Origin of the sequence: Variovorax atrisoli 110B, from assembly GCF_000382045.1 — a bacterium.
Taxonomy (GTDB): Bacteria; Pseudomonadota; Gammaproteobacteria; order Burkholderiales; family Burkholderiaceae_C; genus Variovorax; species Variovorax atrisoli.
In genome coordinates, this window is record NZ_KB907468.1 from 1 (window position 1) to 56398 (window position 56398).

A 56398-nucleotide genomic window follows, 5' to 3' on the forward strand; every position below is an offset into this window, starting at 1 on the left:
CGGTGATGCCCTTCGTCGACCGTCCTGGCGTCGAGCGACGCGAACAACGGCCTGGATTTACTGCGCCTCGGCAACGCCATTGGAGCCATCCCCTGGGCTCCGCGCCCCAGCCAACTTGGGCCACGCGTTCCGAATCCCCATAGGCTCGTAGCGTTGCCTGTCCTAAGCAGAGCATTCCGCGGTTTCCTCCTTAGAGGCTTGTCCAACACCTGCCCTCTGGCCGTTGTCGTGCGCGGGCTCGTGGCGTTGCTCGGGCAGGTATCGGACAACCCTTAACCGAAGTTGTCGTCGACGAAGGGCGGCTCTGCAGCGGTAGACGTCGTTCAATGTCGCGCGTGAAATGCCGGCGTCCGGCCAAGAGCAGTCGGTCGACGCCACGTCACAAATTCGCCTAAGAGCGGACAGTCCGCAAGAACGAAACCGCGAGCCGCATGGACAAGTTCCAGTTTCTTCCGAGATTAAATGGACTCTTTTCCGAGGCGCGCACGCTGGTCGACCTGAACCTGATGAATGCCCGGTTGCCTCAGTTGGTCATGGGGCCGGGACATCCTCCGGAATCCGCTGTCACTGTAAAGCGCTGCACATTCTCTCGCTGCACGGTTGAAGGCAACTTTGCCAGCGCGTAGCGCTGGCAATGGTCCGGAGTGCGCGCGATCAGCGTCAGCCTCTTGCCGTCGTGGATCAATTGCTTGTGGCCGCAGATGTTCCAGAACGCGAAGGCGATGGCACCTTGCGGTGGATCGGCATCGGGTAGAGCTGCACCACGCCAGCATGGCCGGGCAGCCAGGCCGGATGCGCGTCCCGTGGTCCAACTGCTGGCCCGCATGGAGGCGCTGATTGCTAAGGGGACATCCCCTGCCTGATACGCCTGCCTGTCGTCTAAAACGCAAGGACGCGGAGCTAGAGATCTTCGGCGGAGCCGCTATCGCTATCCCTCATCTCCGCCAGCAGCCAATCCCTGAACGCCTTCACCTTCCGCTGACGGATCGCCTCCGGTGGATACACCAGGTAGAAGCTGGAATAGGCCTTTAGCGTCTGCTTGAACGGCCTCACCAGACGGCCTGCGGCGAGGTCGTCGGCAACGAGCATGGTGCGGCCCAGGGCAACGCCTTCGCCCTGCATGGCGGCCTGCACCGCAAAGGTATAGGAGTCGAACGTCAGGCCAGCGCGAGGGTTGACGCCTTCAATGCCGGCGGCTGAGAGCCAGTCGGCCCAGGCGATCGGGTAGCCGTCGCGGATGAGCGTGTGGTGGCGCAGATCGGCGGGGTTGCGTAGCGCCCGCGGGCCTTTGAGCAAACCGGGGCTACAGACGGGGAAGACCTCTTCGTCGGCGAGCCACTCGGTGGTCAGGCCCGGGTAGTTGCCTTGGCCATAACGGATGGCCACGTCGATGCCGTCGCCATGAAAATTCGCCAAGCGGCCCGTGGTGGACACGCGCACGTCGACGTCGCCGTTGGCCCGGTGGAACCTGTACAGGCGCGGCACCAGCCAGCGGCCCGCGAAGCCGTCCGAGGTGCTGACATTGAGGGTGCTGCCGGACTGGCGCGCCGTGGCCGCCGCTGTGGCGGCAGCGAGTTGACCCAGCATGTCGCGCACGGCCTTGGCGTAGCGCTCGCCCGTCTCGGTGAGGCGCACGGAGCGCGTGACCCGTTCGAAGAGTTGCACGCCGATTTGCTCTTCCAGGTGCTTCACCGCGCGGCTGATGGCGCCTGGCGTGAGGTGCAGTTCCTCGGCCGCCTTGGTGAAGCTCTGCTGCCGAGCCGCGGCCTCAAAACATGGCAAGGCGGTGAGCGGCGGCAGCTTGCCGGGCGAAGCGGTCACGTCGGGCATGGTTGAATACTTCTCACAAGTCGTTGTCTAAATGTGGTTTGTCATTAGGGGCCGCACTGCACAAAATGTCCTTCATTCGTGAGTACAAATCAAGGACAGAGCATGAACAACACCGGCACTCATCCCGTCACCGTGGTGATCACCTGTGCCATCCGACCCGACAAGCTGGAGGTCGCCCAGCAGGAGCTGAAGGCCGTCATTCGGCAGGTCATGGCGCACGAGCCCGCCTGCAAGGGCATCCGCGTGCTCGAGGCGGCGGATGCCCCACACCACTGGCTGATCGTCGAGCAGTGGGAAAGCGAGGAGGTATTCAGCGGTCCGCATATGCAGCAGCCGCACATGCTGGCCTTCACGAAAACGGCCGAGACCTTCCTTGATGGCAAGGCCGATTTCGCGTTCTGGCACGAGACGTTTGCCGCCTGAGGAGACCACCATGCAACCAACCGTCCTGCAATGCCGCTGTGGCCAGGTGCAACTGCACTTGAGCGGAGCGCCGATCGCGCAGTTCTACTGCCACTGCGGCGATTGCCGCGCCGTGTCAGGTGGCGGGTATTCACCGCTGGCGCTTTTCCCGGCCGCCAGCGTCAAGCTCGCCGGCGGCGACACCACGACCTGGACGTATCGGACCATGCCGCGGACCCGTTGCGCCCACTGCGGCACGCTGCTGTTCGGCGAATCCCCGGGCATGAATATGCGCGGTGTGAGCGGCTTCCTGATGCCGGCCGACCTCTTCAAGCCGACCTTCCACATCCGCTGCCAGCATGCGGTGATGCCGGTGAAGGATGGTCTACCGCACTTCAAGGACGTGCCGGCTGCTTTTGGGGGTGACGACGAGGCGGTGGGTTGGTAGAGATCTAGGAGTACGCCTACGCTCACCGACTGGCTGGTCGCGAGCAAAATGGCGGAGTCAGAGCCCGAAGGGGTCGTTTTTACCTTCGGCGCCAAATCCGAGCAGAACGAGCGATGCGCAGCCGAATGCCCGGAGTTCCGCCAGCAGGGGTTTGCCGAGCTGAGGGAACGTCTGCTTCAGAGCACCGGATGCAACGCCGGGAATGACAGCTGCGGGCCTGAAGCGCCTGGTAGTCGACAGGCGAAAGTCGGCCAGAAGCTGCCGCTCGACCGCGAGGCCCAGTTCGCTCGGAAGCCGACACTCGTTGGGCTCGCACGTCACCGGCTGAATCCAGCGTCAAAATGATAGGAAGCGCCGGTGCGCGAGTGCTTCGGCTGCGACCCGTCGATATGAGGCGATGTGCGTGCCGAATCCGCCAGCGGCCTCAGGCTTACTCCATCGACTTCGCCGCACGCCGCACGATGGCTGCGAAAGCGGCGGTCGTTGGTGTGCGCACCTGACCTTCGGGCCATAGCAGGCCCGGTGTGCGCTGCAGCGAAGGGCCTTCCAGCGGGACGGCGACCAGGCCGAGGTGATCTGCCAAGGCGCTGCGCGAGACGATCGTCGCCATGGGCGCCTCCTGCACGAGCGCAAGCATTCCTGCAATGGAGGATGTCTCCACCACGACGTGCGGCTGTGCACCGGCCGCGCGAAGTGCCTCATCGATTTGCATGCGGGTCGTGTACTTGCGCGCCGGCAGGGCTAGATCGCGTCCGTGCAGTTCGATCATGCGAAGACGCCTGCGCCTGGCGAACGGATGTTGTTGGTTCACTGCGACCACCATTTCTTCCGAATAGAGCGGCTCGAACAGGAGGCCTTCGAGTTCGAACGGCCTGTACGCGAGGATCAGGTCCAGGCGCCCCGCACTCATGTCGACGATCAGGCTGTCGACCGTGTTTTCTTCGACCACCAGCCGCATCGAAGGATGTGCATGGGAAAAGAGCGCGAGGCACTTCGGCACCAGGCCCATGTTCAGCGTCATGGTCGTGCCGAGCGAGAGCGTTCCCTCGAACGCCTTCTCGGGCGCGCCGATCAGGGCAATGCCGACGTCAATCTCCGCGAGCGCCTTCGCCGCCTGCGGCAGGAACAGTTCGCCGGCGGCCGTGAGCGTGACACGGCGCGCGCTGCGATCGAAGAGCTGCTGGCCCAGTTCGCTCTCGAGCTGGCTGATCTGGTGCGACAGCGTCGACTGGGTGACGTGGAGCTGCACGGCGGCCTGCGTGAAACTGAGGCGCTCGGCCAGTGCAAGGAAATAGCGTAGATGTCGGAGTTCCATGCGTCTCAACCTGGCGGTCGCACGAATCGATGCCGTCGATCATAACGACCGAAATTTGTCATTTGTCTCGCGGCGCGGTGCTCGCCTATCTTCGACGCTCCATACAGACAACGAGACAAGCCCATGCGACGCATATCCACCGCACTCCTGGCGGCCCTGACACTCTGCACGGCCATCGCCCATGCCCAAACGGAAAGCTGGCCGAGCCGCACCGTCAGGCTCGTCGTTCCCTACCCGCCCGGCGGCACCACCGACTACGCGGCGCGCCAGATCGCACAGGCCCTCACGGTGCAGACGGGCAAGACCTTCTACGTCGAGAACAAGGCCGGAGCCAGCGGCACGATCGGCTCGGACCTGGTGGCCAAGTCGGCGCCCGACGGCAATACCTTCCTCATCAACGACACCACCTACGCCATGCTTCCGCATCTGTTCAGGAAGCTGCCGTGGGACCACGCGAACGGCCTGGTGCCTGTCACGAACATCGTCGATACGCCGCTGGTCGTGCTGGTAGGCACGGTCTCGCCGTACAAGACCATCAAGGACCTCATCGACGCTGCACGCCGCAACCCCGGCCAGCTGACCTTCGGCTCCGGCGGGATGGGAAGCTCCACACACCTCGGCGGAGAACTGCTCAAACAGAACGCGCAGCTCACGCTGACGCACGTCCCTTACAAGGGCGCGGGCGAAGCGCTGCTCGGCGTGGTGTCCGGCCAGGTCGATGTGCTGGTGACCGCATCGCCGACCGCGATCGCGCAGGTCAAGGGCGCGAAGGTGCGGGCGCTGCTGGTGACGGCGCCGCAGAGAATCGCCGCGCTTCCGGATACGCCCACCAGCGCCGAAGCGGGCCTGAAGGACTTCACCGCGACCAACTGGTTCGGCGTCGCCGCACCGAAGGGCACGCCCCAGCCGGTCATCGAGAAGATGCAGGCCGAGATCAAGCGTGCACTGCAGTCGCCCGAATTGCGCGCGCGCTTCGGCGAGCAAGGCGCGACGGTCGGCGGCATGACGCCGGCCGCTTTCCAGGATTTCGTGCGCAGCCAGACGCAGGCCTGGGGCCGCGTCGTCAAGGCTGCGGGCGTCCAGCCGGAATAACGCCGCATCAGGAACCAGGCCCATGTGGAACCTCAGCTTCACGCCTCCGGAAATCATCGAAGCGAAAGTGCTCACGACGATGCCGGCGGACCTTCGCCGCGCCGGGCCGAACTCTTGGGGCGAAGCGAACAAGCCGGGGCAGCCGGTCGACAGCTTCCTCGAAGGACCGGTGTTCGATTCGCTGGGCAACCTGTACGTGACGGACATTCCCTCGGGCAGGATCCTGTGCATCACACCCCGGCTCGATTGGCGCGTGGTGGCCGAGTACGACGGCTGGCCCAACGGTATGGCGATGCATGCGGACGGGAGCCTCTGGATCGCCGACCACAGGCGCGGCATCCTCAGGCTCGACCCCGCCGCCGGCCGTGTCGAACCCGTGCTGGCCCACCGCAATAGCGAATCCTTCAAGGGCGTCAACGACCTCGTCTTCGATGCGAAGGGCAGCCTCTATTTCACGGACCAGGGCCAGACGGGCCTGCACGATCCCACCGGCCGGGTCTACCGCCTGGGCCAGGACGGCCGGCTCGACCTCCTGCTCGCGAACGTTCCCAGCCCCAACGGCATTGCGCTCGACTCCTCGGGCCATGTGTTGTTCGTCGCGGTCACGCGCGGCAACCAGGTCTGGCGCGCGCCGATCATGCGCGACGGCAGCCTCACGAAGGTGGCCGCCTTCCAGAACTTCTTCGGCACCAGCGGGCCCGACGGCCTCGCCGCCACCGCGCAAGGCGGGCTCGTGGTGGCGCACGCGAGCCTCGGCGCCGCGTTCGTGCTGAATGCAGCCGGCGAAGTCACCCATCTCGTGCGCAGCCCGGGCGGCAAGACCGTCACCAACCTGGTCTTCCGGCCCGGGAGCAACACGCTGGTGATGACGGAGTCGTCCACTGGCGCGATCCTGGAAGCACAACTTCCCGCCGCCGGCCCGGGCCAGGCCTCTTTCAAGTGACCGCATCGGCGGCGGCAACGCACGGCCTTCGTGCGCAGAGATTCTTCGATTCACCTCTTCGGGAACATCACATGACGAACAACGAGCTTTACGAAAAGGGAACGAAGCGCAGGCGCCTCGTCCTGGGCGACGCGCACGTGGACCGGGCCGGCGCGGCAACGACCGACGTGACGCGCGACTTCCAGGACCTGATCGTGCGCTACGGCTGGGGCGAGGTCTGGACGAGGCCCGACCTGGGCCTTCGGGAGCGCCGCATCCTCGTCATGGGCACGATGATCGCGCTCGGACGCTGGGACGAACTGCGGCTGCATCTGCGCGCGGCGCTGCAGAGCCAGATGTCGCTGTGCGACATCAAGGAGGTGCTGCTGCAGCAGGCAATCTATTGCGGCATTCCGGCGGCCAACACGGCCTATCACCAGCTGTCGGCGGTCCTTGCGGAACTCGCCGCCGAAGGCACCGAGATCAATCGCGCGCCAACGGCCGCGGCCGAAGCCTGAAGAAGATTCAAGCCATGACTTTCCATCGCACTTTCACACGCCGTGTTCTGGCCTCGCTGGCCCTCTCAACGGCAGGCGCCGCGCTCCTCCCGCTCGCGGCCGCAGCCGAGCAATGGCCCGCGAAGCCGATCCGCCTGATCGTTCCCTACTCCGCAGGCGGCGGCGCCGACAACGCGGCGCGGATCCTTGCCCAGCGCCTCGGTGCCGCGCTGCGCACGCAGGTCGTCGTCGACAACCGGCCGGGCGCCAGCGGCATCATCGGCGCGCAGGCAGTCGCGAAGGCCGATCCCGACGGCTATACCGTGCTGTACGACGCGTCGACGTTCGCGTTGAATCCGCTGTTGCGCAAGATGCCTTTCGATGCGGCGACAGATCTGGTGCCGGTGTCGCTCGCACTGACCGTCCCCAACGTCCTGGTGGTGCCACCCAATTCGCCCGACGCCGACTTCAAGGCCTTCGTTGCGCGTGCACGCGCCCAACCTGGCAAGGTCTCGTTCGCGTCGTACGGCGCCGGCAGCCCGGCCCACCTCGCGAGCGAGTTGCTCAACCGGGAGGCGCGCACCGGCGGGCTGCACGTGCCTTACAAGGGAGGCGCACCGGCGATCGCCGATGTCATGGGCGGCCACGTGGATGCCTACTTCGCCAACGCCGGCTCGGCCCTGGGCTACCTGCAGTCAGGGCAGCTGCGCGCGTTGGCGGTCACCTCCACCCGGCGCATGGCCGCGCTGCCACAGGTGCCCACCATCGCGGAAAGCGGCATTCCGAACTTCGAAGTCCTCGAGTGGAACGGCTTCTTCGTCCCCAAGGGCACGCCGCGGCCGATCGTCGAGCGCCTCTCCGCCGAAGTCCAGGCCGCCGTGCGAGACCCTCAGACGCGCGCACGGCTGGTCGCGCTGGGTGCCGACCCGGTGGGTGGCTCGCCAGCCGAATTCGCCACCTTCATCGCCGGCGAGTCCCGGAGCTGGGCACAACTGATCAAGGCCAACAAGATCGTCGCCGAGTGAGCCGCGTGCGTCGCGGCCGCCTTTGCGAGTCATGCCCGAGCCTGTATGGTTGACGCCATGGATCTGCGCCAGCTTCGCTATTTCGTCACCGTCGCCGAAGAGCTGAACTTCAGCCGGGCGGCCGTGCGCCTGCACATGAGCCAGCCGCCCTTGTCCCATCAGATCAAGGCGCTGGAGGAAGAGCTCGGCGTGCTCCTGCTTTTTCGCAACCGCCGCGAGGTGCGGCTCACCGATGCCGGACGCGCGTTCCTGCGCGACGCGCGCCAGCTGCTTGACCAGGCGCAGGCAGCAACGCAGAGGGCCAAGCTCGCGGCGCAGGGCGATGGCGGGACACTGCGCGTGGGCATGGCCACCTCGGCCATCGACCATGTGATGCCGGACTTCATCCACAGGCTTCGATCCTGCCTGCCGACGGTCCAGTTGCTGGTGACCGACATGGGCTCGCAGGAACAGGTGCGCGCCGTCGCTGCCGACAAGCTGGACCTGGGCTTCGTGCACGCACGCACGAGCACGCGCGGCCTGGCCCGCCAGCTTCTCTACACCGAGGGCTTCGCGCTCGTGATGCCGCTGGCCCACCCGCTGGCCGCGCGCGAGTCGCTGGCGCTCCGGGACTTCGCCGAGGAGCCGATGATCAGCTTCTCGCGCGAGCACAAGTCCGCCTTGTTCGACTCGCTCGTCGCCGCCTGCATGCAGGCCGGTTTCAGCCCCAGGCTGCTTCACGTGGCTCGCCATCCGATGAGCATGTTCCAGATGGTGCGCCACGGCCTCGGCGTGGCCCTCGTGCCCGCCTCGTATGCAGAGACGAGCGGAGAGGGGCTGCGGGTGCTGGCGCTGCCGCCGTCGGCCGGCACGCTGCAGATCGATGTGGTCTGGCGCGAGAACAACGAAAGCGAACTGCTGGAGTGTGTGCACAACGAGGTGCTGTCGAACTGGAGCGTCGGCGAACCGGCCGTCCGGCCCGGCCTCTAAACAGACTCCGGGATCTCACCCGCGGCAAGGGTCCAGGCCCGCATCCGCAAGCGGACCGGCAGCCTCGTGCGAACGAAGGAACTGCATGAAGCGGCGCGCGGCCTCGGGTTCGGCCGCTCCAGCCGGCATGCCCGCGCCGATCACAGTGACATGCTGCAGATCATCGGGCAGCGCACCTGCGAAGCGCACACCCGGCTGACCAAGGATCTCGCTGATCTGCTGGAAGCCCAACTCCGCGTCGCCCCGCGCCACGGCGGCGGCGACTGGTTCGTCGCGCACCTGCAGCACGCGCACCTGCGCCGGCTCGATGCCGAGCTTGCCGAACAGCTCCTGAGAAATATAGATGCCGCTACCTGCCTGCGAATAGGCAACACCGCGCGCCTGCACTATCGCACGGCGCAGCGCCTGCGCGCTGCCGATGTCCACGGGCGGCTGGTCCTGCGCCACGCAGGCGCCGACGCGCGAGCGCATCACGTCCGTGCGAGAACCCTCTTCCACACGGCCGGCCTGCACCTGTTGTGCCAGCAGTGCCGCGGGAAGCAGCACGACGTCCGCCGCTTCGCCCCGCTCCAGCCGCTGCACCAGCGCCTGGGGCGATGGGCCACCCGCCGGCCCCCAGCACCACTCCACGCGGACATGGGCGGCCTGCTCGAACAAAGCACCCACCGCATAGAGAGGAGCCTGGAAGGCCTGCGGGGCCAGTACACGGATCGCGACGTTCATGGGAGTTCCCCGGTTCGTCCGCTTGTGCGCGGACAGGTCGTTTCGAGCAGGCGGCAAGGAGCAAGGCCCGTCGCCACGCGCGCCCCGTTCATTCCAGCGTGATGCCTGTTTCCTGCGTAATGGCCGCCCATTCCCGGCGCTGCCCGGCAAGCACGGCCGCGAAGTCGATGCCGGCGGGGGCGGGATCCATGCCGGCCGTGCGGATGGATCCGGCCATCTGGGGGCTGGCGATCGCCTGGGCAAGCGCGGCGCGCAATACCTTCAGCACAGGTGCGGGTGTATGCGCCGGGGCCATGAGCCCGTACCAGTTGAGCGACGGCACGCCCTGGACACCGCTTTCCTCGAGGGTGGGCACCTCCGGAAACTCGGCCAGCCGCGTCTTGCCGGTCACCGCGAGCGCGCGAAGCATGTTCTTGCGCACCAGCGGCAACAACACCGCCCTGTTGGTCACGACCATCGAAAGGTGGCCGCCAAGTGCATCCTGGATAGCCGGGGTGGCGCCCTTGTAGGGCACGAAAGTGATGTCTGCGCCGGTGCGCCGCTTGAACATCTCGATCACGAAGTGCGGCCCGATACCGGGTGCGGAGCCCGCGCTGAGCCTGCCGGGATTGCGCCTGCTGTAGCGCACCAGTTCCTGAACGCTGCCGGCGGGCACGCCCGGATGGTCGGCCATGATCATCGGATCGCTGGCGAGCGCGCCGACCGCCTCGAAGCCGGCCACTGGGTCGTAGTCCAGCTTCGGGTAGACCGCCGGCACCACCACGTTGAGGTTGGTGCCGCCCATCATCAGCGTGTAGCCGTTCGCCTGCGAGGAAGCCACGGCCTTCGAGCCGATGCGGCCGCCCGCGCCGCCGATGTTGGTCACGACCACGGGCTGCCCGAGGCTCACCGAGAGCGCGGTCGCAATCAGCCGCGCGGCCACGTCGTTCGGGCCGCCGGGTGCGAAGGGCACGACCAGCTTGATCGGCTGCGAGGGATAGGCCTCTGCCGCGAGCGCGCCACGCGGCCACAGCAGGGGCATTGCCGTGGGGGCGAGCAGCATCCTGAGCATGGATCTGCGGTCGCAGGGCGACATGAGCGCAGGGGCCGGTTTCATGTTGTCGTGATCCTTCGGGCGTCCGTGCCGTATCCGGCCCAAGGAGAAATCTAGGCAGGCTGCCGGGATGCGTCCAATACCTTGGGCGAAACACTGTCATCGCGATCGCGAATAAGTCTGCGGCGGCCCGGCAGCGCTCACCGCGGCTCGAGCAGCCCGAGCAGCATGTCGGCCAGGGCCTGCGGCGCGTCGATCATCGGATCGTGGCCGCAGTCGGCCATCACGGCGGTCTGCCAGCCTGCATCGGCGCGGCAGCGCTCGAGCGCGGCGTCGAACAGTGGCTGCGGGAACAACGGCGTGCGCACATAGAGCTTGCGCGCGATACGCTCCCGCGCGCCCGTCAGTTCGACGGGTTGCATCGACACGCCGATCGGCTGCGGCGTGATCTTCGAATCGAGCCAGCGCGCGTCCTCGGCGCTCTGGATCCTCAGCGCGGTGCTCGTAGGCCCCGGACGGGAGAGTTCGCCGCGCGCCTGCGCCTCCAGCACCGCAGCCTTCTGAGCATCGTTGAGCAGGTCGAAGCCTCGCTGGCCGTTCTCGGGCAGGAAGGCGTCGACGAAGGCGATGGCCGAGAGACGATCCTCCAGCGACTCGGCCGCCGCCGAGGCAACCCAGCCCGCATACGAGTGCGCGACCAGCACGGCGCTGCGCAGGTCCTCCCAGCGGAAAAGATTGACGACGTCGCGCACATGGGTCTGCAGCGTGATGTCGGCGCTCATCAGGTGCGAGCGGTCGGCCAGCCCGGTGAGCGACGGCGCATAGACACGGTGGCCGCGCCGCGTGAGCAAGGCCGCGAGCTTCTGCCAAGCCCAGCCGCCATGCCCGGAGCCGGCAACGAGTACGAAGGGTTGAAGGGATGTGTTCAAGACGAGTTCTCCTGTGGGTAGACGCCGGCGCGACATGCGCCGGACGAGGGAATCAGAGCGAAAGACCCTCTCCGCGCCGCAGCGCCAGCCCGGTGGGAGGCGACTTCGACTGCAGCCATGGCAGGTCGAACGGCAGGCGTCCGGTGGGCGTGTGCCGGCCGGAGAGCAAGTCGAAAAGAGCCTGCTCCTGCACGCCGAAATGCAGGACGATGCCGGCGACCAGCGGCTCGAGGGCGCCAAGGTCCGCAGGGCGATCCATGTAGACGCTGGCCACCGTGGGCACCTGCGCCGCGATCACACGCACGCGCTCCAGATCGGCATCGCCGGCGAGCCAGCCCGTGCGCCCCTCGCGGTAGCGGCTGCCGAAAAAATGCCGCGGATGCAGCAGCTCGTGGGGCGTGCGCAGGCCGACGATGGCGAGATCGGCGTCGCCCGGACGCTCAGCCACCGTGAAGCCGGCAGCCCAGGCCGCCTGGGCATCGATGCCTTCGAGGAACAGCTTCTTCCCGCGCGCGAGCGGCACGCAGCCTGCGTTCTTCGCGACGACCAGTGAGCTGCGTTGCGCATCAAGCGCCATCGCCTTCAGTCCGGGCCGGCCGACGACGCGAGCCGCCGCGTCCTCATCGACGTAGGGGTTCTCGAAAAGACCCAGGCTGAATTTCTGCACCAAGATGCGCCGGACGGCCTGGTCGATCAGCGACTGCGCCAGCAGCCCGTCGCGCACCGCGGAGACGATCCAGCGCGGATCGTCCGCGCCGCCGAACTGGTCGACACCGGCCTGGACCGCCTTGGCGAAGCGCCCGGGCCTGTCCAGGTGCTCCACGCCCCATGGCATGGCGATGTCGGCGGGGCCGGGGCGCAGGCCATCCTGGGCGCCCTCGATGCACGCGCGCGTGCAGTCGTCGGTGACGTGCCAGTCGGAGATCACGACACCGTCGAAGCCGAAGCGTCCGCGCAGCACGTCGGTGACCATCTGCCGGTTGAAGCTCATGCCCACCTGTTCGATGTCGCCCGCGACATCCGGCACCCGGAGCCCGGGGGGCGGCATGCCGTAGGAAGGCATCACGCCTCCGACCCCCACCTCGAAGGCGCCGGCGAAGGCGCGGATATGGTTCTCGATGCCGTCGCTGCGCAGATCCAGCAGCCGACCGTAGTGGTTGTGCGCGTCGAAGCCCTCGGGGCTGGTCGCACCGTAGCCCACCCAATGTTTGACCACGGAAACCACGCTCTGCGGACCGAGCCCGTCCATGCCGCCCTGCATGCCGGCCACGTAGGCCTGCACGAGCGATCGCACGTCTTCGGGCGAACTGCCGAAGCAGCCGTTGCAGCGGTGCCAGCGCGGCTGCAGCGCGAGGTCCGCCATCGGCGACAAAGCCATGCGTACGCCGACCGCGCGATACTCCTCGCGCACGCCGTCGGCAAACGCGCGCACCAGCTCCGCGTTGCCCGCCGCGCCGAAGCCCGGCGCATCGGGCCATTGTGTGAATCCGCCGGCCGCGACGCTCACGCCCTGCGAATGGCTGAAATGGCTGCGCGGATCGGAGGAAAGAATCACCGGAATGCCGAGCCGGCCCTCTTCGGCCAGCGCCTGCAGCGTGTTGGCCTGACGCGCGAGCTCCGCGGGCGGTGCCTGCAGGCGGTTGAGGAAAGCTCCCACATGCCGCTGCAGGACCAGCTCGCGCATCGAGGCGAAGTCCCAGGCCGAGCCGGCACCGGGAATCGCCGCTGCCTGCGTCGTCGGCGGATTCGCATGGAGCATCGCGCCGACCTTCTCCTGGAGGGTCATTCGGCCGAGAAGATCGACGGCTCTTTCCTGCGGCGTTAGCCGCCAGTCCTCGTAGGGATCGAGCCGGCCATCGCCGTTGTGGTCCTTGAAGAGAAGTCCGTCGACCCGAAGCTGCCCGATGCTGCGCGCGCAAAGTTCAGGCTGCATGGGGCGCTGGCTCCTTCCTCATCGCATCACCTGGACGAATGCATGAAAAGACAGAGAACGCATCGGCTGCACGCACACCTCAGAACTTGTGGCTGATGCCGAATTCCGTGCCGCGCGACCTCTTGCCCGGCGACGCGGCGGGCGGCGTGCCGACCGCGAAGTTGGCGTCGCCCTTGTTCGAGATGGCCGCGTACGTCGCATAGAGCGTCGTCCGTTTGGACAGGTCGTATGCGTAGCCGATCGCCACCTGGGTGGCATCGTTGCGGTCCAGCAATGCCTTGCCGAGGACGCCTGAGGTGTCGGCCCTGGTGTAGTTGAGCTTGATCTTGTGAAGCCCGGCCACCGTGACCACCGTGCCGACCTGCGTCACCAGCCGCGAGGCGCCGAGGTAGGCATTGCGTACCACCGAGCCGTAGAACTTCGCCGGGCCCCATTCATAGCTACCGGCCATGGAACTGCGCCTGAGCGTGTTGCCGCCGATGCCGTCGAACAGGCCATAGGCCGCCGTCACGTGCACCAGCCCCTGCGCGTAGCCGATGCGACCACCGCGGTACTTCTTGGACGGCGCGCCCTCGCCCACCGCGACCGCGAGCTGCCCGTAGAAGCCGCCGAGCGTGTTCGGCGTGAGGTACTCGACCATGTTGTCGGCGCGCGCCCAGACACCGGTCGCGTCGATGCCGCTGCCGAAGACGCCGGTCGCCGTCGAATAGAACTTGCCCTGGTCGGCGAGCCCGCTGACGCCGAAGGTATCGAACTCGCCGAAGCCCGTGTACGAGGGCGTGAGGTCGTGGCCCAGCCGCACCTCGCCGAACGGACCCGAGAGGCTTACCGTCGAGCGGCGATTGAAGAAACGCGCGGCGTTGGTCGTACCGTCGTCGAAGTTCACGGTGCTCTCCAGCCATGCGCTGGCTGCGTAGCCGCCGCCCAGATCCTCCACGACGCGAAAGCCGAGGCGGCTTGCCGCCGCACCGCCGCTTGACAGGCTGGTGACCGTCCCGGGGCCGTTGGTGACGCGGCGCACGCTCAGGTCCGCGACGCCGAACACCGTGGCGGTGGACTGCGCATTGGCGCAGTTGGCCGTCGCCGCGAGGGCGATGCAGAGGGCGATTCGATGGGGGTTCAAGGATGTCTCCTGGTGTAGTGGTTTGGAATCGGATCTGGATTAGTCCGGCACCTGTAAATCCCCGGTGCGCTCGCGATGCCGTCGCGGTTCATGGGTGCCTCTCGTTGCAGGATTTCGGGGCGCAACGATCCAAGCGGCGCGCTGTGCGAGCCGCTGAATCGACTTCAGTTGGATGGAAGCGGGACCTAGAGCTCGATGCGCTGTTCGGTCGATGGATCGAAGAGCGAGGCGCTCGCCAGGTCCGGGCGCACACGGATCTGCTCGCCCGCGTGGCGCATCGGCTTGGGCGGCAGGCGGATGCCGATGCGCTGGCCGTTCATTTCGGCGAAGCCGAAGGTGTCGGCACCGGTCGGCTCCAGCAGCTGGAGCGTGACCGCCAGTGCGCCAGACTCGCTTTCCTCCGTGAGCCGCCAATGCTCCGGCCGCAGCCCGAGCACCGCCTCGCGTTCCCCTGTGGCCGCATGCCCAGCCGGTGCCAGAGGCAGTCGCACGGACGAATCGCCACTGCGCAGCTCCGCCATCCAATGTCCCGATTCGGCGCGCAGCCTGACCGGCAGCAGGTTCATCGTCGGCGAGCCCATGAACGCGGCCACGTACAGGTTCGCGGGCCGCTCGTAGATGTCCTGCGGCGTGCCCAGCTGCTGCACGCGGCCATCCTTCATCACCGCGATGCGGTCGCCCAGGGTCATCGCCTCGACCTGGTCGTGGGTCACATAGACGATGGTGCTCTTCAGCCGCTGGTGCAGCGCCTTGATCTCGGCGCGCATCTCGACGCGCAGCTTGGCGTCCAGGTTGGACAGCGGCTCGTCGAAGAGAAACACCTTGGGATTGCGTGCCAGGGCCCGCCCCATCGCCACGCGCTGGCGCTGGCCGCCGGAGAGCTGCGCGGGCCGGCGATCGAGCAGGTGGCCAATCTGAAGGGTCCCGGCCACGCGCTCGACCACGGCGTCCCGCTCGGCCTTGGGCACCTTGCGCATCTCCATCGCGAAGGCAATGTTCTCGCCGACGGTCATGCTCGGGTACAGCGCATAGCTCTGGAACACCATGGCAATGTCGCGGTCCTTCGGCCCCACGTCGTTGACCACACGGCCATCGATCGCGATCTCGCCCTCGCTGATGCCGTCCAGCCCGGCGATCATCGACAGCAGCGTGCTCTTGCCGCAGCCGGACGGTCCCACCAGGATCAGGAACTCGCCATCGGCGACTTCGATGTCGATGCCGTGCAGCACGGTCACCGAACCGTAGCGTCTGCGCACATTGCGAATGCTCACGCTGGCCATGGATTTGGCTCCTTCTTTTTCTTCAGGTTTGGATCGGTCAGCCCTTGACCGCGCCCGCGGTCAGCCCGCGCACGAAGTACTTGCCGGCCAGCATGTACAGCACCATGGTCGGCGCGCCGGCGATGATCGCAGCGGCCATGTAGGCGTTGTAGCGGGGCACGTCTTCCTGCACGTTGGTCAGGTTGTTGAGCCCCACGGTCACGAGCTGCTGGTCGCTCGGCGCGAGCACTAGCGCGAAGATGAAGTCGTTCCAGATCGCGGTGAACTGCATGATGCCCACCACCACCAGGATCGGCTTGGCCGTGGGCAGCACCACGCGCCGGAAGATCGTCCACAGGCCCGCGCCGTCGATGCGCGCGGCCTTGATCAATTCTCCGGGGAAGCCCACGAAGTAGTTGCGGAAGTACAGCGCAACCGGCACGCTGTAGATCGTGTGCACCACCACCAGGCCGAACAGCGACTGCGACAGGTGAAGCCTCGCGAACACCATCGACAGCGGGAAGACGAACAGCGCCGCGGGCATGAACACGCCGAACATCAGCAGGAACAGCGCGCCCTCGGCGCCGCGGAAGCGCCACTTGGCCAGCACGTAGCCGTTGAAGCAGCCCCACAGCGTGGAGATCACCGTGGAGGGGACCACCACGATCAGCGAGTCGAAGAAATAGCGCGACAGGCCAGTGCACTGCTCGGCACCGGTGCAAGCCGTGGCCCAGGCCTCGATCCACGGCTCGATGGTCCAGCGCTGGGGCAGCCCCAGTACGTTGCCGGCCTGCAGCTCGGCCAGCGGCTTGAGCGAATTGACCACGGCGAACCACGCGGGCAGCGCATAGAACGCAACCGCGAGAAGCAATCCCAGGTAGACGAGCACGCGGCCCGCCCCGAGCCGTTCGCCCGGCATGCGATCCCGCTGCGCAGGACGGCGCAGGAATGAAGGAATAGCCATGGTCAGTCTCCGCGATGCTTCTTCAGCTCGCTCAGGATGTAGGGCACGGCCACCATCGCGCAGGTGAACAGCAGCACCATGGCCGAGGCGGACCCCAGGCCCATCTGGTCGCGCCGGAAGAAGCGGTCGAACACGTAGAAGGCCGGCAGCACGCTGCTCTGGCCGGGTCCGCCTTGCGTCAGCACGACCACTAGGTCGAAGGTGCGCAGCGCCGCGGGCAGCAGGATCAGCGCGGCGCTGAACACCGTGGGCCTCAGCGCCGGCAGCACCACGCGCCAGTAGATGCGCGGCAGGCTGGCGCCGTCGATCATCGCGGCCTTGAAGACCGACTCGTCGATGCTGCGCAGGCCGGCGATGAACATCGACATCACGAAGCCGGTGCTGTGCCACACGGCAACGATCACCAGCGCGAAGATCGAGTACCTGGGCTGGACGATCCAGTCGAACAGCGCGTTCTCGAAGCCTATGCCGTGCAGCCACTTTTCGATGCCGGTGTCGGGCGACAGCAGCCAGCGCCAGATCGTGCCCGCGACGATCCAGCTCAGCGCCAGCGGATACAGGATGACGGTGCGGATGCCGTTCTCCAGTCGCACCTTCTGGTCGAGCAGGATCGCGAGGAAGCAGCCCAGCACCAGCGGCAGGCCCACGACCAGCGGCAGGTAGAGGGCCAGGTTCCACAGGGCGCGCCACCAGTTGTCGTCGGTGAAGAGCCGCCGGTACTGGTCCAGGCCCACCCAATTCCAGCTAATCGCGCCCGCGGAATCGGTGAACGAGACTGCCGCGACCCAGGCGGTCAGGCCGTAGAAGAAGAGCAGGCTCACGGCCAGGGCTGGAGAGATGGCCAGTTGCGGCAGCCATCGTTCGAACCGGTCGGCGAGGCGGCGCACTTCAGGATGGACGGACGCGCCCGTCGAAGAGGATGTGGTCACGTTGCGTTCCCGTGGGCGGCCTCAGTTCGACCTGGCGGCCGAAGCCATCTTCGCGGCGGCCTGCTGGGCCGTCATGTCGGGGTCGTTCCAGAAGCCGAGCACCACGTCGCGCCAGGCTCCCAGCCGGGCGGGCGTCTGCATCAGGTTGGGCGATGCTGCAACCGTTCCGTCCTTGGCGCCGGCAACGAAATCGGCATAGCTCTGGCGGGCGCATTCGTCGAAGCCAGACACGTCCGCATCCGTTCGGGCCGGCACCGAGCCCTTGGCCTGGCTGAACGCAACCTGGGCGTCGCGGTCCATGAACACTTCGGCAAGGTCCAGCTGCGCCTTCGAGGACTTCTGCTGCTTGAAGAAGAGAAACGCGTCCGAGGTGAACAGATGGTTGCGGCCGCTGCCCGGTACGACCGCGCAGAGGTAGTCCACGCCGGGCTTCTTGCCGGCGATGTTGAATTCGCCCTTGGCGAAATCACCCATCACCTGCGCCAGCGCCCGCCCCTGGATGACCATCTGTGTCGCCTCGTTCCATTTGCGCGTCGGCGCGCTGCGGTCCACGTAGCCGCGCAGCCTGCGCATCACTTCGAAGGCCTTCACCACGCCCGGGCCCTTGAGCTGGGCGTCGTCGAGGTCGTAGAAGGCCCGGCGGAACTCGTCGGGCTTCATCGTCGTGAAGGCCACCTGCATGAAGGTGAAGTTCACCCAGATGTCATCGCCCATCGCCAGCGGCACCATGCCCGCGGCTTTGGCCTTGTCGGCCAGCGCGAAGAACTCGTCCCAGGTCTTCGGCGCGGAGGTCGCACCGAGCTTTTTCAGGGCCTCGGCGTTGATCCACATGACGTTCTGGCGATGAACATTCACCGGCACCGCGACATAGCTCTTGCCGCCCTGGCGCGCAAAGCGCCGCAACGGCTCGGGCAGCACCTCGTCCCACTTTCCCTTGACCGCCACTTCGTCGAGATTGGCGAGGTTGTCGCGGTTGGCGGCATAGCTGCGCACGTCGGCGTTGATCTGCGCGGCATCCGGCGGTGTGCCCTTGCCCACGCGCGCCTTCAGCAGGATGCGCTGGTTGTCGCCGCCGCCGACGGCCAGGTCTTTCCAGGCCAGTCCGCGCTTGCTCGCGGCCTCCTTGAACTTGCCGACGGCCGCCGTCTCGCTGGAACTGGTCCACCAGTGGATGACCTCGACGGTCTCTGCGGCGTGGACGAAGGAAGTAATGAGGGTCGCCGCGGCGCAGGCGAGGCTGAAAGTCAGGCGGAACATCTGGACTCCGAGGCTATGAAATGCGGAACGCGGAAACGGGCAAATTCGGTATGCGTAAACGAGTTCAGAACAGATCGACCTCGAGGAACACGACGGGTACGCTGTCGCGGTTGAGCAGCGCGTGAGGCCGGCGATGGGTTGAATACGCCTGCCCGGCCTCGACGACGACTGGGTCGTCCTGGCCCTCGAGGTACTCGGTCATGCGCCCCTGCAGCACATAGGCCACTGCCGGGCGGTCCGCATGCGAATGCATCGGCAGGAAGCCTCCGGGCGCAATGGTGACCTCTCGCATGCGCAGAAGGAGTTCCCTGGACGCGCCGAAGCCGCCCGGCAGCTCGACCTTGGCAATGACGGTTCCCGAGATGCCGACGCGCTCGCTGGGCAGCGACTGCAATGCCGGCGCCGGCTCCTGCGCGCCCCCGGAGCCCGATGCCTGCACCACTGCAGGTTGCAGCGATGCAAGGAGCTTGGAAACCCAACGCTTCATGAACACATCTCCAGGTGGTGCCCGCCTGGTTGCGGCGGGCTGGTCGATTGGCGATGGACTTTAGGAACGTATGTCCACCCGGTCCAATACCGTATTCATCAAACTGTCATCTCGCTTGCGAATAAGGAGCTTCCCTGTGCGATGGCCAGGCTTGGAAGCGGGGCGAACGGGGCGCTCGTGTGCGATCGATGCGCCTGCCTCGCAGGCGACATGCGCACTGCATCGAGGCGCCAAGGTGGCACCGCAAGGAATCACGGCTTGCCACCTCGGATGGAGGTCGTTGCTTCGATCGGTGCGGCATCTGGCGGCGTGTCGTGAGGCATCCGCCGGCGCGCCGGTCGGTCACCTAAGGTACAGAGGCGTCGGCCAGCGCGAACATGGTCCGCACGGGCTTCAAGAAATGGGGGCGCACGCGGGAGCTCCAACTCGTTTCGCGAACCGCCAGCCATTCGGCGGATGCCGTAGTCCGGTCCGAAACGAGGTCGTAGCATGCCAGCGACTCCTGCTCGTCGTCGTTGCTCCAGAAGCGCTGGGCGCGTATGCAGCCCGGCACCGCTGCCAGCGCGGGCAGGTGCTCCTGGTCGTACCAGCGCTGCAGCTCGATGCCCCAGCCGGGTTCGGGTTTCATCTCGACGACGTAGTGGGAGCCCGCCGGCGAGTCCGCGCTGGCACCGGCAATGTCGTGCATCAGCGTCAGGCGGGAGGCCGCCATCCGTGTGCCGGGCCAGATGCTGCCCGCCTCACTGGCAAGCTCGATCAGGCAGTGCCTCGACAGCGCCGTGCGTTGAGGCAATTCCAGATAGACATACGAGAGCTGCAGTGCCTGCGAATGAACATGCCGAACCATGCGGCCGCCGATGTCCTGCCAGCAAGGCAAGCTTGCCACCGCCTCGCCGAACACAGCCGGCGTCGAGAGCGGGCCATGGCATCGCAGGAGTACGACGTCGGTTGGAATCCGGCCAGTTGTTGACATGTGCACCTCGGATGGAACCACGCGGCAACGCAGCCGCGGCTCAGGTCGGGAAGCGGTACAGCGCCTGGGGGTTGTGCACGAGCAACTGCTCAAGGTGCCCCGCATCAGGCGCGATACGCCCCAGCGCATCCACGAGCACACCGTCGTCGGGAATGTGGGTGTGGTTGGGATGCGGCCAGTCGGTGCCCCATACGCAGCGCTCGGGAAAGCGCTCGACCAGGATGCGGGCCAGCGCCTCGCCATGCACATAGCGCTCGCCAGGCGGTGCATGCGCGTCGATGCGATCGATGCCGCTGACCTTCACGCGAAAGCGCGGGTTCTCCAGCAGTTTCAGCAGCGCCTGGAAGTCGGAAGCATCCGGCCCGCGAGTGGCATCCACGCGCCCCATGTGGTCGATCACCACCGGAACCTGGCTGCGCTGAAGCGGCGCGGAGAGTTCGTGGACCAGCTCGCTCTCGAAGTGCACCTGCAGATGCATGCCGACGGCAGCCAGGCGCGGCGTCAATGCGAGCACCGCATCGACGCCCGCGGCGCTCGCGATGTGCCGCATGAAGTTGAAGCGCACGCCGCGGAAGCCCGCTAGCGCCAGACGCTCGAGCTCGGCATCGGGTACGCCGGTTTCGACGAGGGCGATCCCGAGATAGCGGCCCTGCCCCGCCGCGATGGCGTCCTCGACCACGCGGTTGTCGGTGCCGTGCGTGATCGACTGCACGATCACGCAGCGCTCGATGCCCACGGCGCGATGCAGCGCGAACAGCGTCTCCTTGGGTGCCTCCAGCGGAGTTACACGGCGGTCTGGCGCATAAGGGAAGCGCGCGGTCGGCCCGAAGACGTGCACATGGCTGTCGCATGCGCCGGGCGGCAGGCGAAGGCTCGGCCGCGAGGGGTGCTCCAGATAGGTCCGCACGGGAACGCCGGACTCGGTGGTTGCATCGGTCATGGCGGTGCCTAGTGCGAGATGTTCAGCGCCACGAGGAACCGCGACACCATGTTGTAGGCCGCCACGGTGGCGACCACTTCGACCACGGCCGAAGGCTCGAAGCGCGCGTTCAGGCGGTCCGTCAGCTCCACTGGCACCTTCACATCGCGCGTCATCCGGTCGGTCAGTTCCAGCAGCAGCAACTCGTCCTGCGTGAACCGGCCATCGAGGGCGCCTGCGGGGTCCCCGGCGCGCAGCGCATCGATCTTCTTCTGTGCGAATCCGGCCTTCAGCGCATGTGGTACGTGCGCGTCGAACTCGAACGCCGCCTCGTTGAGCACGGCGACGCGCAGGATGATCATCTCGCGCAGGTCCGCCGGCACCGAGGTGCGGTTGCGCACGGCCGTCAGCATCGACTCCCAGCCGCTGGCGATGCTCGGGCTATTGAGCAGCACCTGGTAGAGCAGCGAGATCCTGCCGCGCTCCAAGAGGATGCGGGCCTCCACCTCGGCGAGTTCGGGCACGGTGCCCGGCACCACCAATGGAACGCGTATGTGGCTCGTGCTCATCATTCGGCCTTGATGTTGCGTGACTTGATCAATGCGGCCCACTTGGCCGTGTCCGCCTTCAGCAGCGCTGCCAGCTCCTGCGGCGTGGATGTCTTCGGCTCGGCGCCGCCACGCAGCAGCCGGGCGCTGACGTCGGGGTTGGCGATCGCGCTGCGCACAGCCTTGTTGAGCTCCTGCACCACCGCCGGCGCCGTCTTCGCCGAGACGAAGAGCGCATACCAGTTGTTCGTGTCCACGGCCTTGATGCCCTGCTCGTCGAAGGTCTTGACCTGCGGCAGCGACGGATGGCGCTTGCTCGCCGCGATGCCGATCGCCTTGAGCCGGCCGCCCTGCACGTGCGGCATGATCGCCGCGACGTCGGCGAACACGCCTTTCACCTGCCCGCCCATCAGGTCGGTGAATGCCGGCGCCATGCCCTTGTAGGGCACATGCAGGAAGTGCGCGCCGGTGGCCTCTTCGAGCTGAATCAGCGCCAGATGGGGAATGCTGCCGGAGCCCGAAGAGGCCATCGGCGTGGACTCCTTGCTGGCCTTGGCGGTCTTCACGAACTCCGCGGCATCCGCTGCAGGGTCCTTCGCGCCGACCACCAGCACTTCCAAGTTGTTCGCCACGAGCGAGACCGGCGCGAAATCGCGCTGGGTGTCGTAGGGCGACTTCTCGACCAGCGAAGGATTGACGGCGGCCGCGCCCACGCTGGTGATCCAGATCGCGCTGCCATCCGCTTCGGCGCGCAGGGTCTCCAATGCACCGAGCGCGCCGTTGGCGCCGGGCCTGTTGTCGACGATGACCGTGCGCTTGAGCTCGCGCCCGAGCTGTTCGGCCAGCGTCCGCGCCACGAAGTCGACCGGCCCGCCCGGGCTGAACGAGGTCACGATGCGAACGGGCTTGCCGCCGGCCTGCGCGAATGCGGTCGATGCCAGCGAAAGCGCCGCGGCCGCGGCCGCGGCCGCGGCCAGGATGTGTCTTCTTTTCATCGCTTGTCTCCTTGCTTGCTTTGAACTCCGGCCGATCAGTCGCAGCGCGCCGTCATGCCGCCGTCCACGACCAGTTCGGTGCCGGTCACGAAGCGGGCCTCGTCGCTCGCGAGGTAGAGCGCGGCGCTCGCCGTGTCGCGGCCGTCGCCCATGAAGCCCAGCGGGATGCGCTTGACGCGCGAGGCCAGCAGCGCTTCGATGTCGCCGCCGGTGCGCTGCTTCGCCAGGCGCACTTCGACCATCGGGGTGTGCAGCTGTCCCGGCACCACGGTGTTGACGCGCACGCCGTCGGGTGCATGCTGGACCGCCACCACGCGCGACAGATGGATCACGCCGGCCTTGCTGGCCGCATAGGCCACCTGCGCGCTGCCGGTCCAGCGCAGGCCCGAGGTCGAGGCCACGTTGACGATGGCACCACGCTTGCGCTCGATCATGTGCGGCAGCACGTGCTTGCAGGTGAGGAACACGCTCTTGAGGTTGACGTCGATCTGCGTGTCCCAGGCCTCCTCGCTGAGCTGCACCGGGCCGCCTGCGGCCGAGCCACCCACGTTGTTGATCAGAATGTCGGGTGCGCCGTAGGCCTCGATGCAGGCGTCGACCATCGCCTTCACGCTCGCGGAGCTGGTCACGTCGCAGATGCAGGTGGTGATGGATGCCGCGGCGCTGCCGGCGAGCGACAAGGTCTCGGCCAGGCGCTCGGCGTCGCGGTCGACAGCCAGCACCCTGGCGCCCTCTTCCGCGAGCCGCACGGCCATCGCGCGGCCGTTGCCCCAGCCCGCGCCCACGCAGCCCGCGCCGGTCACGATCGCCACCTTCGATTCGAATCTCTTCATCGTTGCTCCTCGAGCCCGGCTTCCCCGGGAAAACCTTAAGTCTGGGCCGATCGCAAGCAAAGTTAAATCGAATGAGGCCTATATCAGATATGTCTTTGCGCTATGGATCTCAAACAGCTCGAGTACTTCGTCGTCGTGGTCGAGAAAGGCAGCTTCAGCCGCGCCGCGGCCGCCCTGAACCTCGCGCAGCCCAGCATCAGCCGGCAGGTCGCATTGCTCGAGCAGGAGCTCGGCCAGCGCCTGCTGGAGCGCACGGGGCGCGGTGTCACGCCGACGCGGGCGGGCCATGCGCTGCAGGCCCATGCGCGCGTCATGCTCAACGCGGCCGCGCAAGCCCTTTTCGACATCAAGGAGATGAGCGACGAGCCCGCCGGCAAGGTGGTGGTGGGGCTACCCAATCGGGTGGCCAGCGGGCTGTGCGTGCCGCTCGTGCGGGAGTTCCGCGAACGGCTGCCCAATGCGATGCTGTCGGTAGTGGAAGGGCTGAGCCTTTCGCTTCGGGAGGGGCTGCTGGCCGGCCGCATCGACGTCGGCGTGCTCTTCGACCCCCCGCCGACGCCGCTGCTGAGCTACGAGCCCCTGATGCGCGAGCGGCTGCTGCTCGTTGCGCCCGAAGGTTATCGGCTGCCCGAGCGCGTCTCGCTGGCATCCCTTGCCGATTTCCCTCTGATCCTGCCCGCCGTGCCGAACCCCATCCGAAGCCTGGTCGACGCGGTGATGCTGCCGCGCAAGATCAACCTGAACATCGTGGCCGAAGTTGGGGCCGTGCACACGGCGCTGACGGTGGTCGAGGAGGGAATGGCCTGCTCCATCCTGCCCGAGAGTGCGCTCAACCTCAGCACGCGCCGCGCCAAGGTGCGGGCTGCCCCCATCGGGCCGCCGGCCATGTGGAACAGCCTGGTGCTGGCGATGCCGACCGCGCGGCCGGCCAGCCGCCTCATCCAGGAGACGGCGAAGCTGCTGCGGGCGCTGGACTTCCGCGCCTATCGGCCGGCAGCGCCGATGCCGGCCGCCGAAGAATGAATATCAGAAGTCGATGCGGATGCCCGCGTCCTTCACCGCCTTGCCGATCTTGGCGAGGTCGTCCGCGATCAGCTGCTTGAACTGTGCGGGGTTGGACTTCACAGGTACGAATGACAACTCGGCGAACTTGGCCTTCAGCGAAGGCGCATCGACGGCCTTGGCAATCTCGCTGTTGAGCCGGTTCGTGATGTCCGCGGGAAGGTCCGCGGGACCCCAGATGCCGTACCACGACAGCAGCTCGAAGCCGGGCATGCCGGTCTCCGACAGCGTGGGCACATCGGGCATGGACGGAACACGGACCTTGCTGGTCACCGCGAGCGGACGCAGGCGTCCGCCCTGAACGAAGGGCGCGACGCCGGGCATCGGCGAAATCGCGGCCGAGACGTGGCCCCCGATCACGTCGGTCAGCTGAGGCACGGCGCCCTTGTAGGCAACGATCTCCATCTGCAGACCCAGTGCGCGGTTGACCATCTCCTCGCTCAGATGGCTCGTGGTACCGAGGCCCGAGGTCGCCCAGGTGTACTTGTTCGGATTGGCCTTGGCCAGCTGCACGAACTCGCCCATGGTCTTGGCAGGCACGTCGTTGTTGACGGCGACGATCAGCGGAACGTACCCGATCTGCCCCACGGGCGTGAAGTCGCGCTGCGCGTCGTAGGTCTTCTTCGCGACGACCAGCGGCAGGTAGGCCTGGCTCGACGCGTTGAACAGCAGCGTGTAGCCGTCGGGCTTCGCTTTCTTGACGTGCATCGCGCCAACGAAGCCCGATGCGCCCGGCGCGTTGTCGATGACGATGGGCTGCCCGAGCTGGCGCTGCAGCTGGTCGGCCACGAGGCGCCCGACGGTGTCGATCGAGCCGCCAGGCGTGTAGGGAATGACCATGCGTATCGACTTGCTTGGATAGCCCTGCGCATGAGCGAAGGCACCCACGAGCAGCGCCGCGCCGGCAAACGCCAACTTCAGGTTGGAAAGGCTGTACTTCTTGGTCATGTTGTCTCCTGGTGTGTTCATGTAACTTCATCCGCCGCCACGCCTCTGGCGGCGGCCTGACCCGTGCGCCCGAGATCGACACCGCACGCCGGTCCGTTGCGCTATGCGCCAGAGCGCGAGCCGTAGACGCGACGCGCGAATGCTGCGATCGCATCGGCCATCGCATGAGGCTGCTCAGGTGCCATCGCGTGGCCCGCGTCGCGGATCACCTGCACCGTGACCCGGTCGCCTAGGTAGGGCTTCATCACGCCGGGAATCACCACCGCGTCGTGCTCGGCCTGCAGATCGAGGATGGGCACGTGCTGGCCCGCGGAGAAGTAGTCATCGACCGGCGTCGCGCGCCGAGCATGGCTCTGTGCCTCATGCGCCTCGATGCTCCAGCCGTCCAGCCAAACGCGCGGGTCATGGCCCGGTGCGAAGAAGGCGCGCCGCAGGCAGTCGATGCGCTCGTCTTCCGAGAGACCGGGGTCGCTTGCACCGTCGATCGCGTCGCGCAGGCGGCTGTAGGGCTGCTCCTGCGACCCCGGCGGCAGCTTGCCCGCTGACGCGGCCGCCATGACGACTCCGCACACAAGGTCTGGCCGATCGGCCGCCAAGGTCCGCGCGGGCTGGCTGCCCCAGGCATGACCCACGACGACCAGCGGCCCAATACGTTCCTGGTCCAGCACGGCAGCCACGTCGGCGGCGAAGTCGTGCATGTCCAGCGCCTGCATCGGCCCCTTGCTGCGGCCGATGCCGCGCGGCTCGGGCCGTACCACCCTAAAGCCCTCGCGCACCAGCATGGCGGCGACTACGTCGTAGTCCCGCCCGGAGCGCGCGAGCGACGGAAGAATGCAGATCGCGGGTCCATCGCCCTCGTCGGCGTACTCAATATGGATCGGCGTGCCGTCACGCGCCGAGGGATAGGTGATCAGCTTGCGCGATACGGGGGCGTGCGGCGCGGCTTGTGCGGTTGAATCTTTTGTCTCCATGCCCGCAGTCTTTCAGGCAAGCCGGTCAAGGGTAAGCACATGGCTCCTATAGCAGATATGTTTTTCGGCTATTGGCCTCAGTGGTGGCGACGAAGCGGCAGCCCTATGGCCATGGCGGCCGCGGACGCTCAGGCCACCAGCCCCTGCAGCCCTTCGGCCTTGTCCAGCGACCAGATGTTGCGCAGCAGCACACACGCACGCTCGGCCCCGATCACCGGCGCCGCGAGTTCCAGGAATTTGTCGTCGAGCTCCGCGTCTGATAGCGGCAGCTCGGGGTCGCCCTTGCGGTCTGGCTGCAGCCAGACGTGGCGCTGGCCGTCGTTCGTCTCGATCTCGACGCGGGCCGAGCGCCGGCCCGGGAAGGCCGCATCGATCTCCGGATCGACCACCGCCGTGATGCGCGCCATCATCGCGCGCGTGTCCGCATCCGCCAGCCGCTCGGGCGTATACGCCGCAAGGCGCACGCTGCCGTGCACCAGCGCGGTCGCCACCACGAAGCGCATGCTGAAGCGGGCCTCGTTCTCGGTGCGCGGGTCTTCGTAGCAGGCGATGTCCAGCGCCGGGCCGTAGGTGGCCACGTGGACGCGGCGGATGTCCGCGGCTCGCAGGTTGTGCAGGCGCGCCAGTTCCAGGGCCCCATCGATGGCGGCGAAGGTGTGGCCGCAGCCGATGTGGTTCTTGAAGGTCAGCCGCTTGATGTGGAAGTCGCGCCCAAGCGTGTCGCCCACGATGGACCAGTCGGGGCCGTCGCTCATCGCCCGGCCGAAGCCGGCCTCGCCGTCGAGTACGTCGAGCGAACCCGTCACGCCCTGCGCGGCCAGCTGCGCGGCGAGCACACCGCCTTCGGCGGCCCGGCCCGCATGCAGGGGCTTGGACATCGAATCCATGCGAAAGGCCTGCTGCAGCCCTGCCGCGAAGGTCGCGGCCGTGGCGAGCGCATGGGCAAAGGGCGCGCCGTGCAGCCCGAGCAGGCCGGCGGCGGAAGCGGCGGCGCCGAAGGTGCCCACGGTCCCCGTGTTGTGCCAGTGGCGATAGTGGGCCCTCCCCATCGCCACGCCGATGCGCGTGGAGACCTCATAACCGAGCACCACGCCGCGCAGGAACTCGAGCCCGCCGGCCTCGCGGTCCTGCGCGATGGCCAGCGAGGCCGCCACTGTGGCAGCGCCCGGGTGGTACATGGCATCGCGGAAGCTGTCGTCCACCTCGGCGGCGTGGGCCGCGGTGCCGTTGAGCAGTGCAGCTGCGCGTGCAGGTGCAGGGCGCCCATCGGGCAGGCGCGCGCCGCCCCGTTCGAGGTCGTCGGCCAGCAGCGCGCGCAACTGCGGCATGGGCGCGACGTCAAGCCCTGGAAACAGCGCAGCATGCCAGTCGATCACTGCGCGCTTGGCGTGGTGAAGCACCTCGTCGTCGAGCCGGGTTTGGCGAAATTCGGTGGCGTAACGGGCGAATACTTCGGTCGCGTGCATGAGGTGTCCGATCGATGATGAGAAAACAGCAAGATGAGAGAAGCACGGATGCGTGCGTGGGCCTTTTCATGAAGCTGGGTAGCGGACTACTCGGCGACGATGCCGTTGGCCTTGATCAGCTGGCGCCACTTCGCTTCTTCGGCGCGCTGGATGCGCAATGCCTCGGCGGCGCCGTTCAGCGTGAGTACCAGGCCTTCGGCTTCGGCCCTGCGCTGGAAACTCTCTGTGCGGCCGGCCTTGCGCACGGCAGCGCCCAGCCTTTCGATGGCCGAGTCGGGCGTGCCGCCCGTGACAAACACGCCGTACAGCACATCGGCCGAGTAGCCCGGCGCCCCCGACTCGGCGAAGGTGGGCACATCGGGGAACAGCGGCGAGCGCTTCGCGCCAGTCACGCCAAGCGCGCGGACCTTGCCGCTCTTGATGAAGGGCGCCACGCTCGGCAGCGTGCCGAACATGAGGTCGACCTGCCCCGCGAGCACATCGGTGATCGCCGGCGTCGCGCCCCGATACGGCACGTGCGTCATCGACAGGCCAGTGCTGCTCTTGAGCAGCTCGGCCGCCAGGTGCGTGGTGGTGCCGTTGCCGGCGGAGGCATAGCTCAGGCGCCCTGGCTCGGCGCGCAGCCGCTGCAGCAGATCGCTGGCGGAGCGCAGCGGGCTTTCGGCGCGCACCACCGCCACGTTGGGCGCCACGCCCAGCAGCAGCACTGGGACCAGTGCTGTCTCCGCCGCATAAGGCAGCTTGGGATACAGGCTCGGCACGATCGCGATGGCGCTCGTTGTCAAGAGCAGCGTGTGGCCGTCCGGCGCGCTCTTGGCAACCACGTCGTTGCCGATCACTGTTCCTGCGCCCGCCTTGTTGTCGACGATCACCGGCTGGCCGAGTTCGCGCGACAGGCCTTCGCCGAGCGCCCGCGCTAGCACGTCGGTGCCGCCACCCGCCGGAAAGGGCACCACCAGCTTGAGCGGCCTGTTCGGAAAGCCCTGCTGCGCGCACGCGGCAGCACACCGGCTCAACGTCGCCAGGCCGGCGGCGGCCGTCCATCGGCCCAGAAGTCTTCGTTGCATCGCGGATCTCTCTGGTGCAGGCTCAGCGCAGCTTTCGCTGCAGCCACTGGTCGATGAGCTGTGCGACGGCCAGGTTGTTCTTCTCCAGCATGACCATGTGGCCGTTGCCGCGCAGGCCCTGCTCCTCCAGCCGGATGAAATCGGTCGGAACTCCGGCTTGCTGGAGGTACTGCGCGGTGCAGTGGTCGTATACCGCGTGATAAGACGCTTCGGCGGCCATGACCATCACGGGGATCTGGCGCAGGTGTGGCAGTTGGCGGGCAGCCCCCTTCTGCATCCAGCAGGCGAACAGCTCGGGTTTTGGAGCTGCTTGGCGCTCGACCTCGAGCTCCTCCGGCCGGGAAACGGCCGGTGCATAGGTGATTGGTATGTCCGTCAGGCCCCATGGCCGGGCTTTGCCGGTAGCATTGATGGAGTTCTCGAAAGGCGGTCCCGAGGGCTCCACGGCCACGATGCCCTTGACGAGGTCCGGGCGAGCATCAGCGATCAGCCATCCGAAGGGGCCCGCCTGCGAGTGGGTCAGCAAGATCGCAGGGCCGATGCGGTCCAGCAGTGCCGCGCCGGCGGCCTGGTTGTGGCGTTGTGTGTCGGCGTTCGACGCAAGGCTTTCCACCTGCGTCGCGTAGAACGCGTCGAACACCGGGTCGCCGCGCCGCCCTGCGAGCGGCCCTTCTCCGGGCCACTGAGTGTGCCTCTTGGCCTGCGGCCAATTGCCCTGCTGAGCGAGCGCGGTGAACTGCTTCTCCAGCACCGGGGCAGTGAACATCCGGGTCCCACCGTCCGAGGGATGCCAGGTCGAGCGTCCGCGCATGGGCTGGTCAATCATATACACCACATAGCCCTGCTCAACGAAGTAGTCGGCCCAACCCTTGCGCCCGTCGGGCGTGCCCATCCAGTTGGTGGCCGTCTGCGCCGCACCGTGGATGAGCACCAGCGGGTACGGCCGCTGCACACGCTTGGGCACCGCGACCTCGACATAGATCTGGCCCGACATCACCTGCTCGTCGGGGGCACCCGTGTAGCGCCCTCCGACGTAGAAGTAGCCGCGGCTGCCAACCGCGGATTGGTCGTGCACCGGCACAGGCACCCGCGAGGCTTGAGGAGCCAGTGGTGTGCAGCCGGCCAGCAGCAGCGCGGCAGCACTGGCTGCCGTCGAAATACCTCGTCGCTTCATGGTGTGTCTCCTGGTTGATCCGAAGCGCTGTGCATCAGGGCTTACGCCTGTGCCGCCGGCGCCGCACCGACAGTACTGTCCAAGAACATGCGCAGCACGCGGTTGAAGCGCCCGGGCTGCTCAATGCAGGTCATGTGCGCCGCATCGGCGATCACCGCCAGCGTCGACTCGGGCAGGTGCCGGTGCATCTCGAGCGACGCCGCCAGCGGCGTGCCGATGTCGTGCTCACCCACGATCACCAGTGCCGGGCAACCGATGCGGTGCAGTTCGTTCGTGGTGTGCACGGCGGCGATGGCCGCGCAGCAGCCGGTCCATCCATCGACGCTGGTGGAGGCGATGACCCGGGCGACGCCTTCGACGACGTCGGGACGCTTCGCCCTGAAGTCCGCCGTGAACCAGCGATCGATGGCCGGCTGCACCAGCGGCTGCACGCCCTGCTCCCGCGCGATGCGGATGCGTTCATCCCACACCGACTGCGGCGTGGCACCGTGCTCGCTGGTGGTGTCGGCCAGCACGAGCGCCTGCACCCGCTGCGGGTACTTCGGCGCGAAGGTCTGGCCGATCATTCCGCCCATGGAGAAACCGATCCAGGTAGCCTGCGCGATGCCCAGGTTATCCATCAACTCGGCCGCGTCGTCGGCCAGCGTGTCCAGGGTGAAAGGTCCGTCGCCAGCGCCGCTGCGGCCGTGTCCGCGCGTGTCGTAGCGCAGGACGCGGTAGCGCTCGACCAGTGCCGGCATCTGCGCGTCCCACATCGAGATGTCGCAGCCCAGCGAGTGCGACATCACGAGCCAGGGCCCCTGCGTGCCGTCGATGGCGTAGTGGATGGCGCGGCCCCCGGCGCGTTCGAGAAGGTTCATGGTGTCTCTCACAGCGGCGCCATGCCTGCGGCCTTGGCGATGCGCCTGTACTTGGCCACCTCGGCCTCGATCAGCTTCCCGAACTCGGCGGAAGTGCCCGCCGACACGTTGACTCCCATGGCCCCAAGCTGCTTCTTGACCTGGGGCAGGCGCAGGACGCCGGTGATGTCGTTATTGAGCTGCGCCACGACCGCAGCCGGCGTCCTGGCGGAAGCCAGCAGGCCGTACCAGAAGCTCCATTCGTAGCCTGGAACGCCGGCCTCGGCCGTGGTGGGCACGTCGGGCATCTCAGCGATGCGCCGAGGGCTCGTCACGGCGAGCGCGCGCACCCTGCCCTCCCTCACCATGCCCATCGCCGAGAGGTACGGCGCGATGTGGAACTGCACGCGTCCGGCGATGGTTTCGGTCATGGCTTCGCCCACGCTCTTGTACGGGATGTTCACGCCCTCGATGCCGGCCTGCTGGCACAGCAGTGCGGCCGCGAAGTGCGAGCTGCTGCCGACGCCTGCCGAGGAATAGCTCATCGAGCCGGGGCGAGACCTGGCCTGCGCGAGCATTTCGGCGAGGTTCGCGGCCGGCAGGTTCTTCGGCGCGACGACGAGCGCCGGCCCGTCGCCGATCATGGTGACGGGTGCGAAGTCGCGCAGCGTGTCGTAGCCGGGGTTGGCGAAGACGGCCGGCGCCGTGGCGTGGGCCGGCGACACGCTCAGCAGCGTGCTGCCGTCGGCCGGCGCCGCCAGCACGGCCTTGGCCGCCAGCGTGCCGCCCACGCCGGTCTTGTTCTCGACGATGGCCGGCAGCTTCCAGCGCTCTGACATGGTCGCGGCGATCAGGCGCGCGGCCGCATCGGGTACGCCGCCCGCGCCGAAGCCGACGATGAACCGGTAGCTCGACAAGGCCGGCGCGGCCAGCTCGCCCCCGGCGCCCTGGCCCTGGGCCCACGATGGAAGGGCCGCGCAGGCCGTACCGACGGGCAGCCAGCGCAGCAACGCACGGCGTGAAGGATCGTGCCCGGAAGGCAGATGCATGAATGTCTCCTGTTGTTCGCTGCCTCTGTTCGAGCCGGGCAGTCTGGGTTCAGATGCGGAGCGCCGTCTGCTCCGGCCTGGGGAACGGCAAGGCGCCTGCCTTGCCGGTTGTGCAATCGAGGGCGCCGCTCAGGCCAGCACGACCACCCCATCGGCGGCGCGCACGCCCTGCCCCTGCGGCAGCACGAAGACGGGGTTGATCTCGGCCTCGACCAGGCGCTCGCCGAGCCGGGCGGCCATACCCGAGAACGCGACGATCGCGTCGACCAGCGCCTCGACGTCGGCCTTCGGCCGGCCACGGAAGCCGTCGAGCAGCGGCCAGGTCTTCAGGTCATGCGCCATGGAGAGCCCCTCGGCCCGGCTCAGCGGCTTCAGGCCCTGTGCGTCCTGCGCGAGCAGTCGCATGGTGGTGTCCTTGAAGAGCTCCGCCGTCACGCCGCCCATGCCCAGCAGGATGGCCGTGCCCAGTGCGTCGCGGTGCATGCCCAGGATCAGCTCCGTGCCGCCCGCCACCATCTCCTGCACCAGGAAGCGCTGCACATCCGTGCCGGTGCGGCTCTTCACCTCGCTCGCCATGCGGCCGATGCGCTCGCCGATGGTGTCGGCACCCAGTCCGACCGCGACGCCGCCGACGTCGCTCTTGTGCGTGATCTGCGACGACAGGATCTTGAGCACGACGCGCCCGCCCAACTCGCGCGCGGCGGCTTCGGCCTCGGCCGGCGAAGCGACCACGCGTTCCGAGGCGCAGGGCACGCCGAAGCGCGCGAACAGATGCTTGGCCTGTGCCTCGTCGAGCGAGCCGGAGGGAAAGTCGCCGGCCTCAACCGGCGGCAGCGCCGCGTCGTCTTGTGCAGGCGCCATGAAGCGCTGCACGCGCAGCATGCCGGCCAGCGCGGCCGTGCAGCTCTCGGCGGCGGTGAAGGCCGGCACGCCGCGCCGCGTGAGCAGTGCGCCCACTTCGGGCGCGTGCGGGCTCACGTACGCCATCACCGGCTTGTCGGAATTGGGCAGGCATTCCTGGATGGCGCCGGCCAGCAGCTCGGGCATCGCCAGGCTGGAGGAGCCGACGATGATCACCAGCGCGTCGTAGCTCGGGCTCGCCAGCAGCGCATTGATGGCGCCGCGCAGCAAATCGGGGCGCAGGCCCGCGAGCGTCACGTCGATGGGGTTGCGGTCCAGCACGGCCTCGCTGCCGGTCTGCAGTGCGCGCAGCGCATCGGCAGTGGCCTCGTCGGGCGCAGGCGTGTCGAAGCCCGCCACGCCCAGGTCGTCCGACACCAGCGTGCCGGCACCGCCGGTGGAGGTGAGGATCGCGACGCGCGCGCCGCGCAGCTTGCGGCCCGTGGCCAGCGCGGCAGGAATGTCGAGCAGGTCGGAAAAGCTCTGCGCGCGGATCACGCCGACCTGCCTGAACAGCGCGTCGTACATGCTGTCGGCGCCCGCCATAGCGCCGGTGTGGGACACGGCGGCCTTCGCGCCCGCCTCCGAGCGGCCGATCTTGAAGGCCACCACCGGCTTGCCCATGCGCGCGGCCTTCAGACAGGCAGCGCGGAACCTGGCGGGGTTGCGCACGGTCTCGACGTAGAGCGCGATCACCTGGGTGGCCGGATCTTCGGCGAGGTGGTCGACGAAATCGGCCAGCTCCAGGTCGACCTCGTTGCTGGTGGAGATCAGCTTCGACAAGCCGATGCCGCGCGCCGCGGCGCGCGACAGCAGCGAGCCCAGGATGCCCCCGCTCTGCGAGACCACGCCGATGCCGCCGGCCTGGAACTCGTCCATCTCCAGCGCACCGGACGGCGACAGGACGATGTTGTCCGTGAGATTGACCAGCCCGATGGTGTTCGGCCCCAGGATGCGCATCGCGCCGGCCGCCTCCACCAGCTGCTGCTGGCGCCGCGCGCCCTCCTCGCCGGTCTCGGTGTAGCCGCTGGCCAGCACGATGGCGGCGGCGCACCCGCGCTGCGAGAGCTCCTTCACGGCCAGGTGGGCACGCTCCGCGCCCAACAGAACGACGGCGACGTCGGGCACTTCGGGCAGCGACGCGATGTCGGGGTAGCACGGCAGTTCGCCGATGCGCTCGACCTTCGGGTTCACCGGCATGATGCGCCCCGCGAAGCCGTGCTTCTGCAGGTAGGCCACCGGCCGGCCTGTGGTCTTCTTGGGATCGGCCGAGGCGCCGATGACGGCGACGCTGCGCGGGGAAAGCAGCCTAGAGATGACTTCGTTCATGGCCTCACTCCTTCGAAGCCGTCTTGGCCAGGAAGGCCTCCACTGACGCGCGGTGCTCGCTGCTGGTGTAGCAGATGCCCTGTGCCTGGCTGCCCTGCGCGAACACGTCGTGCGAGGAGAGCTCGAAGCTCTGGTTGAGGATGGTCTTCGTCAGCGCCAGCGCGGTGGAGGACGCGGACGACAGCTCGCGCGCCCATGCCTGCGCGTCGGCCACCAGCGTTTCGGCACTGGTCTTGCGATCGACGATGCCCAGCGCGAGGGCCTCTTCCACCTTGACCTGGCGGCCGGTGAAGATCAGTTCCTTGGCCTTGGGAAGGCCCACGCGGCGCGGAAGGAAGTACATGCCGCCGCCGTCGGGAATGATGCCGCGCAGCACATAGCTCCAGGTGAAGCTGGCCCACTCGCTGGCAATGACGAAATCGCACGCCATCGCGGTGTCCGCACCCAGTCCCGAGGCGGCGCCGTTGACGGCCGCGATCACCGGCTTGGGCATGGTGTGCAACAGGGCCTGCACGTGGTGCACACGCTGCTGGCGGTGCCAGCCGTTGAAGCCGACCTCTCCCGCCGGTGCATTCATGCGCTTCTGCATGCCGCTGATGTCGCCGCCCGCGCAGAAGCCCTTGCCCGCGCCGGTGAGCACCATCGCCTGGATGCCCTTGTCGGCGGTCACGCGCTCCAGCACGTCGATGAATTCGGTGCGCATCTCATCGCTCATGGCGTTGCGCTTGTCCGGGCGGTTGAATGTCACGGTCGCGATGGCGTCCGTCACCTGATAGTCGATGAGGGTGTAGGTCATGTTCTTCTTCCTGGGGCTGGCCGGTGGCCGCCGTTCAATCGGCCTTGATGCCGTTTTCCTTGATGACGCGTGCCCAGCGCTCTTCCTCGGCCCGCACGTAGGTGTCGAGCTCGGCCGGCGGGCCGGCATTGATCACGAGGCCTTCGTGCTCGATCTTGCGAACGAAGTCGGGCGCGCGCGCCGCCTTGCGGGCCGCGGCGTTGAGCCGCTCGATGACGGGCGCGGGCGTGCCGGCAGGCACGTACAGGCCATACCAGCTTTCCACCACATAGCCCGGCACGCTGGCGGCGATGGCCGGCACGCCCTTGAGCGCCGGGGAGGGCTCGGCCGTGGTCACGCCGAGCGCGCGCAGCTTGCCGCTGTCGACGAAGGTGGAGACCGCCGCGGCGGTGGCGAACATCATGTCGACCTGGCCGCCGAGCAGGTCGGTCAACGCCGGACCGGCACCGCGGTAGGGAATGTGCGAGAGCTTGACCTTCGCGAGGTTGGCAAACATCTCGCCGGCCAGGTGGGCGGAGGTGCCCGCGCCCTGCGACGCGAAGGTCAGCTTGCCGGGGTTGGCCTTGGCCGCGGCGACTAGGTCGGCCACCGACTTGTAGGGGCTGTCGGGACGCACCACCAGCACGTTGGGGCCGCGCCCAATGAGGATGACCGGCGCGAAGGCCTTGTTGCTGCCGTACGGAAGCTTGGGCTGCAGCGCCGGATTGACGGCATGGGCGAACGAGGCGACCACCACGCTGTAGCCGTCGGGCGCGCTCTTGGCCACGTTGTCGGTGCCGATCAGCGTGCCGGCGCCGGGCTTGTTGTCGACGATCACCGGCTGTCCGAGATCCTTGGACATTTCGACGCCCAAAGTGCGGGCGATGATGTCGGTGCCCCCGCCCGGAGCGAACGGCACGACGAAGCGGATGGGCTTGTCGGGGTAGGCGGCGAACACCGCCCCGAAGGCCATGAAACCGAGAAAGAAAAGGAAGAGCGCGCGCATCCCGCGCAAGCCTTGAGCAGCCATGATCTGTTTGTCTCCAGAACCAAGTAATGAATCCCCGCGATCGCGAACGTTCTTGGCTACATCGCATAGGGGCGCATCAACTTTAGGAGAAAGTGATCGAATCAGGGGATACCAATTCCATTGAATGGAATTTGCCTATGATGATTCATCACCCGCAAGACCTCCGCACCCATGCCCATGCCCGATCAAGCCCGCTTTTTCCTCGACCACAAGCCCGGTCGATCCCCTGCCAATCGTTCGCTGGAACGGGGTATAGAGATCCTTCGCGCATTTCGTCCCGGGTCGGAGTTGCTGGGCAATGGCGAACTGGCAGAGCGAACGGGCCTCTCCAAAGCCACAGTGAGCAGGCTCGCACAGACGCTAGTCGGCAGCGGCATGCTGCAACTCGACAAGGCCGAGCGCGCCTACCGGTTGGCTCCCGGGGTCCTTAGTCTTTCTCATGCGATGCGAACCGCGTCGCGCATCCTGCAGGCCGCGGCCCCGCACATGCTTGAACTGGCGCGGCGGCAACGTATCAACGTGGGACTGGCGGCGCCCGACCGCGACGAGATGGTCTACCTCGAATCCATCCGCTATGCGAAGCGCGCTGCGCTTCGGCATGTGGTCTCCGGCCAGCGGGTGCCGATGGAGCTCACCTCGCTGGGACGCGCATACCTGGCCGCGCTCACGCCGCGGCACCGGACCCAGCTCATGCAGCTTCTTTCACGACGGCGCCTCAAGTGGAAAGCCATCGAGTCCGAGATCAGGAAAGCGTGCGCCGACGTCCGCACGCGAGGCTTCTGCGCCGCGGCCTGGCAGCCAGAGGTGGTTGCGCTGGCCACACCGCTGGAGGTGGAAGGCACCATCTACGCGTTGAACGTCAGCCTTTCGACGCAGGAGTCGATCCACACCATCGCGCAGGACCTCGGACCGTCGCTGCTCGGCCTGGCGCAGGCCGTGCGCCGCGAGCTCGCGCTGCAGGAGCCGAGGTTCGGGTGAGCTGGCTGTTGTGTGGACTGCGCTATCCGCCACTTGAAGGCGCAAGCGCCGAGGGCTTTCCGACCGGCTCTTTGTCCACCACCGCCGCCTCGCCCTTCACCAGCGGCGAATCCTGAAGAGCATCGACCAGGAAGTCGACCATCACCCGCACCTTCGCGCTGAGATGCCGACGGCTAGCATAGATCGCCAGGATGTCGACGGGCGGTATGTGATAACACGGCATGACCTCGACCAGTCGGCCGGCGCGCACATCCTCTCCGATCACGACGTTTTCGATGGCGCGCGGTAGCGCCTCATCCGATGGTTCGCGCGGCTGCGCGCGATCAGGGTCTGGGACGTTGCCGCAGGTGCTGCGAGACAGGTTCTTGACCCCAGCCTTCTTGGATCTGATTCCCAGCGATCCAGGCATAAAGGTTCACTCGAACTTCTCGTTCAACAGGTCGACATTGCATCGGCATTCATACGCACACCTACTTTTCGAAGATGAGTCGCGGCTGCATCTTCCGTCCGATCTTTCGGATATCGCGGCGCACGGCGGCACTCAGGCTGCGAACCAACGGCGACACAATCATCCGACTGGGCCAATCGATCTTGTTGCGCGTCACGAGCCAGGACTCCGCATCCGGTGCCTGGCGATCGAGCATGAGCCGGGCAAGAGTCCTTCCATTCCTGGTGCCCAGTGGCATCCCGTGACCCCAACATCCATTTGCGTACCCGATCCGACCATCGGCAAGCAAGCCCACATGTGGAACAAAGTCCCGCGTTGTCGAGATCGGCCCTCCCCAGCTCTGAGCAGTCCTGAGGTCAGAGAGGGCGGGGAAAAAGGATGTCAGATGACGAGGCCCCTCTCTGAGGAAGTTGCTGCTGATGTCCAGCGACATGTCATTGCCCTGCGGAACCCTCGCGTAGTAGCCGCCAACGTAAAGCAGCCGACCGTCGCGGGTCGGGGCAAAAGAATAGAACAGCTTCGACATGAGGTTGACGCCCGCTCTGCGCGGCCAGTTCAGGGCCCTCCAGTGCGGCTCTGACAGGGGTTCGGTCACGTTGGCGTAGACAAATACCGGCGACTGAGATCGAACCATTCCCAGATCTTCAAGCCCGGGAAGAAGGTGGGAATATGCGTTCGTGGCGACGACGAGCTTCTGGCAGCGCAAGGTGCCGCTTCCGGTCTGCAGGCGGATGCAGCTTGGTTCGCGCTCGATGCACACCACAGGACTGTTCTCGTGAACCTGCACCCCCAACCTCTGGGCGACGAGCTTTAGCGCTCTCAGGTACTTCAGTGGATTGAACTGACCACCGCGCCGATCGAAAACGGCTCGGCCAAAGTGTGGGCTTTGAAAGGAACGCGCCACCTGGGCCTCCGAGATCTGCTCGAGAAACGATTCCTGGCCGATCTCTCGGCAAAACGCCAGGTACTCGTCAAGCGTTGTACTGTCGTCGGCTCTGAGTCCCATCTCGAAGTAGCCTGTCTGCTCATAGTCGCAGTCGATGTCGTGCTCATCGATCAGAGCTTCGATCGTCGATATACCTTCATGGATGTAGGTATAGGCCTCTCGCAATTTCGCTGCGCCGTGGCGTCTCATCTGCGCCTTGAAGTCGCTCTCGCCGAACGCGACGATCAACTGTCCCGCATTGCGTCCGCTCGCACCGAATCCCACCACCTCGCTCTCGAGCAAAGCGACAGAGACGTGCGGATCCATCTCTTTCAGGTGATATGCCGTCGAGACGCCGGTAACGCCACCACCCACCACGCAAACATCCACCTCGAGAACACCCTCCAAGGGTGCACTGGGCGCGTAGGGCTCTGCGGAATGGAACCAGTGGGATCGGCTTCGATGTAGCAAGTGTGTCCTCGGTGGAGTCGGGTTGGGTGGTTCCATCCGGATGGCGGTCAGGGAGCGCTGCCCCAGCAAAGACGTGGAGGACTATTCCAGGCTGAGGGCCCGGAGCAAGGCGTCGGGCGACATACGCCGATCACCTCCCTTTTCAGCGGCGTGTATCAGTTCGCATATCGCCATGTTCGTTTCCGCTGTGCCTCCGTGCCGCGCCGCGAGGCGAACCACTGCGCCATTCAGATGGTCGACTTCAGTCGGCCTACCTGCTTCCAGGTCCTCCCACATCGACGACCTCGCCTGGGGGTCCATGGCAGAGATCGCCGGGACCATGGACAGATACTCCTGATCTTCCAGGCGGAGCAGGGCTGGGATTTGGTCGCACGGAAGTCCGCCGACCGCCGCTGGCTCGATCGAAGCAGCATCGAGCGCCATCAATGCCTCCTCGACGAGTACGGCCAACACGCGTCGGTAGCCACGGGTCGAAAGCTGCACGCGCAGCGGCTCGCCCGACAAAGCGTTGATCGGGTTGTTGAGATTGAGGAGGAGCTTTCCCCATTGGACCTCGTCAAAATCGGTTCTGAGCGCTAACGGGAGCCGCGCATCCGAGAACAGCGAAAGCCAGGGATGCCATGCCTCGTGGCCTTCCGCCATCAGTTCGCCAAGTGTCGCGCGATGAAAGCGGCCGTCAGGAAGCTGCACGACATTGAAGGGAACCATTGCTCCCAGCACGATGTGGTTTGGCAGCGCGCTTCGAAGCTTCTGAACATTGTCGACTCCGTTCTGGAAGCTCGCCACGATCGAGCCTGGCTTCGCGAGACGCCGGATGTCCGGCAGCACGCCTTCCGTGTCGGCGCTCTTCACCGCGACGATCAAGAAATCGCTCGGCGGGAGGCCTTCGACGCGAACTGAGAATCGAACGGCGTCGGCAGGAATGGAAACGTCCCAGCCGTGGAGATCGGAGACATGCAAGCCATGCTTCGAGATCCGTTGCCCCATGGCGCTGCGACCGATGAGATGAACGTCGGCGCCGGCGCTTAGCAATGCTCCGCCGACAAAGGCGCCGATCGAGCCCGCGCCAAGAACGGTGACAGTCGATGCCAAGATCGCACTCCTTCAGGCAGAGTAGCTTGGATCAAGCCGATCGAGCTTACGCAGGAGCGATGGCCAAACGAACTCCCCCGCCTTCCCTCCGGTTTGCACCTTGGTTGCGTGAGCCACTCCCGCGATGATCTTGGGGTCTACGTGGACGAGTTCACTTCCTCCCGATTGAGCCGCGATCTGGATCTGGCAGGTCGTCTCGAACGTGTAAATCGCGAGGAAGGCATCGGCGATGGTCCTTCCACAGGTCAAAAGACCATGGTTGCGCAACACGAGAAAGTTCGCGTTTCCCAGGTCCGCTTGCAGACGTGTCTTCTCGTCGTCGTGAATCGCGACGCCTTCGTATTCGTGATAGGCGAGGGACGAGAGCACGAAGGTCGCCTGCTGGCTGATGGGCAAGATGCCGTTCTTCTGCGCACTGACAGCAATGCCCGAGCGCGTATGTGTGTGAAGGACGCACCGGATGTCCTCACGCACGGCGTGCACCGCGCTGTGAATCACGAAGCCGGCGGGATTCACCGGATACGGCGAGTCGATGATCTTCTTACAGTTCTGGTCCACCTTGATCAGGTTCGACGCCGTGATCTCCTCGAACATCAGTCCGTAGGGGTTGATCAGGAAATGATGCCCCGGTCCTGGAATGCGTACGCTGATGTGGGTAAAGACCAGATCGCTCCAGCCATGCAGAGCGACCAGACGATAGCAAGCCGCGAGATCGACTCGAAGTTGCCACTCTTCGGCGGAAACGAGACGTTGCACGTCAGATTGAACAGACTCGTTCATGGATCTTCCTTTTTCTTGAGGCACTGATAGGTGTTTGGAGCGGTAGGCCACCCGCGGGAAGCCGCACCGGAGGAGGTCCCGGATCGAGAGCGGTGCGGGCTTGCCCCGGTTTACGGATTGGAGGAAGCCGTCAACCCATGTCCCAGAGGCATCACACGTCCGTGGATGCCTTCCGAAGCAGCGCACGAATGGCTTCGAGAGATTCGGGTTCGTCGAGAAGCGGCGGGTGGCCGCGCCCCTTCACTGTCGTGAGCACCGTGTCGGGGTGGCTTTTGAGCATGCGCTCGACCGTGTCGGCCGTCAGAAAGTCGGAATGCTCGCCGCGCAGCAGCGCGATGGGCACCCCGCGCGTTGCGAGGTACGCGTCCCATGCATCTGGACTCTCCCGACCCATCCGTGCAGCGTCTGCGAGAACGAGCAGATCGAAGTCACGGGCGTACCTCCCGGGCGTCATCTCGCGATAGGCTCGAAGCATCAGCTTGACCCATTGTTCTCCTTCCAGATCCGGGTACTGGGCACTGAAGTGGTCCTTCACCCGCGCCAATGCGACATCGAAGCTGTAGTCTGCATCTTCCGCGTGTCCGGCGGATCTTTTCACAGATGCCGAACCGATCTCTGCGCCGATGTCATTGAGGACAAGCCCGCGCACTCGCGCAGGAGCCTCTCCCGCCATGTTCAGACCTATGAGCCCCCCCAAAGCAGTGCCGAGAACCGCGACACGGTGGACGCCGAGGTGGTCAAGGAGACTCCAGACGTCCTGCACGAGAAGGTCAAAGTGGTACTCCTTGACGCCTGCGTAGCGCGTGGAAAACCCCCTGCCCCGCAGGTCCGGAGCGATCACTCGCACGCCCGATTCAGCAAGCGCGGGCCCCAACTCCTCGAAATCGCGTGAATTGCGCATGAAACCGTGCAGGCACAAGAGCGGAACGGCCAAAGCGCAAGTGAGAGGCACGAAGTCCCTGTAGAAGATGCTCGCCCCAGAGGGCGAGGCAAACCGATCCTCAGTGAGCCGGATCTCATTCTTGGCCATCAGAGAACTCCTGTGAGTGAAAAGTAGGGCGCGACCGGCGCCACCATCGAGTGATCCTCGAATGGCGTCACTGTAGCATTTATTCGATGTTAATCAAGTTTAGGTTAGACTGATGTTGCGCGCGGGCGCGCTCCATTCACCAAGCAAGCAAAGACATGAGCAACACGAACATCGTCATTGGCGCCGGCATCACGGGTCTGACTGCAGCCATCACCCTTCAGAATGCAGGCAAGAAGGTCATCGTCGTCGAAGCGTCAGAGCGGCCAGGTGGCAGGCTGGTGAGAATCGAACGAAACGGCGACGCAGCGGAGGCAGGCGGCCAAGGAATTCATTCGAACTACCGGGACATGCTCGGGCTCATCCGCGCCGAAGGCCTCGCTGGTGATCTCATGCCGCAGTTGAACCATCAGGCCGGCCATTTGAATCGACAAGGTGCTCTTTGCTATCCCCAGGGGAATCTGGGCCTGGCCAAATTGATGGGTCCACGAGGCACACGAGACCTAGCTTGGTTCGTCACACGATATCTCATGTTGTCGAAGAAGTTCGACCTGTTCGAATCGTCGGTCGATATCCCGGCCTATGACAACGCGACCGCTGCCGAAGCATTCAGTTGGGCGGGCGACGAATTTCGAGACTATGTTTTGCGCCCTTCGGCACACGCTATGTCAAACACGACACCAGAATTCACGAATTTCTATTTTTTGCTGAATTTGATGAAGCTGGTCGCCACCACGAAGGTAATGACGCTACGCCACGGCAACGTTTCCATTGCAGAACATCTGGCAAGAAAACTCGATGTTCGATATGGCGTTGGCGCAAAAAAAATCCTGACGAACAAGGGCAACACTGAAGGGGTACTTCTGGAAGATGGGAAAGCGCTAAAGGCAGGCCATGTGATTTTGACTACCCCGATGAATCGCGCAGCAGAAATAATTCCGGATGATCTGGCCGCGGAACAAAGATTTTTCTCTGAATTCCCGAACTCCCCTTTTGTTCTGGTCTATTTCTTTCTTGACCGCCCCCTCCCGACCGAGGCGTTCGTTTACGTCGGACATGCATTTCGCGATGTTGCCTTCAACATGGCACTCAACCATACGGTGAAGACCCCTCACTTGGTGACGAGCGGCAAGGCGATCATCTCTGCATGGTCCAGCTTCCCCAGGTCGGCGGAACTGATTGGTAAGCCTGACAGTGAAGTTATCCAGCAGGCATTGAACGAGATCGAAGTCTTCTTTCCAGGGATTTCCGGATGGGTAGAGGAGGCTCGCGTCCAGCGGCACCATTGGGGAATAGCGCGCCTCTCCCCCGGCCAGCACGGTAAGATCCTCGAATTCAAGAGAAATGTCGAAGCACTGAGCGGGATTTCGTTCGCAGGCAACGATTACGACGGCGTTCATATGGAGTCCGGCGTACGAGGAGGCTTACGTGCAGCGCAACGTGCTCTGAAGCACAATTAGCCCCACCGCCTAGCGCGTCGACCACTATCTCTTCGAGTCACGCGAAAAATAAGGTTCCAACGAAATGACCGACGAAATTCCGGACACAAGCACGACGCCATCTGTGCGCCCGAAGGCGTCCCACCGCAAAGGTCGTACCCCTGAAACCAGCAGAACGCCTCGCGTTCCAACGCAGGAGCGGAGCAAGGCGCGCTACCTGGCGATCATCAAGGCTGCAGAGGAGCTACTGGAAAGATCCAATATCGAGGATCTCAGTCTCTACGATATTGCGAAGCAATCCGGCATCGCACCAGCGTCCGTGCATTATCTTTTCAGCACGATCACGGCAGTGCATCTCGAGTTGCATCGACTGCATAACGACAAGCTCACGGAGCGGGTGATCGAGAGCTCGGCTCCTTTAATTGCTCAAAGGAATCCCAGCTGGCAGGAATGGATATACGCGAGCATGAAGGAGGCTCGCGACGCGCTGAACAGCAGCCGGCCCATGTCGGAAGTCATGCTCGGGCCGACCATGCACAGGCAAACTCGTTTGACGAACCTTAAAACCAACTTCTCGCTGGGGCAAAAGGCCGTCGAATACATGCACGCTGTTTTCATAATGCCCGACATCCCGCATCTTGATCGCTACTACGGCTATGCCGCCGAGTTCAGCGATGCATTGTGGTCGGGTGCCTACTCGGCGCACGGACGAATCGACGATGAGACATTCGCCGAGTCGGTCAGGGCAACAGTTGCATACCTCCGGTGCTTCCTACCCGAGACCTTGCACCTTCGAACCTCGAAACCGCAGCCCCTGTTCGAGGCTTGATAAACCGGAAAATTCGATGTAAGGCGAATATCTGAAGCTTCGTACCGGGGGTAATGCGAGTCTCCCGTTGGGTCTGGCTTTCGGGCACATCTACTTCGCGTCTCCCACGACACCACGCTTCGAAAGCAGGATCCACCGCCGCTCATCGCTGGCCAAAGCCGCAGTCAGCGAATCGCCCGACGGGCGAATAGCGACCGAGAACGTCCGTCCACCGTCGCGGCTCTGAGCTTCCAAGCCATCGAGGCCAACAACCAGGACGTCGTCGCCATGGACCGATATGGCAGTCACCGAGCTTTTGCTTTGAAGATCGATCGACTGCCACTGTTGCGTGGTTTCATTGCGGCGCAGCAAGGTGCCGCGCTGGCCTCCCACGAGCAACGTGCCGTCAGACAGCGCAGCGCCTGCCCAAAGCGACCCTTTGTAGCCGGTATCAAGGTAAGTCCACGTATGCCCCTGGTCGGACGACCGCAGGACTTGGCCTCGCTCTGCAGTTGCATAGATGGCCCCCTGCTTGTCCGCAAACAGGCCGAGTAGATTCAGATCGGCTTTCTTGCCTCCCGGGGGCGGCGCGATGTTCTGGGGCGCCCACGTCTCGCCCCCGTCGTCCGTTGTCAGCACGAGAGACCACAAGCCGACAGCAACGCCATGCGTGGAGTCAAAGAAGTGGACGGCGAAAAGGGGCCGATCTTCGTCGGTCGAGAGCCTCTGGATCTTCCAGTTCTCGCCGCCGTCGCCGCTGGAGAGCACAACGCCCCAGTGACCCACAGCCCAGCCGTGAGCCGCGTCGACAAAGCTCACGCTGGTGAGCGTCGAGCTGACCGGTACCTGGTGCGCCTGGCGAAAGGTAGATCCCTGATCATCGGACAGGAGCACAACGCCGTTGGCACCGACCGACACGGCACGCTTTCCGCTCCAGGCGGCCCCCAGCATCATCGCCTGGGTGGCGATCGGCGTCTGCACCGCCGCCACAGGGCGGAGTGCGGGAGTCTCGGTAGCTTGCACCACCACAACGCCGGTCGCAAGGCTGATTGCTGCAGCGGCACGCAAAATACATTTCATATCTGACTCTTTGCTCAATGTGCCGGCGCTCCAACCGTGCGCACGGGCCTGCGTCGGGGAAAAATCCGTTCCAGCCAGACTGCAAACGCCGGCAGCACCGTGATCGCCATCACCATGTTGACGATGAACATGAAAGCCAGCAGTTTGCCCATGTCGGCCTGGAACTTCAGAGAAGAGAACGACCACGTCACGACACCAACAGCCAAGGTGATCGCGGTGAAGATCGTGGCAGTACCGACCTCCAGAATTGCGTGCTCGAACGCTTCGACGATTCCGAGTCCTTTCGCAAGATGCAACTGCAGGCGGTTGTAGATATAGAACGCGTAATCCACGCCTATACCGACGGCCAGCACCATCACGGGGAGCGTCGCGACGGTCAATCCGATATCGAGCTCCTTCATGAACCAGTAGCCGATAAAGGTGCCGATCGTCAGAGGAAGGCAGCACGCGAGTACCGCACGAAGATCCCGATAGGCAGCGAACACGAGCAACACGATCGTCGCGTAGACATACAGCATCATCGGCAGTTCGCTGTGCTCGATCTCGTCATTGATCGCCGCCAACACCCCTGCATTGCCGGACGCGAGACGGATCTTTACGCCATCCATCGGGTATCTCGCGCGGAAATTCTTTACCGCTGCGATGACTCCATTGATAGTGGTCGCTTTGTGGTCGGCCAAGTAGATGTGAGCCGCGGTCATGCTGCAGTCCTTGCGCATGGTTCCGGGAATCCGGCTTATCTCTACAGCGAGTGCAGAGTAGTTACCGGAATCGATCGGCACCACGGACATCTTCGGGTTCCCTTCGTTGTATCCCTCGTTGTATTGCCGCAGAAGGGAAGAAAACGAAACGACCGAGAGGACACCCGGCACCGGCTGCATCCACCAGGCAAACCGTTCCTGATAAGCCCCGATGGCGACGTTGTCGCAAGAATCCGGCGGGGCTTCGAAAGCGACGCTGAGCCAGTCCAACCCGACGTCGTAGCTCGCGCCGATCGATTGCGCATCACGATTGAAGCGTGCGTCCGGGCGCAGTTCCGGTGCGCCCGCTTGCAGCGTTCCTATGACGCGGTCCCTGCTCTGCCAGGCTGAGGCCACGAGAACGACCGCGGCCGAGAGCAGAACCACCAGGGCAACCCGAGGCTCGGCCACGCGGGTGATAAACCGAAGCCAGCGGGCCCGCTCCGCGCCCTTGCGTTCAGCTCCAGCGGCATACGCCTGGTCTACCTGAACCAGGGATGCGGCGACGGGCAGCATCACCAAGTTCGTGATGATCTTGTAGGCGACGCCAAGCGATGCCGTCACCGCGAGTTCGCGCACCATCGGAATGGGGACCATTAGCAGCGTGATGAATGATACGAATGCCGTCACCAGCGCGAGCGTCCCAGGTACGAGCAAGCCTCGAAAACTTGACCTCGCCGCCTGTTCGGTTGTCTTGCCTTGCGATATCTCGCGAACGATGAAGTTGATCTGCTGAACACCGTGCGATACGCCGATCGCAAACACGAGGAACGGCACTAGGACGCCGAGTGGGTCGAGGCCATAGCCCAGAAGATGCAGCGTCGCAAACTGCCAGACCAGAGAGGTCAGTGAACATGCGATCGGCAGCAGTGTGAGCTTCATCGAGCGGCAGTACCAGTACACCGCTGCCGCGGTCAGAAGGAGAGCCAACCCGCAAAACTCAAGGACAGATGACGCTCCCTCTGCGATGTCACCGATCTGCTTGGCGAAGCCGATGATCTGGATCTCATAGTTCCGATCTTCGAACTTGGAGCGAAGCTCGGATTCAAGCAGACGGCCGAATGAAACATAGTCGATCCGCTGGCCTTGGGCATCGAACTCGTTGAGGTCGGCGGTAATCATCGCGCTGGTCTGGTCGCGCGACAAGAGGCTGCCGACGTAGCCGCCCTGGGCGGCCGACCGTTTGATCGCCTCGACGGCACCGGCATCAAGACGATCCGGCGTGACGGTACCTGGAATGATAGGGTCGGCCCGGAACCCGTCCTCGGTAATCTCGTTGACGAACGAATTTGGCGTCCACAGCGATTGCACGCTGGCTCGAGAGACGTACGGCAAGAACGTGAGAGCCTGAGTGACGTCGCTGAGCTTCTTCAGCCCTTCGGGCGTCCAGATGGATCCCGCTCTTGCCTTGACCACAATGGTCAGGCGGTTCGCTCCCAGGAAGTCGTTGCGGTAGGTGTTGAAGGTTTGGACATATTCATGTCCCACCGGCAACTGCTTCTCAAAGCCCGCATCCATCCTCAACTTGAGGGCGAAGAAGCCCATGATTACTGTAAAGACGGCCAGTCCGATCAGGACGGCGCGGCGGCGAGCGAACAGGATGGCTTCGATCCTTGCAAGGAACCGCTGCGACGCGGAGGCTCCGCCGGGAGCCATTGCACTTGTCTCTTTCACATCGGACCTAGAAGTTGCGGGACACAACGATGCCGAAGAAATCACGATCGCGTACGGGGTTGTCGAGCAAGGTGCGGCCGCCCATGAAGCGCGTGTAGTTGGCGCTGACCTGCCAGGTCGCGGGATTCTGAATGAAGTTAACGTAGTAGTTCACCGCTGTGACACCCTTCATGAACTGGGAAGAAATCCCGGGGGTTCGACCGAACAGGCCTCTTCGAACGTAGATACCCGGATTGACCTGCCAACCCTTGATCAGGGAGCCGTCGTACACCCAGTTGAAATCCACGTTGATCCCGCCCGAGTACTTGGTACCTACGGACGAGCCGGGGGTGACCAGAGCACCGGTCTGAACCACATCGTTCAGTTCATTGCCCCACAGCAGCCCTCCCGATGCAATCGGAGAGCCTGCGTAGCTGGACTTGAGATTCGGATAGCCGATGACCACCGTCTCGGTCGTCAGCGTGGCGGTGTCCGCCTTGAGAAGGCTGAGAATCGGGCCGGCGTTGCCGGGCTGAAGTGCGAGCAGCGATGTCAGGTGCCACTGATAGCGCTCGGTATCCGCCCAGCATTTCCCCCCCTGGGCCACACACCCGCTTGCGGGATTCAGAGGCACCGCATCTTTCGGCCGGTACGACAGCTCGGTGCCGATGGCCCAGTCTCCCACCGGAAAGTTCGCACTCAGGCCGAACATGCGGCGATTCTCCGGGTAGCGATAGATGGTCGCGCCTTCAGGACTCAGAGATGTCTGGGGCAGTTTGTCGTGATAGTTCATCACGTAGGCGCCGAGATTGAGATCGGTCCCTTTTGGCTGGTAGCGCAGCGCGAGTCCCCATTGACCGGAATCTTTTGCCCGGGTGGTCGTCACGCCGTAGGCGTTGCTTCCGACGCCGACGACGGAGGTTGAGAAGTAGCTGCCCACAGGCGGCAAGTAGCTCTTGTTCCAGCCCACCTGCACATAGCCCTCCACGTTCACCCCCCCACCCAGGCCAGCAGCGACGCTTACCATGGGGGCTGGCAGCACGAACTCTTTGACCTGCGCCCCTGGCTGAGCGGCCCGGTTGACGTCGATTGCGTTGGTGGCATTGATGCCACCGATCTCGTAGAGACTCTCGCCCCAACTGATGACTTGGTTGCCTGCACGAACCCGGATCTGCTGCCCCGCCACGTCGAAGGTCTTGCTGACCCAGAAGTCAAGGAGGCGCGCCTTGAACCGCAGGTCTCTGCGCGCATCTGCGGAGAGACCATCCTGGATGTTGGGCGGCACAGCAGACACAAAGTCCTGACCGCTCACCGCGCCCGTCGTGTGGGTCGCGGAGAAATCTCGGGCCCATGCGGCACGCGCCATGAAAGACAAGCCCTCCGAAGGCATCTTGAGCAAAAGCTCATGGGTGCCCTTGAGGTACGTTGTGAACGGCCTGCCCTCCTTGTAGTTGATGTTCCCCTGGTCGCTCAGCCCGCTGAATTGCCCCATGATGCCTCCGCCCGTGCGCGCGAAGGTCGTGCTGTCGTACGCGGGAGAGACCAGAGAGTTGCTCGGGGATTCGGTCCGGATCCCGGTTCCGATCGAGACGGTCGAATCAAAGCTGCCCTGGATGGATCCGTCGGCGTTTTTGAAGGTTGCCGCCTGCGCGGCACCCGTTGCCAGGGCAAACGCCGCCAACTGATAGCGAACGACTCGCGTCGAGCGGATCGAGGTGCGAAGGATGATGTTGTTCATTGCTTTTACTCCGCTCGAATCACCGCTCACTGCGCGCGCGCAGACTCTCGGCAGAGTAATAGTCAGGCTTCAACCGGGCGTTGCCCGTGCCGTCGACGACCCATTTCATGTCGGTGCCGTTGGCGAGGGCGGCGCCGTCAATGAGGTAGCGGCCTTCCGCCAAGTTGTGCTGGACGAAAGCTACCGAGTCGCACGACCCGGTTTCGTAGACAGGAATGACAAACCCTTCTCGAACCTTCCAGGCTTTGCCTTGCGCGTCATAGTCGACTGCGCCCACGAAGGTCCAGCTGTCCTCGTCGATGTAGAACTCCCGCTTCGGCGCGGAGTGGCGTAATCCTGGTTTGACGGTGGCCTCCACAACCCAGACGCGGTGCATCTCGTACCGACGATGCGTGGGGGAGATGAAGTCCGGCTTCAACACGTCGTCGGCCTTGGCCTTGAAGTCGTATGGACCGAAGGCGTTGTATGGAATCACCATTTCCTTCTTTCCAACGAGCTTCCAGTCGAAGCGGTCTAGTGCGCCGTTGAACACATAGGCTTCATCGATGTTGTACTGATTCTCGTAGCCGATCTGAGGGGCGTCGTAAGCATAGGCCGGCATCCGGCGCGTGCGTCGCTGCCCAGGAAAATAGTAGAAGGTTTCCGAAGCTTTGTTGGACGGCGCCACGAACACGGCGCCCTGGCCCGCCAACGCCGTCGGCGACTGATAGCTCATGGTGTAGTACGACTCGATCTGCTCGGCCTTGGCGAAGGTCGTACTGTTCTTGTCCGCCCATGGCATGTAGGTGAAGCTGTCGGCAGTCACCTTGATCCACTCGCTGCTGCCTTTGCGAGGAGAAACATACACGATCTGGTTCACCATCTCGATGCCCGCGCCGCGGTAGTGCATCTTTGCGTTGATCATCACCTCCGCCCCGCTCTTCGGCATCGGAAATGGAATGCCGGGAACGAATGCATCCGAGAGACTCAGGCCATCCGGATTCAACTTCGCGAAGCCGACGTTCTTCTTTGTGTTTTCCGCCACGACACCCGGCGCCCCGCATGTACGGCGGCTGGGATAGACATCCATGCTGTAGCCCTTCGTGGACTTGATCAGGGCCACCTGGCCTGCGTTCAGCTTGTCCGCATACTTGTCGACATTGGTGGCATCGATGGTGTAGAGAGGCTTGTCCGACTTGTATTTGAAGAAGTCGGAGCGCAATGTGCCGAAGGTCCAACCTTGACCCACGGCACCGGGCGGCGTCCATTCAGGGATTCCGCTGGCGGTGCCCGCCCTTTCCGCCCCGAGGGGCGTGAGCTCCGAGCCGAGCTTGCCTGCGTCACCGCTCTGGGCGTCCGCCATGGTCGCCACACCCGTGAAGACAAGGGTCAACATCATGGCTCCTGATAGCCTGGCGACCCTCGCGGTGCGAGAAGGAAGAATGGATTTGGACCTCATGAGATATCTCCAGTTGGTAAGTTGACGTTCTCTGCGGTTCGCACCAACCGCTGCTTGCATGGATCGCTTGTCAGCCAGATACTTGACTAACAACGGTTTTGTAGACGGACAAGCTCCGTAAGCAGGAGTCATGCCCGCCATCCTCCGGCGAACCCGATGTCGCGTATCCGGCCATATATCTGACTAATGCCGATTTTTCTATTTGCCCCTAATCAAGACAATAGGGTTAACCTCACTGCGTACGTCAGTCATTCCCAGCAGGTACGCCTCGGAGTTGAGGACGCACATTCCTAGTGCGGGCTGCACCAAGGAGGCCACAAATCTGCTCAACACCAAGATACCCGAGCATTTAGCGCCAAGCTCGCGATAGAGATGGCAAGCTGCTTAAAACCCGTTACTAAACGGAACTGCCCGAGTGAACAGAGAGGCTTCGCGAATCGACCGCAGGCGAGACAGCAGGCTGCTCGGCCGTGCAAAACTATCGGCACTTCGCGCGAAAGCGCAATTGCGCGACCCGTGGGTTAGCGAGCCTCATGAGGAATCACGGGCTCGCCCTCAAGCGATGCGAGCATTGACCAAGCCCCCCCAACCACATCGCGGCGTCCACGCGCTGGACGTTTCCGGATTGCGGCGAACAGCACGGCCACGCAAAAGAGCCTGTTGGACGAAAACGCTGATGTCGATGGCCGCCACTGATGGAACGCAAGCCGCTCAAAACGCAGCCGCAGGTTTGCAGCCAAGCCAGCTGTAAGCACACGCCACGGCCGCCTCACCGTCGCTCCACATCACCCGGAGCTGGTGAGGTTAGGCCCGCTCGGCAAACGGGGGCGTGCGACCATACTGCGTGATCGAGCGGGAAGCGGCCAACACCATGAGGATGGCCAACACGAGGAGGCCGGCCGCCGTCCAACCCACCGGCCGCACGCCACCGAATCCGAACACGACACTGGCGAGTGCCGGGCCCACTGCCAAGCCGAAATTTGTGATGGATCCCGCCAAGGCGGCGCTTTCTCCCGTTTCGTCCAGTTCGGCAAGAACGCTCAGGAGGTAGGGATTGGCAATGACCACACCCGCATTGATAAGACTCAGAGCAACAAAGAAGCCCCAGCGGCTCCAGCCCTCGTACATTCCCAGAGCGGTGCCGATGAGGATCGCAAGCCCCCAATAGATCGGCTTGAATGCTCCCGCGCGATTACCCATCCAGTTCGTGAGAACAGCGGCAGGAATCTGAATCAACGCCGCGATCGTGAAGGTCAGGCCGAGCTTCTCATCGTCGATCATCAAAGAGTGACTCGACGGCCCTGCAAAACTGATGGTCACGGACTGGGAAATGAACAGGGCAAACACTGCGGCCAACATCCAAACGATGCCGATGCTTCGCGTCCTGGACTTCTGAGTCATGTTCGTGGTCCAAGACAGGCTGGCTGCAGGCATCTTCGGCGAGAGAACAAGCCCCAATGCCATCATCGCGAGTTGAACGATCTCCGCGCCCGTGGGCCCGTACCTTCCGATAAGGAGAGGCGCGACATACATGGCAATACCGTAAACCACGGCGATCACGATCGCAGCTTGTGCGAACCATTTCTCCGGATGCTCGTAGTACGAGGCGAGGCCGTAGACACACGCCACGAGAACGCCGGCAGCGACGCCGAAAACGATCTTCAGTGCCGCGTAGATATACAGGTCATGAGCAAAGATCATGGCTGCCGTGGCCCCAAAGCCCAGGAAACAGGCCCCCATCGACCATGTTCTTTTGCTTAGCCGAGAGATCCACCTGCTCATCAATAGCGCTGTGAGCGATAAGACCAGCAGCTGGGCGGAAGCAAGCCAGCCGACATGATCTTCGGTCAGGCTGAAACGCTTCATCGCCGTCATCACATCGTAGGGAAGCAGGTAGTTGGGCAACCAGCCGAGGGTCGCGAGATACAGCACCGCGCATTTCTCAAGGCCGACGAGCTTGCTTTTCATGGTGGAGTCCTTGGCAAGGAGATGTGAACGACGGGAAGTGAGTGCTAGGCCGGCCGATCTTCCCGCTCCTCCGATCACCACCTCGGCGCAGAAGCGAGCCTCGGAAGACGGCCCTCAGTCCATGAAACTGGGGTCCAGCTTCACGAGCTTGCGCACCAGGCCATCCCATGGATCACTCGTGCCCTCGCCGTTGGCCACGCGCTGCAGCTCGGCCTTGAACATCTTCAGCAACGGCGGTCCAAACTGAATGAGCTCGCCACCCTTGGTCGACGTCGCCATCATCTGGATCCTGCAAGCCTTGCGGATGTTGTAGTGCCGAAGGAAGGCGTGCTTTGCAAAGTAGCCGATCGTGATCAGCCCATGATTGCGCAACAGCAAGGCGTTGTTGTGCCACCCCAGACTGGCCTGCAGGCCAACAGCGCATTCCGGATGAGTCTCCACCCCTTCGTAGGCGTGGTAGCCGATCCCGTCGGCGAGAGCGAAGGCAGCGGACTGGGAGATAGGAAGAAGCCCCTGGGAATTGCAAGCCACCGCGGCGATGATGTCATCGTGAGTGTGGATCACGAAGTTGGCATCGGGCCGAGCTTCGTGCATCGCGCGCATGGGATACCAAGAGCAAGGGACAACGCCAAAAGGCGTTTCGGAAACCAACCGCTCATCGACTGTGATCTTCACCAGGCTCGACGCCGTAACCTCTTCGAACAATAGGCCGTTGGGGCCGACGAGATAGTGCTCGCCCACCCGCGCAGAGATCAACTGCATCGAAAGATCATCCCATCCCATCAACGGAATGAGACGAAAGAGCGCCGCGGTTTGGACTCTGATTTCCCACTCGTCATCCGAGACCTTTCCTTTCAATGAGGGGTAGGCGGTATCACCAATTTTCAATTCCATCTCTGCTCCAAGGTAAGTTGCCGAATCCGATAAGTCGCGCAGAGTCCGATGTCTCAGAATTCGAAGTACGCGGGCCCTGAGCGATCCCAGGCCGCACTGGCAGCTTTCATCTGGGCGAAACCGTCTTCCACAGCCGGCGAGGACTGGATCAACTCGATGACGCTGCCTCCATCCAACTCCGCCTCGAAGAATCTCGTTTCGACACCGATTGCTGAAACCCAACGACTGATCGGCTTCAAACCGCGTTCGACGAGTGCAGCCGCATCTGCGTCGATGTCTTTCGACAGGATGCCGAGGTGATGCGATCCAAAGCCATGTACCGACTTGAACTCCGTGAGCGAGGAAGGCGCATCGTTGTGCTGCTGCATGAGTTCGATCTGGAGATCTCCGACGTATGCGAACGCAGCGCTGATGTCGGCGGAGATGTCTTCGCCGCGATGCGTTTGCACCGCGTACTTCAGATGCCGGCCGACAAAGAAGGGCCCTACGCCCATGGCGGCCCAGCGCGCCATGGCCTTGTCGATGTCCTCCACCAGGTAAGCAACCTGCATGATCGCGCCGACTCCAGCATTCGCCATAGCAATACTCCAAAGTAGTGCGCGGGTTCCGCCACAGCGCACGCTATCGCATCATAAATCCGTTGTTAATCTAATAATAGCCTCTTGCCGATGGTGATGCAATGGGCCTCCAATAGGGAATTCCCCATACTTCTCTGCGCATCGCCCCTCACGCACCGCCGCCGCCGATCCAGTTTCGGATTTTTAATAGTAGACTAACAACAGCTTTTAGGCGGCTCTGCTGTGCAATCAGGGGCGGCTATGCGCGGGGCACGCGCCGATGTCTCGAAGGAACTCGAGCGGCCGCTCTTGGCATGCTGCGCCTTCTGCACGGCAACAGCTCTACCGAATGGTCTCGAATCGGAAAGAGTCATGAATCAAACGTTCGACTTCGTCATCGTGGGTGCTGGCTCCGCCGGCTGTGTGCTTGCAAATCGACTGTCTAGAGACCCCAGCGTGCGCGTCCTGCTTCTGGAGGCCGGCGGATGGGATAAGGATCCCATGATCGGCCTTCCCGTCGGCATCAAACCGATGACCGCCAAGAAGCAGTACCGATGGGTGGACACCTCAGACCCCGACGAAGGTCTGAACGGTCGTATCAATGAAGTGCTCCACGGCAAGGTGATCGGGGGAGGCTCATCGATCAACTACATGGCGCATACACGCGGCCATCCGCGCGACTACGAACGCTGGGTCACGGCTGGCGCTGATGGCTGGGGATTCGAGGACGTTGCCCCCTTCTTCAAGGAATGCGAGGCTTGGGAGCGCGGGGAGAGCGCCACCCGGGGCGGCGTCGGAGAGATCGGCGCTCAACAGGGACGACTTGATGATCCCGTCTTCGCCGCATGGTTCGATGCGCTTCGTGCCCTCGGCTACGATAGGACTGACGACTACAACGCATCTCACCCCGAAGGCTTTGGTGCGGTGCAGTACTCCATCAGAAACGGGCGCCGCTCTTCGGCCGCGCGGGAGTTTCTTCACCCTGCACTGCGGCGCCCCAACCTGACCGTCCAAGTCGAATCGATGGCGACAAAGATCCTCTTCGACAAAACGAGGGCAGTCGGCGTCGAATACGTTACCAAGGGCCAAAAACAAGCGGCGCGCGCCGGCCGGGTTGTGCTGAGCCTGGGAGCGATCAATACGCCACACCTTCTGATGCTCTCGGGCATCGGACCTGCAGCGCACCTGCGCTCGATGGGAATTTCACCCTTGGTGAACCTTCCTGTGGGGCAAGGCCTCGAAGACCATCTGGGTGTCGAAGTCATGTGGGAGCGGAAGAAGCCCGGGACGTTTCATCAGACGCTCAGACTTGACCAGGCGGTCTTCAGCATGTTTCGGGGGCTGGCGCTTCGCAGCGGCCCCGCTTCGCGTCTGCCAGGCGTCATACTCGGTTTCGCAAAATCAAACTCGACTTTGCCGCAGCCTGACTTGCAGTACTACCTGCAGACACCTCCGCCCTATGCCGACGTCTGGTTCCCAGGGCTGAAGCGCCCCTATCAAGACACGCTCAGCGTGAAGATGAATTTGCTGAGCCAGCAAAGCAGAGGTGAAATCCTGCTTCGTTCCACAGATCCGACCGAGCGGCCTCGCATCGTCTACAACTCGCTGTCCGAGCCGAGAGACATTGAAACCTTGCGGGAAGGCGTGATGCGCGCTCAAGCAATGCTCGAGTCAGCGGAACTCTCTCCGTTCCGAGGCAACCCCCTTATGCCCGATCGTCCTTTCCGGAATAACGCCGAGGTCGACGCATACATCCGGTCTCATGCGTTCCAACAATATCATCCTGCGTGCACCTGCAAGATGGGCAAGGACGAAACGGACTCTGTTCTCAACCCAGACCTGAGTGTCCGGGGCATCTATGGACTGAACGTGGCGGATGCATCGGTCATGCCAAACCTCATCTCCGCCAACCCCAACATTCCCGTCGTGATGCTCGCTGCCAAGGCGGCAGCGATGTGGTTGGGTTGAGAGTGAGTAGATTGCTCGACTCCACCTTCACCATCACCACTTTGAGGATGATGGGTTCTAGCAAGTCGCCACGACAAATAAGCCTTCCTCTTCAGGACCTGGAGCCGTTCAAGCAATCATGAAATTCAATGACAAGCAGCGCGATTCTGAATTGGCCGAAAACATTCGAACGCGCAAGCCAGTGTTCTGGACGAACCCTGCCCGATCAGAAGACGGACGCATGGGAAGTACTTGGGATGACCGGCCAATTGGCTGTGAAGACGTACGCGCAGCAGAAGACCGATTCCGAAGGTTCAGTCGCGTTCTGACGGACATGTTTCCGGAGTTGCGGGACACGCGCGGTGCAATTGAGTCCGCCGTACTTCCGGTTCCGGCTCTT

53 protein-coding genes and 2 pseudogenes (1 of these 55 cut by a window edge) are annotated in these 56398 nt (G+C 64.6%); 14 read left to right on the forward strand and 41 right to left on the reverse strand.

Going from position 1 to position 56398, the window contains the following annotated elements:
* The first annotated feature begins 431 nt into the window (after nt 1-431).
* A complete protein-coding gene (locus G369_RS39280) occupies nt 432-626 on the forward strand; it encodes a hypothetical protein (protein ID WP_208604416.1) in 195 nt (64 codons plus the stop codon).
* On the opposite strand, the pseudogene G369_RS37895 reads toward G369_RS39280, so the two are convergent.
* Nucleotides 614-819, reverse strand: a pseudogene (locus G369_RS37895) (DUF7011 domain-containing protein); the annotation flags it as partial. The gene G369_RS39280 and the pseudogene G369_RS37895 overlap by 13 nt on opposite strands.
* 81 nt (nt 820-900) lie before the next feature.
* Nucleotides 901-1830: a transcriptional regulator GcvA gene (gcvA, locus tag G369_RS0131770; protein WP_019658117.1), complete on the reverse strand. Its 930-nt coding sequence runs from the start codon at nt 1828-1830 to the stop codon at nt 901-903.
* Nucleotides 1831-1932: 102 nt separating this feature from the next.
* Between gcvA and G369_RS0131775 the strand changes: the two genes are divergently transcribed.
* Nucleotides 1933-2253 carry a putative quinol monooxygenase gene (locus G369_RS0131775; RefSeq protein WP_019658118.1) on the forward strand — a complete coding sequence of 107 codons (321 nt, stop codon included), beginning with the start codon at nt 1933-1935 and terminating at the stop codon, nt 2251-2253.
* A 10-nt stretch (nt 2254-2263) separates the two neighbouring features.
* Complete coding sequence (locus G369_RS0131780; protein WP_026346806.1) at nt 2264-2680, forward strand: GFA family protein; 417 nt, start codon at nt 2264-2266, stop codon at nt 2678-2680.
* A 57-nt stretch (nt 2681-2737) separates the two neighbouring features.
* On the opposite strand, the gene G369_RS0131785 is transcribed toward G369_RS0131780, so the two are convergent.
* Both G369_RS0131785 and G369_RS0131790 read right to left on the reverse strand, forming a co-directional pair.
* A complete protein-coding gene (locus G369_RS0131785) occupies nt 2738-3001 on the reverse strand; it encodes a hypothetical protein (RefSeq protein ID WP_019658120.1) in 264 nt (87 codons plus the stop codon).
* A gap of 109 nt (nt 3002-3110) precedes the next feature.
* Nucleotides 3111-3995, reverse strand: a complete 885-nt coding sequence (locus G369_RS0131790; RefSeq protein ID WP_019658121.1) for a LysR substrate-binding domain-containing protein — start codon at nt 3993-3995, stop codon at nt 3111-3113.
* Between the two features lie 123 nt (nt 3996-4118).
* Here G369_RS0131790 and G369_RS0131795 point away from each other — a divergent pair, with 123 nt between their 5' ends.
* The 5 genes from G369_RS0131795 (at nt 4119) to G369_RS0131815 (ending at nt 8500) form a co-directional block, all read left to right on the forward strand.
* On the forward strand, nt 4119-5087 hold the full coding sequence (locus tag G369_RS0131795) for a Bug family tripartite tricarboxylate transporter substrate binding protein (RefSeq protein WP_019658122.1): 969 nt from the start codon (nt 4119-4121) through the stop codon (nt 5085-5087).
* Nucleotides 5088-5109: 22 nt separating this feature from the next.
* Nucleotides 5110-6030 carry an SMP-30/gluconolactonase/LRE family protein gene (locus G369_RS0131800; RefSeq protein WP_019658123.1) on the forward strand — a complete coding sequence of 307 codons (921 nt, stop codon included), beginning with the start codon at nt 5110-5112 and terminating at the stop codon, nt 6028-6030.
* A 71-nt stretch (nt 6031-6101) separates the two neighbouring features.
* Nucleotides 6102-6527 carry a carboxymuconolactone decarboxylase family protein gene (locus G369_RS0131805; RefSeq protein WP_019658124.1) on the forward strand — a complete coding sequence of 142 codons (426 nt, stop codon included), beginning with the start codon at nt 6102-6104 and terminating at the stop codon, nt 6525-6527.
* A gap of 14 nt (nt 6528-6541) precedes the next feature.
* A complete protein-coding gene (locus tag G369_RS0131810) occupies nt 6542-7531 on the forward strand; it encodes a tripartite tricarboxylate transporter substrate binding protein (protein ID WP_019658125.1) in 990 nt (329 codons plus the stop codon).
* A 57-nt stretch (nt 7532-7588) separates the two neighbouring features.
* Nucleotides 7589-8500 (forward strand): LysR family transcriptional regulator, encoded by a 912-nt coding sequence (locus G369_RS0131815; protein ID WP_019658126.1) that lies wholly within the window; start codon nt 7589-7591, stop codon nt 8498-8500.
* 15 nt (nt 8501-8515) lie between these two features.
* On the opposite strand, the gene G369_RS36650 is transcribed toward G369_RS0131815, so the two are convergent.
* The 15 genes from G369_RS36650 to G369_RS0131890 form a co-directional block, all read right to left on the reverse strand.
* Complete coding sequence (locus tag G369_RS36650; RefSeq protein WP_020723404.1) at nt 8516-9223, reverse strand: substrate-binding domain-containing protein; 708 nt, start codon at nt 9221-9223, stop codon at nt 8516-8518.
* An 88-nt stretch (nt 9224-9311) separates the two neighbouring features.
* Nucleotides 9312-10319, reverse strand: a complete 1008-nt coding sequence (locus G369_RS0131825; protein ID WP_080647950.1) for a Bug family tripartite tricarboxylate transporter substrate binding protein — start codon at nt 10317-10319, stop codon at nt 9312-9314.
* Between the two features lie 137 nt (nt 10320-10456).
* A complete protein-coding gene (locus tag G369_RS0131830; protein ID WP_038116543.1) occupies nt 10457-11185 on the reverse strand; it encodes an alpha/beta fold hydrolase in 729 nt (242 codons plus the stop codon).
* A gap of 52 nt (nt 11186-11237) precedes the next feature.
* The gene (locus G369_RS0131835) at nt 11238-13118 is read right to left on the reverse strand and encodes a glycoside hydrolase family 3 protein (RefSeq protein WP_020723405.1); all 1881 of its coding nucleotides are present in this window, start codon (nt 13116-13118) and stop codon (nt 11238-11240) included.
* A gap of 79 nt (nt 13119-13197) precedes the next feature.
* Entirely contained in the window at nt 13198-14241 is a 1044-nt protein-coding gene (locus tag G369_RS0131840) for a porin (RefSeq protein ID WP_019658131.1), read from the reverse strand.
* A 185-nt stretch (nt 14242-14426) separates the two neighbouring features.
* Nucleotides 14427-15521: an ABC transporter ATP-binding protein gene (locus tag G369_RS0131845; RefSeq protein WP_019658132.1), complete on the reverse strand. Its 1095-nt coding sequence runs from the start codon at nt 15519-15521 to the stop codon at nt 14427-14429.
* A 37-nt stretch (nt 15522-15558) separates the two neighbouring features.
* Nucleotides 15559-16419 carry a carbohydrate ABC transporter permease gene (locus G369_RS0131850; protein WP_019658133.1) on the reverse strand — a complete coding sequence of 287 codons (861 nt, stop codon included), beginning with the start codon at nt 16417-16419 and terminating at the stop codon, nt 15559-15561.
* 47 nt (nt 16420-16466) lie between these two features.
* Nucleotides 16467-17393: a carbohydrate ABC transporter permease gene (locus G369_RS0131855; protein WP_244164415.1), complete on the reverse strand. Its 927-nt coding sequence runs from the start codon at nt 17391-17393 to the stop codon at nt 16467-16469.
* Nucleotides 17394-17414: 21 nt separating this feature from the next.
* Nucleotides 17415-18650, reverse strand: a complete 1236-nt coding sequence (locus tag G369_RS0131860; protein WP_019658135.1) for an ABC transporter substrate-binding protein — start codon at nt 18648-18650, stop codon at nt 17415-17417.
* A gap of 64 nt (nt 18651-18714) precedes the next feature.
* The gene (locus G369_RS0131865; protein WP_019658136.1) at nt 18715-19137 is read right to left on the reverse strand and encodes a cupin domain-containing protein; all 423 of its coding nucleotides are present in this window, start codon (nt 19135-19137) and stop codon (nt 18715-18717) included.
* A 346-nt stretch (nt 19138-19483) separates the two neighbouring features.
* Nucleotides 19484-20110 carry a hypothetical protein gene (locus G369_RS36655; protein WP_157773839.1) on the reverse strand — a complete coding sequence of 209 codons (627 nt, stop codon included), beginning with the start codon at nt 20108-20110 and terminating at the stop codon, nt 19484-19486.
* A gap of 40 nt (nt 20111-20150) precedes the next feature.
* Nucleotides 20151-21050 carry an amidohydrolase family protein gene (locus G369_RS0131875; protein ID WP_019658138.1) on the reverse strand — a complete coding sequence of 300 codons (900 nt, stop codon included), beginning with the start codon at nt 21048-21050 and terminating at the stop codon, nt 20151-20153.
* Nucleotides 21051-21058: 8 nt separating this feature from the next.
* Nucleotides 21059-21598, reverse strand: a complete 540-nt coding sequence (locus tag G369_RS0131880) for a carboxymuconolactone decarboxylase family protein (protein ID WP_208604417.1) — start codon at nt 21596-21598, stop codon at nt 21059-21061.
* Complete coding sequence (locus G369_RS0131885) at nt 21598-22572, reverse strand: Bug family tripartite tricarboxylate transporter substrate binding protein (RefSeq protein ID WP_019658140.1); 975 nt, start codon at nt 22570-22572, stop codon at nt 21598-21600. The genes G369_RS0131880 and G369_RS0131885 overlap by 1 nt, the downstream gene beginning before the upstream one ends.
* Before the next feature lie 35 nt (nt 22573-22607).
* A complete protein-coding gene (locus G369_RS0131890) occupies nt 22608-23405 on the reverse strand; it encodes an SDR family NAD(P)-dependent oxidoreductase (protein ID WP_019658141.1) in 798 nt (265 codons plus the stop codon).
* Between the two features lie 102 nt (nt 23406-23507).
* Between G369_RS0131890 and G369_RS36660 the strand changes: the two genes are divergently transcribed.
* Nucleotides 23508-24428 (forward strand): LysR substrate-binding domain-containing protein, encoded by a 921-nt coding sequence (locus G369_RS36660; RefSeq protein ID WP_019658142.1) that lies wholly within the window; start codon nt 23508-23510, stop codon nt 24426-24428.
* 3 nt (nt 24429-24431) lie between these two features.
* Here G369_RS36660 and G369_RS0131900 read toward each other — a convergent pair whose 3' ends face one another.
* From G369_RS0131900 to G369_RS0131945, 10 genes are all read right to left on the reverse strand, one after another.
* Complete coding sequence (locus G369_RS0131900) at nt 24432-25415, reverse strand: Bug family tripartite tricarboxylate transporter substrate binding protein (RefSeq protein ID WP_019658143.1); 984 nt, start codon at nt 25413-25415, stop codon at nt 24432-24434.
* 101 nt (nt 25416-25516) lie between these two features.
* On the reverse strand, nt 25517-26386 hold the full coding sequence (locus G369_RS0131905; RefSeq protein WP_019658144.1) for an alpha/beta fold hydrolase: 870 nt from the start codon (nt 26384-26386) through the stop codon (nt 25517-25519).
* Nucleotides 26387-26514: 128 nt separating this feature from the next.
* Nucleotides 26515-27852, reverse strand: coding sequence for an MmgE/PrpD family protein (locus G369_RS0131910; protein WP_019658145.1), 1338 nt, complete (start codon nt 27850-27852; stop codon nt 26515-26517).
* A gap of 86 nt (nt 27853-27938) precedes the next feature.
* Complete coding sequence (locus tag G369_RS0131915) at nt 27939-28919, reverse strand: Bug family tripartite tricarboxylate transporter substrate binding protein (RefSeq protein ID WP_051127680.1); 981 nt, start codon at nt 28917-28919, stop codon at nt 27939-27941.
* 22 nt (nt 28920-28941) lie between these two features.
* Nucleotides 28942-30093 (reverse strand): alpha/beta hydrolase, encoded by a 1152-nt coding sequence (locus tag G369_RS0131920; protein WP_080647951.1) that lies wholly within the window; start codon nt 30091-30093, stop codon nt 28942-28944.
* 41 nt (nt 30094-30134) lie between these two features.
* On the reverse strand, nt 30135-30953 hold the full coding sequence (gene pcaD, locus G369_RS0131925; RefSeq protein WP_019658148.1) for a 3-oxoadipate enol-lactonase: 819 nt from the start codon (nt 30951-30953) through the stop codon (nt 30135-30137).
* An 8-nt stretch (nt 30954-30961) separates the two neighbouring features.
* Nucleotides 30962-31981 carry a tripartite tricarboxylate transporter substrate-binding protein gene (locus tag G369_RS36665; protein ID WP_051127681.1) on the reverse strand — a complete coding sequence of 340 codons (1020 nt, stop codon included), beginning with the start codon at nt 31979-31981 and terminating at the stop codon, nt 30962-30964.
* A gap of 129 nt (nt 31982-32110) precedes the next feature.
* Nucleotides 32111-34210, reverse strand: coding sequence for an acetate--CoA ligase family protein (locus tag G369_RS0131935; protein WP_019658150.1), 2100 nt, complete (start codon nt 34208-34210; stop codon nt 32111-32113).
* 4 nt (nt 34211-34214) lie between these two features.
* Nucleotides 34215-35006: an enoyl-CoA hydratase/isomerase family protein gene (locus G369_RS0131940; RefSeq protein WP_019658151.1), complete on the reverse strand. Its 792-nt coding sequence runs from the start codon at nt 35004-35006 to the stop codon at nt 34215-34217.
* A gap of 34 nt (nt 35007-35040) precedes the next feature.
* Entirely contained in the window at nt 35041-35991 is a 951-nt protein-coding gene (locus tag G369_RS0131945) for a tripartite tricarboxylate transporter substrate binding protein (RefSeq protein WP_019658152.1), read from the reverse strand.
* A gap of 195 nt (nt 35992-36186) precedes the next feature.
* Here G369_RS0131945 and G369_RS0131950 point away from each other — a divergent pair, with 195 nt between their 5' ends.
* Entirely contained in the window at nt 36187-36993 is an 807-nt protein-coding gene (locus G369_RS0131950) for an IclR family transcriptional regulator (protein WP_019658153.1), read from the forward strand.
* A gap of 22 nt (nt 36994-37015) precedes the next feature.
* Here G369_RS0131950 and G369_RS0131955 read toward each other — a convergent pair.
* From G369_RS0131955 to G369_RS0131975, 5 genes and pseudogenes are all read right to left on the reverse strand, one after another.
* A pseudogene (locus G369_RS0131955) lies at nt 37016-37258 on the reverse strand (hypothetical protein); the annotation flags it as partial.
* Between the two features lie 205 nt (nt 37259-37463).
* Entirely contained in the window at nt 37464-38873 is a 1410-nt protein-coding gene (locus tag G369_RS0131960; RefSeq protein WP_279615615.1) for an NAD(P)/FAD-dependent oxidoreductase, read from the reverse strand.
* Nucleotides 38874-38918: 45 nt separating this feature from the next.
* Nucleotides 38919-39929: a 2-dehydropantoate 2-reductase gene (locus tag G369_RS0131965; RefSeq protein WP_019658157.1), complete on the reverse strand. Its 1011-nt coding sequence runs from the start codon at nt 39927-39929 to the stop codon at nt 38919-38921.
* 12 nt (nt 39930-39941) lie between these two features.
* Entirely contained in the window at nt 39942-40709 is a 768-nt protein-coding gene (locus G369_RS0131970; protein ID WP_019658158.1) for a class II aldolase/adducin family protein, read from the reverse strand.
* A 151-nt stretch (nt 40710-40860) separates the two neighbouring features.
* Nucleotides 40861-41739, reverse strand: a complete 879-nt coding sequence (locus tag G369_RS0131975; RefSeq protein ID WP_019658159.1) for an alpha/beta fold hydrolase — start codon at nt 41737-41739, stop codon at nt 40861-40863.
* 155 nt (nt 41740-41894) lie between these two features.
* Between G369_RS0131975 and G369_RS0131985 the strand changes: the two genes are divergently transcribed.
* Both G369_RS0131985 and G369_RS0131990 read left to right on the forward strand, forming a co-directional pair.
* Nucleotides 41895-43196, forward strand: a complete 1302-nt coding sequence (locus G369_RS0131985) for a protoporphyrinogen/coproporphyrinogen oxidase (RefSeq protein WP_080647953.1) — start codon at nt 41895-41897, stop codon at nt 43194-43196.
* Between the two features lie 64 nt (nt 43197-43260).
* Nucleotides 43261-44004, forward strand: coding sequence for a TetR/AcrR family transcriptional regulator (locus tag G369_RS0131990; RefSeq protein ID WP_019658162.1), 744 nt, complete (start codon nt 43261-43263; stop codon nt 44002-44004).
* Nucleotides 44005-44094: 90 nt separating this feature from the next.
* Here G369_RS0131990 and G369_RS0131995 read toward each other — a convergent pair whose 3' ends face one another.
* From G369_RS0131995 to G369_RS0132025, 7 genes are all read right to left on the reverse strand, one after another.
* On the reverse strand, nt 44095-45063 hold the full coding sequence (locus G369_RS0131995) for a WD40/YVTN/BNR-like repeat-containing protein (protein ID WP_020723408.1): 969 nt from the start codon (nt 45061-45063) through the stop codon (nt 44095-44097).
* Between the two features lie 14 nt (nt 45064-45077).
* Complete coding sequence (locus G369_RS0132000; protein WP_019658164.1) at nt 45078-47459, reverse strand: efflux RND transporter permease subunit; 2382 nt, start codon at nt 47457-47459, stop codon at nt 45078-45080.
* Between the two features lie 25 nt (nt 47460-47484).
* A complete protein-coding gene (locus G369_RS0132005; RefSeq protein ID WP_019658165.1) occupies nt 47485-49194 on the reverse strand; it encodes a DUF1302 domain-containing protein in 1710 nt (569 codons plus the stop codon).
* A 19-nt stretch (nt 49195-49213) separates the two neighbouring features.
* On the reverse strand, nt 49214-50569 hold the full coding sequence (locus G369_RS0132010; protein ID WP_020723409.1) for a DUF1329 domain-containing protein: 1356 nt from the start codon (nt 50567-50569) through the stop codon (nt 49214-49216).
* An 867-nt stretch (nt 50570-51436) separates the two neighbouring features.
* Nucleotides 51437-52600, reverse strand: a complete 1164-nt coding sequence (locus G369_RS0132015) for an MFS transporter (protein WP_019658167.1) — start codon at nt 52598-52600, stop codon at nt 51437-51439.
* 114 nt (nt 52601-52714) lie between these two features.
* Nucleotides 52715-53494 carry a class II aldolase/adducin family protein gene (locus tag G369_RS0132020; RefSeq protein ID WP_019658168.1) on the reverse strand — a complete coding sequence of 260 codons (780 nt, stop codon included), beginning with the start codon at nt 53492-53494 and terminating at the stop codon, nt 52715-52717.
* Between the two features lie 53 nt (nt 53495-53547).
* The gene (locus G369_RS0132025; protein ID WP_019658169.1) at nt 53548-54072 is read right to left on the reverse strand and encodes a VOC family protein; all 525 of its coding nucleotides are present in this window, start codon (nt 54070-54072) and stop codon (nt 53548-53550) included.
* Between the two features lie 351 nt (nt 54073-54423).
* Here G369_RS0132025 and G369_RS0132030 point away from each other — a divergent pair, with 351 nt between their 5' ends.
* Both G369_RS0132030 and dsdA read left to right on the forward strand, forming a co-directional pair.
* The gene (locus tag G369_RS0132030; RefSeq protein ID WP_020723411.1) at nt 54424-56019 is read left to right on the forward strand and encodes a GMC family oxidoreductase; all 1596 of its coding nucleotides are present in this window, start codon (nt 54424-54426) and stop codon (nt 56017-56019) included.
* Nucleotides 56020-56137: 118 nt separating this feature from the next.
* Nucleotides 56138-56398, forward strand: the 5' end (the start) of a protein-coding gene (gene dsdA, locus G369_RS0132035) for a D-serine ammonia-lyase (protein WP_026346817.1). The gene runs 1062 nt beyond the window's last position; the window shows 261 of its 1323 coding nt (coding positions 1-261); the start codon lies at nt 56138-56140; the stop codon falls past the right edge of the window.

Bases quoted from the DNA above. Each gene is read 5' to 3' on its own strand.
- G369_RS0132030 (WP_020723411.1), top strand. From the start codon at position 54,424: ATGAATCAAACGTTCGACTTCGTCATCGTGGGTGCTGGCTCCGCCGGC.
- G369_RS0132005 (WP_019658165.1), bottom strand. From the start codon at position 49,194: ATGAACAACATCATCCTTCGCACCTCGATCCGCTCGACGCGAGTCGTT.
- G369_RS36650 (WP_020723404.1), bottom strand. From the start codon at position 9,223: ATGAACGTCGCGATCCGTGTACTGGCCCCGCAGGCCTTCCAGGCTCCT.
- G369_RS0131835 (WP_020723405.1), bottom strand. From the start codon at position 13,118: ATGCAGCCTGAACTTTGCGCGCGCAGCATCGGGCAGCTTCGGGTCGAC.
- G369_RS0131935 (WP_019658150.1), bottom strand. From the start codon at position 34,210: ATGAACGAAGTCATCTCTAGGCTGCTTTCCCCGCGCAGCGTCGCCGTC.
- G369_RS0131825 (WP_080647950.1), bottom strand. From the start codon at position 10,319: ATGAAACCGGCCCCTGCGCTCATGTCGCCCTGCGACCGCAGATCCATG.
- G369_RS0131995 (WP_020723408.1), bottom strand. From the start codon at position 45,063: ATGAAATGTATTTTGCGTGCCGCTGCAGCAATCAGCCTTGCGACCGGC.
- G369_RS0132015 (WP_019658167.1), bottom strand. From the start codon at position 52,600: ATGAAAAGCAAGCTCGTCGGCCTTGAGAAATGCGCGGTGCTGTATCTC.
- G369_RS0131800 (WP_019658123.1), top strand. From the start codon at position 5,110: ATGTGGAACCTCAGCTTCACGCCTCCGGAAATCATCGAAGCGAAAGTG.
- G369_RS0131905 (WP_019658144.1), bottom strand. From the start codon at position 26,386: ATGGAGACAAAAGATTCAACCGCACAAGCCGCGCCGCACGCCCCCGTA.
- G369_RS0131865 (WP_019658136.1), bottom strand. From the start codon at position 19,137: ATGAAGCGTTGGGTTTCCAAGCTCCTTGCATCGCTGCAACCTGCAGTG.
- G369_RS0131945 (WP_019658152.1), bottom strand. From the start codon at position 35,991: ATGCGCGCGCTCTTCCTTTTCTTTCTCGGTTTCATGGCCTTCGGGGCG.
- G369_RS0131960 (WP_279615615.1), bottom strand. From the start codon at position 38,873: ATGGAACCACCCAACCCGACTCCACCGAGGACACACTTGCTACATCGA.
- G369_RS0131910 (WP_019658145.1), bottom strand. From the start codon at position 27,852: ATGCACGCGACCGAAGTATTCGCCCGTTACGCCACCGAATTTCGCCAA.
- G369_RS0132010 (WP_020723409.1), bottom strand. From the start codon at position 50,569: ATGTTGACCCTTGTCTTCACGGGTGTGGCGACCATGGCGGACGCCCAG.
- G369_RS0131920 (WP_080647951.1), bottom strand. From the start codon at position 30,093: ATGAAGCGACGAGGTATTTCGACGGCAGCCAGTGCTGCCGCGCTGCTG.
- G369_RS0131900 (WP_019658143.1), bottom strand. From the start codon at position 25,415: ATGACCAAGAAGTACAGCCTTTCCAACCTGAAGTTGGCGTTTGCCGGC.
- G369_RS0131985 (WP_080647953.1), top strand. From the start codon at position 41,895: ATGAGCAACACGAACATCGTCATTGGCGCCGGCATCACGGGTCTGACT.
- gcvA (WP_019658117.1), bottom strand. From the start codon at position 1,830: ATGCCCGACGTGACCGCTTCGCCCGGCAAGCTGCCGCCGCTCACCGCC.
- G369_RS0131810 (WP_019658125.1), top strand. From the start codon at position 6,542: ATGACTTTCCATCGCACTTTCACACGCCGTGTTCTGGCCTCGCTGGCC.
- G369_RS0131815 (WP_019658126.1), top strand. From the start codon at position 7,589: ATGGATCTGCGCCAGCTTCGCTATTTCGTCACCGTCGCCGAAGAGCTG.
- G369_RS0131990 (WP_019658162.1), top strand. From the start codon at position 43,261: ATGACCGACGAAATTCCGGACACAAGCACGACGCCATCTGTGCGCCCG.
- G369_RS0131860 (WP_019658135.1), bottom strand. From the start codon at position 18,650: ATGTTCCGCCTGACTTTCAGCCTCGCCTGCGCCGCGGCGACCCTCATT.
- G369_RS0131975 (WP_019658159.1), bottom strand. From the start codon at position 41,739: ATGGCCAAGAATGAGATCCGGCTCACTGAGGATCGGTTTGCCTCGCCC.
- G369_RS0131950 (WP_019658153.1), top strand. From the start codon at position 36,187: ATGCCCATGCCCGATCAAGCCCGCTTTTTCCTCGACCACAAGCCCGGT.
- G369_RS0131890 (WP_019658141.1), bottom strand. From the start codon at position 23,405: ATGAAGAGATTCGAATCGAAGGTGGCGATCGTGACCGGCGCGGGCTGC.
- G369_RS0131885 (WP_019658140.1), bottom strand. From the start codon at position 22,572: ATGAAAAGAAGACACATCCTGGCCGCGGCCGCGGCCGCGGCCGCGGCG.
- G369_RS0131940 (WP_019658151.1), bottom strand. From the start codon at position 35,006: ATGACCTACACCCTCATCGACTATCAGGTGACGGACGCCATCGCGACC.
- G369_RS0131875 (WP_019658138.1), bottom strand. From the start codon at position 21,050: ATGACCGATGCAACCACCGAGTCCGGCGTTCCCGTGCGGACCTATCTG.
- pcaD (WP_019658148.1), bottom strand. From the start codon at position 30,953: ATGAACCTTCTCGAACGCGCCGGGGGCCGCGCCATCCACTACGCCATC.
- G369_RS0131970 (WP_019658158.1), bottom strand. From the start codon at position 40,709: ATGAACGAGTCTGTTCAATCTGACGTGCAACGTCTCGTTTCCGCCGAA.
- G369_RS36665 (WP_051127681.1), bottom strand. From the start codon at position 31,981: ATGCATCTGCCTTCCGGGCACGATCCTTCACGCCGTGCGTTGCTGCGC.
- G369_RS0132020 (WP_019658168.1), bottom strand. From the start codon at position 53,494: ATGGAATTGAAAATTGGTGATACCGCCTACCCCTCATTGAAAGGAAAG.
- G369_RS0131795 (WP_019658122.1), top strand. From the start codon at position 4,119: ATGCGACGCATATCCACCGCACTCCTGGCGGCCCTGACACTCTGCACG.
- G369_RS36660 (WP_019658142.1), top strand. From the start codon at position 23,508: ATGGATCTCAAACAGCTCGAGTACTTCGTCGTCGTGGTCGAGAAAGGC.
- G369_RS0131915 (WP_051127680.1), bottom strand. From the start codon at position 28,919: ATGCAACGAAGACTTCTGGGCCGATGGACGGCCGCCGCCGGCCTGGCG.
- G369_RS36655 (WP_157773839.1), bottom strand. From the start codon at position 20,110: ATGTCAACAACTGGCCGGATTCCAACCGACGTCGTACTCCTGCGATGC.
- G369_RS0131805 (WP_019658124.1), top strand. From the start codon at position 6,102: ATGACGAACAACGAGCTTTACGAAAAGGGAACGAAGCGCAGGCGCCTC.
- G369_RS0131850 (WP_019658133.1), bottom strand. From the start codon at position 16,419: ATGCCGGGCGAACGGCTCGGGGCGGGCCGCGTGCTCGTCTACCTGGGA.
- G369_RS0131880 (WP_208604417.1), bottom strand. From the start codon at position 21,598: ATGAGCACGAGCCACATACGCGTTCCATTGGTGGTGCCGGGCACCGTG.
- G369_RS0131780 (WP_026346806.1), top strand. From the start codon at position 2,264: ATGCAACCAACCGTCCTGCAATGCCGCTGTGGCCAGGTGCAACTGCAC.
- G369_RS0132000 (WP_019658164.1), bottom strand. From the start codon at position 47,459: ATGGCTCCCGGCGGAGCCTCCGCGTCGCAGCGGTTCCTTGCAAGGATC.
- G369_RS0132025 (WP_019658169.1), bottom strand. From the start codon at position 54,072: ATGGCGAATGCTGGAGTCGGCGCGATCATGCAGGTTGCTTACCTGGTG.
- G369_RS39280 (WP_208604416.1), top strand. From the start codon at position 432: ATGGACAAGTTCCAGTTTCTTCCGAGATTAAATGGACTCTTTTCCGAG.
- G369_RS0131775 (WP_019658118.1), top strand. From the start codon at position 1,933: ATGAACAACACCGGCACTCATCCCGTCACCGTGGTGATCACCTGTGCC.
- G369_RS0131845 (WP_019658132.1), bottom strand. From the start codon at position 15,521: ATGGCCAGCGTGAGCATTCGCAATGTGCGCAGACGCTACGGTTCGGTG.
- G369_RS0131790 (WP_019658121.1), bottom strand. From the start codon at position 3,995: ATGGAACTCCGACATCTACGCTATTTCCTTGCACTGGCCGAGCGCCTC.